Annotated in this window: 63 protein-coding genes and 1 other annotated feature (1 of these 64 only partly in view); of the genes, 49 read left to right on the top strand and 14 right to left on the bottom strand. The window is 40.9% G+C overall.

What is annotated here, in order from left to right; all coding sequences use genetic code 11:
* Both ACFPZG_RS07270 and ACFPZG_RS07265 read left to right on the top strand, forming a co-directional pair.
* On the top strand, positions 1 to 693 hold the 3' portion of the coding sequence (locus ACFPZG_RS07270) for a class I SAM-dependent methyltransferase (protein WP_283732527.1). 111 nt of this gene lie to the left of the window's left edge; only the last 693 of its 804 coding nucleotides appear in the window; its start codon lies beyond the left edge, outside the window; the stop codon is at positions 691 to 693.
* A 29-nt stretch (positions 694 to 722) separates the two neighbouring features.
* A complete protein-coding gene (locus tag ACFPZG_RS07265; RefSeq protein ID WP_283732526.1) occupies positions 723 to 1169 on the top strand; it encodes an NUDIX hydrolase in 447 nt (148 codons plus the stop codon).
* Positions 1170 to 1272: 103 nt separating this feature from the next.
* Here the strand turns inward: ACFPZG_RS07265 and ACFPZG_RS07260 are convergent, their stop codons facing one another.
* Positions 1273 to 1713: a hypothetical protein gene (locus tag ACFPZG_RS07260; RefSeq protein WP_283732525.1), complete on the bottom strand. Its 441-nt coding sequence runs from the start codon at positions 1711 to 1713 to the stop codon at positions 1273 to 1275.
* 157 nt (positions 1714 to 1870) lie between these two features.
* Here ACFPZG_RS07260 and ACFPZG_RS07255 point away from each other — a divergent pair, with 157 nt between their 5' ends.
* The 7 genes from ACFPZG_RS07255 to ACFPZG_RS07225 all read left to right on the top strand — a co-directional run bounded on the left by ACFPZG_RS07255 (position 1871) and on the right by ACFPZG_RS07225 (position 6310).
* Positions 1871 to 2353 carry a PaaI family thioesterase gene (locus tag ACFPZG_RS07255; RefSeq protein ID WP_283732524.1) on the top strand — a complete coding sequence of 161 codons (483 nt, stop codon included), beginning with the start codon at positions 1871 to 1873 and terminating at the stop codon, positions 2351 to 2353.
* A gap of 88 nt (positions 2354 to 2441) precedes the next feature.
* Positions 2442 to 2672 (top strand): hypothetical protein, encoded by a 231-nt coding sequence (locus tag ACFPZG_RS07250; RefSeq protein ID WP_283732523.1) that lies wholly within the window; start codon positions 2442 to 2444, stop codon positions 2670 to 2672.
* A 46-nt stretch (positions 2673 to 2718) separates the two neighbouring features.
* The gene (locus ACFPZG_RS07245) at positions 2719 to 2958 is read left to right on the top strand and encodes a hypothetical protein (RefSeq protein WP_283732522.1); all 240 of its coding nucleotides are present in this window, start codon (positions 2719 to 2721) and stop codon (positions 2956 to 2958) included.
* A gap of 18 nt (positions 2959 to 2976) precedes the next feature.
* Positions 2977 to 3366, top strand: coding sequence for a DnaJ family domain-containing protein (locus ACFPZG_RS07240; protein ID WP_283732521.1), 390 nt, complete (start codon positions 2977 to 2979; stop codon positions 3364 to 3366).
* A gap of 16 nt (positions 3367 to 3382) precedes the next feature.
* Positions 3383 to 4609 (top strand): beta-N-acetylhexosaminidase, encoded by a 1227-nt coding sequence (gene nagZ, locus ACFPZG_RS07235; RefSeq protein WP_283732520.1) that lies wholly within the window; start codon positions 3383 to 3385, stop codon positions 4607 to 4609.
* Between the two features lie 66 nt (positions 4610 to 4675).
* Entirely contained in the window at positions 4676 to 4981 is a 306-nt protein-coding gene (locus tag ACFPZG_RS07230; RefSeq protein ID WP_283732519.1) for a DUF4870 domain-containing protein, read from the top strand.
* Positions 4982 to 5107: 126 nt separating this feature from the next.
* Positions 5108 to 6310: a dicarboxylate/amino acid:cation symporter gene (locus ACFPZG_RS07225; RefSeq protein WP_283734677.1), complete on the top strand. Its 1203-nt coding sequence runs from the start codon at positions 5108 to 5110 to the stop codon at positions 6308 to 6310.
* Positions 6311 to 6360: 50 nt separating this feature from the next.
* Here ACFPZG_RS07225 and ACFPZG_RS07220 read toward each other — a convergent pair whose 3' ends face one another.
* Positions 6361 to 6735: a hypothetical protein gene (locus ACFPZG_RS07220; protein ID WP_283732518.1), complete on the bottom strand. Its 375-nt coding sequence runs from the start codon at positions 6733 to 6735 to the stop codon at positions 6361 to 6363.
* Between the two features lie 165 nt (positions 6736 to 6900).
* Between ACFPZG_RS07220 and ACFPZG_RS07215 the strand changes: the two genes are divergently transcribed.
* The 3 genes from ACFPZG_RS07215 (at position 6901) to ACFPZG_RS07205 (ending at position 9823) form a co-directional block, all read left to right on the top strand.
* Positions 6901 to 8118: an MFS transporter gene (locus tag ACFPZG_RS07215; protein WP_317940670.1), complete on the top strand. Its 1218-nt coding sequence runs from the start codon at positions 6901 to 6903 to the stop codon at positions 8116 to 8118.
* 129 nt (positions 8119 to 8247) lie between these two features.
* On the top strand, positions 8248 to 8643 hold the full coding sequence (locus ACFPZG_RS07210; RefSeq protein ID WP_283732517.1) for a MarR family winged helix-turn-helix transcriptional regulator: 396 nt from the start codon (positions 8248 to 8250) through the stop codon (positions 8641 to 8643).
* A gap of 16 nt (positions 8644 to 8659) precedes the next feature.
* Positions 8660 to 9823 (top strand): MFS transporter, encoded by a 1164-nt coding sequence (locus ACFPZG_RS07205; protein ID WP_283732516.1) that lies wholly within the window; start codon positions 8660 to 8662, stop codon positions 9821 to 9823.
* A gap of 47 nt (positions 9824 to 9870) precedes the next feature.
* Here ACFPZG_RS07205 and ACFPZG_RS07200 read toward each other — a convergent pair whose 3' ends face one another.
* A complete protein-coding gene (locus ACFPZG_RS07200) occupies positions 9871 to 10293 on the bottom strand; it encodes a protein-tyrosine phosphatase family protein (protein WP_283732515.1) in 423 nt (140 codons plus the stop codon).
* Positions 10274 to 11041 carry a metallophosphoesterase family protein gene (locus tag ACFPZG_RS07195; protein WP_317940671.1) on the bottom strand — a complete coding sequence of 256 codons (768 nt, stop codon included), beginning with the start codon at positions 11039 to 11041 and terminating at the stop codon, positions 10274 to 10276. Before ACFPZG_RS07195 ends, ACFPZG_RS07200 begins: the two co-directional genes overlap by 20 nt.
* A 91-nt stretch (positions 11042 to 11132) precedes the next feature.
* On the opposite strand from ACFPZG_RS07195, the gene ACFPZG_RS07190 reads away from it, so the two are divergent.
* The 3 genes from ACFPZG_RS07190 to ACFPZG_RS07180 all read left to right on the top strand — a co-directional run bounded on the left by ACFPZG_RS07190 (position 11133) and on the right by ACFPZG_RS07180 (position 13203).
* A complete protein-coding gene (locus ACFPZG_RS07190; RefSeq protein ID WP_283732514.1) occupies positions 11133 to 11807 on the top strand; it encodes an SOS response-associated peptidase in 675 nt (224 codons plus the stop codon).
* A 58-nt stretch (positions 11808 to 11865) separates the two neighbouring features.
* Positions 11866 to 12435: a hypothetical protein gene (locus ACFPZG_RS07185; RefSeq protein WP_283732513.1), complete on the top strand. Its 570-nt coding sequence runs from the start codon at positions 11866 to 11868 to the stop codon at positions 12433 to 12435.
* A 192-nt stretch (positions 12436 to 12627) separates the two neighbouring features.
* Positions 12628 to 13203: a hypothetical protein gene (locus ACFPZG_RS07180; RefSeq protein ID WP_283732512.1), complete on the top strand. Its 576-nt coding sequence runs from the start codon at positions 12628 to 12630 to the stop codon at positions 13201 to 13203.
* A 25-nt stretch (positions 13204 to 13228) separates the two neighbouring features.
* On the opposite strand, the gene ACFPZG_RS07175 is transcribed toward ACFPZG_RS07180, so the two are convergent.
* The gene (locus tag ACFPZG_RS07175; RefSeq protein ID WP_381426453.1) at positions 13229 to 13789 is read right to left on the bottom strand and encodes a DUF3298 and DUF4163 domain-containing protein; all 561 of its coding nucleotides are present in this window, start codon (positions 13787 to 13789) and stop codon (positions 13229 to 13231) included.
* A gap of 198 nt (positions 13790 to 13987) precedes the next feature.
* Between ACFPZG_RS07175 and ACFPZG_RS07170 the strand changes: the two genes are divergently transcribed.
* From ACFPZG_RS07170 to brnQ, 4 genes are all read left to right on the top strand, one after another.
* Complete coding sequence (locus ACFPZG_RS07170; protein WP_283732510.1) at positions 13988 to 14365, top strand: nucleotide excision repair endonuclease; 378 nt, start codon at positions 13988 to 13990, stop codon at positions 14363 to 14365.
* 185 nt (positions 14366 to 14550) lie between these two features.
* Positions 14551 to 15696: an exonuclease SbcCD subunit D gene (locus tag ACFPZG_RS07165; protein ID WP_283732509.1), complete on the top strand. Its 1146-nt coding sequence runs from the start codon at positions 14551 to 14553 to the stop codon at positions 15694 to 15696.
* Positions 15693 to 18770: an AAA family ATPase gene (locus ACFPZG_RS07160; protein WP_283732508.1), complete on the top strand. Its 3078-nt coding sequence runs from the start codon at positions 15693 to 15695 to the stop codon at positions 18768 to 18770. The genes ACFPZG_RS07165 and ACFPZG_RS07160 overlap by 4 nt, the downstream gene beginning before the upstream one ends.
* 178 nt (positions 18771 to 18948) lie before the next feature.
* Entirely contained in the window at positions 18949 to 20313 is a 1365-nt protein-coding gene (gene brnQ, locus ACFPZG_RS07155) for a branched-chain amino acid transport system II carrier protein (RefSeq protein WP_317940672.1), read from the top strand.
* Between the two features lie 19 nt (positions 20314 to 20332).
* Here the strand turns inward: brnQ and ACFPZG_RS07150 are convergent, their stop codons facing one another.
* Complete coding sequence (locus ACFPZG_RS07150; protein ID WP_317940673.1) at positions 20333 to 20872, bottom strand: GNAT family N-acetyltransferase; 540 nt, start codon at positions 20870 to 20872, stop codon at positions 20333 to 20335.
* 125 nt (positions 20873 to 20997) lie between these two features.
* Between ACFPZG_RS07150 and ACFPZG_RS07145 the strand changes: the two genes are divergently transcribed.
* The 3 genes from ACFPZG_RS07145 to ACFPZG_RS07135 all read left to right on the top strand — a co-directional run bounded on the left by ACFPZG_RS07145 (position 20998) and on the right by ACFPZG_RS07135 (position 22549).
* Entirely contained in the window at positions 20998 to 21564 is a 567-nt protein-coding gene (locus ACFPZG_RS07145) for a 3D domain-containing protein (protein WP_283732506.1), read from the top strand.
* A 116-nt stretch (positions 21565 to 21680) separates the two neighbouring features.
* Positions 21681 to 21827: a hypothetical protein gene (locus ACFPZG_RS07140; protein ID WP_317940674.1), complete on the top strand. Its 147-nt coding sequence runs from the start codon at positions 21681 to 21683 to the stop codon at positions 21825 to 21827.
* Positions 21824 to 22549 (top strand): SDR family NAD(P)-dependent oxidoreductase, encoded by a 726-nt coding sequence (locus ACFPZG_RS07135; RefSeq protein WP_283732504.1) that lies wholly within the window; start codon positions 21824 to 21826, stop codon positions 22547 to 22549. Before ACFPZG_RS07140 ends, ACFPZG_RS07135 begins: the two co-directional genes overlap by 4 nt.
* Positions 22550 to 22733: 184 nt before the next feature.
* On the opposite strand, the gene ACFPZG_RS07130 is transcribed toward ACFPZG_RS07135, so the two are convergent.
* Both ACFPZG_RS07130 and ACFPZG_RS07125 read right to left on the bottom strand, forming a co-directional pair.
* Positions 22734 to 23333 carry a class I SAM-dependent methyltransferase gene (locus tag ACFPZG_RS07130; protein WP_317940675.1) on the bottom strand — a complete coding sequence of 200 codons (600 nt, stop codon included), beginning with the start codon at positions 23331 to 23333 and terminating at the stop codon, positions 22734 to 22736.
* Positions 23330 to 24289: a TIGR01212 family radical SAM protein gene (locus tag ACFPZG_RS07125; protein ID WP_283732503.1), complete on the bottom strand. Its 960-nt coding sequence runs from the start codon at positions 24287 to 24289 to the stop codon at positions 23330 to 23332. The genes ACFPZG_RS07130 and ACFPZG_RS07125 overlap by 4 nt, the downstream gene beginning before the upstream one ends.
* Before the next feature lie 198 nt (positions 24290 to 24487).
* Here ACFPZG_RS07125 and ACFPZG_RS07120 point away from each other — a divergent pair, with 198 nt between their 5' ends.
* From ACFPZG_RS07120 to leuS, 4 genes are all read left to right on the top strand, one after another.
* Positions 24488 to 25672, top strand: a complete 1185-nt coding sequence (locus tag ACFPZG_RS07120; RefSeq protein WP_283732502.1) for an MDR family MFS transporter — start codon at positions 24488 to 24490, stop codon at positions 25670 to 25672.
* 105 nt (positions 25673 to 25777) lie between these two features.
* Positions 25778 to 26464, top strand: coding sequence for a CoA transferase subunit A (locus ACFPZG_RS07115; protein WP_317940676.1), 687 nt, complete (start codon positions 25778 to 25780; stop codon positions 26462 to 26464).
* Positions 26465 to 26482: 18 nt separating this feature from the next.
* Positions 26483 to 27127, top strand: a complete 645-nt coding sequence (locus tag ACFPZG_RS07110; RefSeq protein WP_283732501.1) for a 3-oxoacid CoA-transferase subunit B — start codon at positions 26483 to 26485, stop codon at positions 27125 to 27127.
* Between the two features lie 245 nt (positions 27128 to 27372).
* Positions 27373 to 27588, top strand: a binding site (T-box leader).
* Positions 27589 to 27659: 71 nt separating this feature from the next.
* On the top strand, positions 27660 to 30074 hold the full coding sequence (gene leuS, locus ACFPZG_RS07105) for a leucine--tRNA ligase (RefSeq protein ID WP_317940677.1): 2415 nt from the start codon (positions 27660 to 27662) through the stop codon (positions 30072 to 30074).
* Positions 30075 to 30267: 193 nt separating this feature from the next.
* Here the strand turns inward: leuS and ACFPZG_RS07100 are convergent, their stop codons facing one another.
* On the bottom strand, positions 30268 to 31530 hold the full coding sequence (locus tag ACFPZG_RS07100) for a BaiN/RdsA family NAD(P)/FAD-dependent oxidoreductase (protein ID WP_317940678.1): 1263 nt from the start codon (positions 31528 to 31530) through the stop codon (positions 30268 to 30270).
* Positions 31531 to 31844: 314 nt separating this feature from the next.
* Here ACFPZG_RS07100 and ACFPZG_RS07095 point away from each other — a divergent pair, with 314 nt between their 5' ends.
* Together ACFPZG_RS07095 and ACFPZG_RS07090 are read left to right on the top strand one after the other, a co-directional pair.
* On the top strand, positions 31845 to 33461 hold the full coding sequence (locus tag ACFPZG_RS07095; protein ID WP_317940679.1) for a putative polysaccharide biosynthesis protein: 1617 nt from the start codon (positions 31845 to 31847) through the stop codon (positions 33459 to 33461).
* Positions 33462 to 33464: 3 nt separating this feature from the next.
* Entirely contained in the window at positions 33465 to 34190 is a 726-nt protein-coding gene (locus ACFPZG_RS07090) for a pseudouridine synthase (protein ID WP_283732500.1), read from the top strand.
* Between the two features lie 412 nt (positions 34191 to 34602).
* Here the strand turns inward: ACFPZG_RS07090 and ACFPZG_RS07085 are convergent, their stop codons facing one another.
* On the bottom strand, positions 34603 to 34824 hold the full coding sequence (locus tag ACFPZG_RS07085) for a DeoR family transcriptional regulator (protein ID WP_283732499.1): 222 nt from the start codon (positions 34822 to 34824) through the stop codon (positions 34603 to 34605).
* A 265-nt stretch (positions 34825 to 35089) separates the two neighbouring features.
* Between ACFPZG_RS07085 and pepV the strand changes: the two genes are divergently transcribed.
* The 5 genes from pepV to ACFPZG_RS07060 are packed head-to-tail and all read left to right on the top strand — an operon-like array spanning position 35090 to position 39892.
* Positions 35090 to 36496, top strand: a complete 1407-nt coding sequence (pepV, locus tag ACFPZG_RS07080; RefSeq protein ID WP_317940680.1) for a dipeptidase PepV — start codon at positions 35090 to 35092, stop codon at positions 36494 to 36496.
* Positions 36496 to 37347 carry a D-amino-acid transaminase gene (gene dat / locus ACFPZG_RS07075; RefSeq protein ID WP_283732498.1) on the top strand — a complete coding sequence of 284 codons (852 nt, stop codon included), beginning with the start codon at positions 36496 to 36498 and terminating at the stop codon, positions 37345 to 37347. The genes pepV and dat overlap by 1 nt, the downstream gene beginning before the upstream one ends.
* A 29-nt stretch (positions 37348 to 37376) precedes the next feature.
* A complete protein-coding gene (locus ACFPZG_RS07070) occupies positions 37377 to 38330 on the top strand; it encodes an NERD domain-containing protein (protein ID WP_283732497.1) in 954 nt (317 codons plus the stop codon).
* 44 nt (positions 38331 to 38374) lie between these two features.
* Positions 38375 to 39019, top strand: a complete 645-nt coding sequence (gene trmB / locus ACFPZG_RS07065; protein WP_283732496.1) for a tRNA (guanosine(46)-N7)-methyltransferase TrmB — start codon at positions 38375 to 38377, stop codon at positions 39017 to 39019.
* Positions 39020 to 39046: 27 nt separating this feature from the next.
* Positions 39047 to 39892 (top strand): YtnP family quorum-quenching lactonase, encoded by an 846-nt coding sequence (locus ACFPZG_RS07060; protein ID WP_283732495.1) that lies wholly within the window; start codon positions 39047 to 39049, stop codon positions 39890 to 39892.
* 47 nt (positions 39893 to 39939) lie between these two features.
* Here ACFPZG_RS07060 and ACFPZG_RS07055 read toward each other — a convergent pair whose 3' ends face one another.
* Positions 39940 to 40254, bottom strand: coding sequence for a hypothetical protein (locus ACFPZG_RS07055; protein ID WP_317940681.1), 315 nt, complete (start codon positions 40252 to 40254; stop codon positions 39940 to 39942).
* A 202-nt stretch (positions 40255 to 40456) separates the two neighbouring features.
* On the opposite strand from ACFPZG_RS07055, the gene ACFPZG_RS07050 reads away from it, so the two are divergent.
* From ACFPZG_RS07050 to ccpA, 11 genes are all read left to right on the top strand, one after another.
* Positions 40457 to 41530, top strand: coding sequence for a M42 family metallopeptidase (locus tag ACFPZG_RS07050; protein WP_283732494.1), 1074 nt, complete (start codon positions 40457 to 40459; stop codon positions 41528 to 41530).
* Positions 41531 to 41823: 293 nt separating this feature from the next.
* Positions 41824 to 42345: a DUF84 family protein gene (locus ACFPZG_RS07045; protein WP_317940682.1), complete on the top strand. Its 522-nt coding sequence runs from the start codon at positions 41824 to 41826 to the stop codon at positions 42343 to 42345.
* 75 nt (positions 42346 to 42420) lie between these two features.
* Complete coding sequence (locus ACFPZG_RS07040) at positions 42421 to 42939, top strand: hypothetical protein (protein ID WP_283732492.1); 519 nt, start codon at positions 42421 to 42423, stop codon at positions 42937 to 42939.
* 77 nt (positions 42940 to 43016) lie between these two features.
* Positions 43017 to 43835, top strand: coding sequence for a DUF1444 domain-containing protein (locus ACFPZG_RS07035; RefSeq protein ID WP_283732491.1), 819 nt, complete (start codon positions 43017 to 43019; stop codon positions 43833 to 43835).
* Positions 43832 to 44437: a YtpR family tRNA-binding protein gene (ytpR, locus tag ACFPZG_RS07030; RefSeq protein WP_317940683.1), complete on the top strand. Its 606-nt coding sequence runs from the start codon at positions 43832 to 43834 to the stop codon at positions 44435 to 44437. The genes ACFPZG_RS07035 and ytpR overlap by 4 nt, the downstream gene beginning before the upstream one ends.
* A 200-nt stretch (positions 44438 to 44637) precedes the next feature.
* Positions 44638 to 47130 (top strand): DNA translocase FtsK, encoded by a 2493-nt coding sequence (locus ACFPZG_RS07025; protein ID WP_381426452.1) that lies wholly within the window; start codon positions 44638 to 44640, stop codon positions 47128 to 47130.
* 75 nt (positions 47131 to 47205) lie between these two features.
* Complete coding sequence (gene murC / locus ACFPZG_RS07020) at positions 47206 to 48519, top strand: UDP-N-acetylmuramate--L-alanine ligase (RefSeq protein ID WP_283732490.1); 1314 nt, start codon at positions 47206 to 47208, stop codon at positions 48517 to 48519.
* 191 nt (positions 48520 to 48710) lie between these two features.
* Positions 48711 to 49190 (top strand): DUF948 domain-containing protein, encoded by a 480-nt coding sequence (locus ACFPZG_RS07015; protein WP_283732489.1) that lies wholly within the window; start codon positions 48711 to 48713, stop codon positions 49188 to 49190.
* Positions 49191 to 49244: 54 nt separating this feature from the next.
* Positions 49245 to 49868, top strand: coding sequence for a YtxH domain-containing protein (locus ACFPZG_RS07010; protein WP_283732488.1), 624 nt, complete (start codon positions 49245 to 49247; stop codon positions 49866 to 49868).
* 215 nt (positions 49869 to 50083) lie between these two features.
* Positions 50084 to 51166, top strand: a complete 1083-nt coding sequence (locus tag ACFPZG_RS07005) for a bifunctional 3-deoxy-7-phosphoheptulonate synthase/chorismate mutase (protein ID WP_317940694.1) — start codon at positions 50084 to 50086, stop codon at positions 51164 to 51166.
* 120 nt (positions 51167 to 51286) lie between these two features.
* Positions 51287 to 52285 (top strand): catabolite control protein A, encoded by a 999-nt coding sequence (ccpA, locus tag ACFPZG_RS07000; RefSeq protein ID WP_283732487.1) that lies wholly within the window; start codon positions 51287 to 51289, stop codon positions 52283 to 52285.
* Positions 52286 to 53085: 800 nt separating this feature from the next.
* Here ccpA and ACFPZG_RS06995 read toward each other — a convergent pair.
* Genes ACFPZG_RS06995 through ACFPZG_RS06985 form a run of 3 tightly spaced genes read right to left on the bottom strand, consistent with a single transcriptional unit; the run spans position 53086 to position 55536 of the window.
* Positions 53086 to 54243, bottom strand: a complete 1158-nt coding sequence (locus tag ACFPZG_RS06995; protein WP_317940685.1) for an acetoin utilization protein AcuC — start codon at positions 54241 to 54243, stop codon at positions 53086 to 53088.
* A complete protein-coding gene (locus tag ACFPZG_RS06990) occupies positions 54240 to 54887 on the bottom strand; it encodes an acetoin utilization AcuB family protein (protein WP_283732486.1) in 648 nt (215 codons plus the stop codon). Before ACFPZG_RS06990 ends, ACFPZG_RS06995 begins: the two co-directional genes overlap by 4 nt.
* 16 nt (positions 54888 to 54903) lie before the next feature.
* On the bottom strand, positions 54904 to 55536 hold the full coding sequence (locus tag ACFPZG_RS06985) for a GNAT family N-acetyltransferase (RefSeq protein WP_283732485.1): 633 nt from the start codon (positions 55534 to 55536) through the stop codon (positions 54904 to 54906).
* Positions 55537 to 55639: 103 nt separating this feature from the next.
* On the opposite strand from ACFPZG_RS06985, the gene ACFPZG_RS06980 reads away from it, so the two are divergent.
* The 5 genes from ACFPZG_RS06980 to ACFPZG_RS06960 all read left to right on the top strand — a co-directional run.
* Positions 55640 to 55906 (top strand): hypothetical protein, encoded by a 267-nt coding sequence (locus ACFPZG_RS06980; RefSeq protein WP_283732484.1) that lies wholly within the window; start codon positions 55640 to 55642, stop codon positions 55904 to 55906.
* Positions 55907 to 55957: 51 nt separating this feature from the next.
* The gene (locus tag ACFPZG_RS06975; protein WP_317940686.1) at positions 55958 to 56392 is read left to right on the top strand and encodes a hypothetical protein; all 435 of its coding nucleotides are present in this window, start codon (positions 55958 to 55960) and stop codon (positions 56390 to 56392) included.
* A gap of 88 nt (positions 56393 to 56480) precedes the next feature.
* Positions 56481 to 56798, top strand: coding sequence for a hypothetical protein (locus ACFPZG_RS06970; RefSeq protein ID WP_317940687.1), 318 nt, complete (start codon positions 56481 to 56483; stop codon positions 56796 to 56798).
* Positions 56799 to 56911: 113 nt separating this feature from the next.
* The gene (locus ACFPZG_RS06965; protein ID WP_283732481.1) at positions 56912 to 57247 is read left to right on the top strand and encodes a hypothetical protein; all 336 of its coding nucleotides are present in this window, start codon (positions 56912 to 56914) and stop codon (positions 57245 to 57247) included.
* Positions 57248 to 57375: 128 nt separating this feature from the next.
* Positions 57376 to 57465, top strand: a 90-nt coding sequence (locus ACFPZG_RS06960; protein WP_381426514.1) for a transposase, incomplete at its 3' end; no start/stop codon positions are given.

Here is a 57465-nt window from a genome sequence, read left to right as displayed (position 1 = left end):
GCTAATCCAATAAAAAAAGTAAGTTATTATTTGGATGAAGTTGGAGATGTAAATGGAAAAAGAGTTCTAAACTTATTGGGCTCCAATGGAAATAAGGCTGTCTGTTTTGCGCTTCTTGGAGCAGATGTCACAGTTGTAGATATATCTGAAGATAATAAACGATATGCCGTGGAATTGGCGGAAGCCGCAGGTGTTTCCATTAATTACATCGTTAAAGATGTTCTTGATATAAAAACGGGAGAACTTTCTGCTTTCGATATTATTATCCTTGAGATGGGAGTATTACATTATTTTATTGATTTAGCTCCTTTATTCCAAATGGTTTCGAACCATTTGAAAGAAGGTGGTTTATTTATTGTAAGAGATTATCACCCATTCGTTTCAAAAGTGCTTCGCTATGTGGATGGGGAGCTAAAACTTGATGGCGACTATTTTAGTGAAGAGTGTAATGGGGTTGATGTTGCTTATTCAACTTTGTTACCAGAAGATAAGCGGGAGAATTTAACTAAAAACGTCATTAGGAGATGGACGATATCAGAAGTAATAAATGCCTTGATCAATGCAGGATTGACGATAAGAAAAATGAAAGAAGATAAAGGGATTCATTGGGCTTTTCCTGAAGGTTCACCTGGGGGGATATCCAATAGAATTCCGGGGACATTTATGATCTGTTCAACATTGAAACAGATATAAATCAAAGTGAATAAAGGGGGAAATGGGAAATGGGATATATAGAGGATATTAGGGAAGTGGTCGGGAATCGACCATTATTGCTTACAGGTGTTGGAGTAGGTGTGTTCAATGAAAAAGGGGAAATCCTTTTACAGAAAAATTTAGACGGACGATGGGGAATTCCTGGAGGCTTCATGGAACTTGGCGAATCCGCTGAGGAAACTGGTCGAAGGGAAGTGCTTGAGGAGACGGGGATTGAAATCGGGAAGCTTGACCTTGTAACTGTAGTCTCGGGGTCGCACACACATACGGTATTAAAAAATGGACATGAGTATTATTCTGTTACAATCGTGTTCGTGTCAAAAGACATTCAAGGCGGCGCATTAAAAGCCGATGGTGTTGAGACAACGGAAGCTTGTTTTTTCAAACTTCAAGAACTACCCGAAAATCTTAATCCGATGATTAAATCGATGATTTTTCAATACGTTTCAAAATAAATTCTAAACGGATTTCAAGCATAGGCGACCTTTTCGTATCCGCCGTAGCGATAAGTCGTGCAGATCGGTTTCTGTTTGACTTATCGCGGGAGGCATACACAAATCATTTATTACTAACAATAAAACGAACAATCCAGTTCATATCAAGTGGTCCATCAATAATTTCATAATAAAAGGCCGAATTTTGGATAATAAGATTTTCTGCAACCATAATTGTCAGACTGTTGCCTTGCGAATCTTGTAAACTAATTGACAACTCATCCATAGAACCGTAAAGATCAACATCCTCAGATTTGATTTTTTTAACACTATATTGTTGCAGGAATTTAAGCAACTCATCCACTTCAACTTCATCAATGATTTTCCAGGTTTCCGCAGGGGATCCGTTCATGGGTGGTTTATTGAAAGTGAGCGAATCGAATTCAGCATTCATTGATTCGAATAATTCATCAAAACTTTTTTCATTATAATCGTTGATAGTCTCGAGCATCGCATAAATTCCTCCGATTAATAGCGCAATGAGCAAGACGGCTCGCATTTTCATATTCAATTCCTCCTGTCACTGTTTGTATAGTATACGCTGGCGTCGCTCATGTGGAATAGTACTCATGTTATGTTTCAGGGGAAAGAAAAATTAACAATGAAGTATTTGATGTTATAATAGAATTCAAACTACAAAGAATTCAGGGAGGCTGAGCGTTATGACAACTAAAATGGTAAATGCAATACAAGATGGATATGCTGATGATTTTGCTTGGTGTTATGGATGTGGACGATTAAATGAAGATGGACATCATTTCCGAACTGGTTGGGATGGAGAAAAAACGGTTACATATTATGAGCCTTCAGAAAAGCACACAGCGATTCCAGGATTCGTATACGGAGGAGTTATTGCATCCCTAGTAGATTGTCATGGAACTGGATCTTGCGCATTGGCATTACATCGTAAGAACGGACATGAACCTGGAGACGGAGCTGAGGTTCCACGTTTTGTAACCGCTTCCTTGAATGTGAATTATTTGAAGCCGACACCACAGGGGATTGTGTTAAAGGCAGTAGGTACAGTTGAAGAGATTCATCCGAAGAAATGGAAAGTGAATGTAGAGGTATTTGCTGGAGACGTTCTATGCGTTAGCGGTGAAGTTGTTGGGGTTGTAATGCCATCGACATTTATAACAAAGTAAAAGAAGACGAAACCTTTAGAAAGTAATTCCGTATAAGTATGTATGGGAGCTGCGATGGACTGAAAGATGAAAGGAAAGGTGGAAAACGATGATCGGATTCTGGATAGTAGCGGTCGTAATGTGTGTTCCAATAGTAGCGATCATAACTGAACATCGGGAAAAGACATTAAGATACAAAACTGAATTGGTTCGGGAAGAGCTTGAACTGGAGAAATTGAAGCAGCAGAATTTCATTATTGAAACGGAAAAAATGAAACTTGAATTGGAACAGATGAAACTTGATTATACATCTGATAAAAATGATGTCATGAAAGCTTAATAATTGAAATGGGTCAGATCTGAGAGAAGGGTAGGGAAGTATGGGAATGGGATACATTACAGGTATTTTAATTGTCGGGATCGTCATGTGTGTTCCGATCACTGCTATTATCACGGATTACAAGCGGAAAACAATGAAGTTCAAAGCGGATATGGTTCGTGAAGAGATTGAACTGGAAAGATTAAAGCAGCAGAATTTCATCATTGAGACAGAAAAAATGAAGCTTGAACTTGAACAGATGAAACTCGATTATACATCCGGTAAAAATGAAATCATGAAAATCTGATGAAAGAGTGGGATCAAGATGTCAGATAATAATTCAATGCCTCCCTATAACGACCTGATCGGTGATATTCTAAAAAAGAAGTCTGATGAAGGTGGAATGGAAAACCTGAAAGGCTTCGGAAAACCGTTGCCGAAGGATTATTTTTCAGGTGATACCTTCCAACATTTTCAACGCATCGCGAAAGACGCAGGATATAAACCGCATTGGTTGAAATTACAGCATGAAATTCGTGATATGTTGTATGAAATCGACAGGTTTATAATGAATGAAGAACGGGTAGAATTGGAAAAAAGAGTCGATAAAGTGAATGAAAAAATTGCGGAACATAATAAACATTGTCCGCCCCCAATGTTAAAAGGGCGCATTTCAATAGACACGCTTGATCGTGCGAAGGAAATTTGGAAATAGATAGGAGGGAATGACGATGAAGCAAGTAGGCTGGTTAATCGTCCTTTCCCTTTTTCTTTTTACAGGCTGTTCTAAAATGAATATTGAAAAGGACCATCATCAGGTTCCAGACTTCACTGAAAGACATTCAGTCGCAGACACAATTACAGTGGAGTTTTCCGGTATCGATTTAATGATGGAAGAAATGTCCGTAGAGGAAAAAATAGGGCAATTATTAATTGTTGGTATGTCGGGGAAAACATTCAATGGCGAAATTGACCGTCTTATCCGACAAAACAAAGTCGGAGGAATTATTTTATTAGGCAAAAATATATCTACACCATCCGGCATCGTACAATTATTAAACGATAGTAAAAAGGCGAATGAAGGAAATGATATCCAGTTATTATTGTCGGTTGATGAAGAGGGTGGACGAGTTTCCCGAATACCAGCAGGGATGAAGAAATTACCCGCAGCCTCATTGATTGGACAAAAGAATAAGGAATCATTTGCTTATGAAACAGGGATTTATCTTGCCGAGCTTCTTCACTCATTCGGTTACAATATGAACTTTGCCCCGGTATTAGATGTTAATAGTAATCCACAGAACCCGGTAATCGGGGATCGATCCTTCTCTTCCGACCCTTATAAAGTTGCTTCTTTGGGTATGTCTGTTATGAAAGGAATGACCGATAATGGGATCATTTCCGTCGTTAAGCATTTTCCGGGCCATGGTGACACACATATCGACTCCCATAAAGCATTGCCTATTATTCAAAAGAGCTTACAGGAGCTTAAACAAACCGAGTTAGTACCTTTTCAAAAGGCAATCGATGAAAATGTGGATATGATCATGGTAGCCCATATACTATTTCCGGAATTGGACAAGGAGTATCCCTCTTCATTATCGAAGAAAATCATTACGGATCTTTTACGGAATGAAATGCATTATAATGGGGTTGTCATAACCGATGATTTAACAATGGGTGCAATCGTCAATGAGTATACAGTGGCTGAAGCGGCCATTCAATCTTTTTTGGCAGGTAGTGATTTACTTTTAATTGCCGGGGATTACCAAAATCAAGTAGATACGTTTGACACATTGGTGGCAGCTGTGGAATCAGGAATTATATCCATGGAAAGGCTCGATGAAAGTGTAAAACGTATTTTAGAGCTAAAGAATCGTTACGAATTAGACGATAAAGTTATTGAAGAGATTGACGTGAAAAAACTTAATCAAAAATATGACGAATTAATGAGCTGAAAAACGAAACTTCCTAAACACTCATCCGTAAAATAGAGTAGAAACGCATAAAAGGAGGTTTCAATCATGGAAAAAACCGGCCTAAAAGTATTGGTACATGCAAGCGCATTTTTTGCTCCTTTTTTAGTCCCTTTCGTACTCTATTTAGTTATTGATGATTCGGAGATAAAAAGACTATCCATCCAGGCATTATTGTTCCAATTGGTGATGGGTGCATTAATATTCATATCGGCAATATTAATTATTTTCCTTATTGGTATTCCGATGCTGATTGTATTCATATTGATGACGATAATTGTTCCTATTATTGGAATTGTAAAAGCCCTTGGTGGCGAGACATACAATTACCCGATTGTCGGCAGATGGATCTGATTGCTACAAACCCCTTCTCACAAATGTGAGAAGGGGTTTTTAAATACATAGACTATTCATTCATGTTAACTCCCTGAAATGTATATGTTGGTATAAGGATTTATAAGAAAGGGGAGAAGAATGAAGATAAAGTTCAATCTTGTCACGCAGATTTTCATTGCCTTTGTTTTAGCAATCATTTTAGGAAGTGTGTTTGGCAGTTCCATCGATTTTCTAAAACCGTTTGGGGATTTGTTTTTAAGGCTTATCAAGTTCATTATTGCACCACTCATTTTATCTACACTAGTAGTTGGTGTAGCGAGTACTTCTGATCCTAAGCAGTTAGGTAGGATTGGATTGAAAACTGTCTCGTATTATTTAGTGACGACCGCAATTGCAATTGTCATTGGCCTTACTGTTGCATTTATCATTTCACCTGGAAAAGGTGTGGATGTTTCTTCGGAGGGGCTTGTGGCGCCTGAAGCTGCGACTAAAGAGCCGCAAAGTGCCATTACGACGATACTAAATATCGTACCCGAGAATCCATTCACTGCATTATCTTCCGGGAATGTATTGCAAATCATTTTCTTCGCTTTATTCATTGGCCTTGCCATCACATTGGTCGGTGAAAAAGCACGTCCGGTTTACACGTTCTTCGAAGGCTTTGCTGAAATCATGTATAAAATAACGGGTATTGTCATGAAAGTGGCGCCAATCGGTATTTTAGGTTTGTTGGCACCGGTTGTCGGCCAATACGGATTATCCGTGCTATTGCCGTTAGTGAAGGTGATTCTTGCTGTATATATCGCTTGTATCCTGCATGCTGTACTTGTCTATTCATCTGCTGTAAAAACATTTGCTGGGATGAATCCTAAAACATTTTTCAAAGGAATCTCTCCTGCTGCATTTGTTGCGTTCAGTACGTGCAGTAGCTCCGGGACATTGCCTGTAACGATTAAGAACACGAATGAAAACTTGAAAGTGCCTAATAAGATATCAAGCTTTGTTCTTCCGTTGGGGGCAACCGTCAATATGGACGGAACTGCGATTTACCAAGGGGTCGCCGTCATATTCATCGCCCAGTTCTATAGTTTGGAACTATCGTTCATGCAACTACTGACTGTCGTTCTAATTACAATTTTAGCGTCGATTGGAACAGCGGGAGTTCCTGGGGCAGGAATGATCATGCTTGCAATGGTTCTCACATCTGTGAACATGCCACTTGAAGGGATTGCATTAATTGCAGGGATTGACCGAATTTTAGACATGATGAGAACTTCCGTCAACGTTGTTGGGGATGCTTCCGCGGCGGTTGTTGTCGCAGGAACGGAAAAGGGTAGAGTGGAATAATTTAAAAAAGAGATTGGATTCTTTCGGGAATCCAATCTCTTTTTCATATGTTATTTAAATAACTGTTTAATTCTTTCCGTCCTGAGATGTTTGAACCCCATGAATGAGTCAATAATAGTCGTTGCAATAGAGCTGAGTCCCACGCCCATGATGATTAGGGAAACTTGGGTAGTGATATCTTCGGGTGATCTTTGAAAAACCTTTGCCAAAGATTCCGCAAGATATGGACGAATTAGATTAGGATTGAGAAGCAAATAGACAATCAGAAGCATCCATAATATATTAAGAAACAAATTACTAATAGCAAGCTTGGTTGTCCACTGAGGATAAAGGGCTTTGTATGAGCCTAATACAATTTCTAACGTCAACAATAAAAGTGTTGCGGGGAATAAAACAATCAATGATACATTAGTGAAAATTGACATATTAACGTCAATCCTTTCGAATACTTTACCCTCAATCTACCCGGAAATTTCATATCCTAAAACGATAATTGAAATGGAATAAATGAAGAAAGGACTCGCGCTGGAAAATTGTTGCTGTATACTATACATATATTGTCGAATTTTATGAAAAAAGCGGGGATACATATGACTTCAAATAAAGAGACGCAAAATCTCGCAAACCCAGTATATCCAATCATGTTTGCAATTGGCGCGTGTCATTTACTAAATGACACGCTTCAAGCCGTTATTCCGGCTATGTTTCCTGTCTTGGAAAAAGAAAGAGGATTAAGTTTCACCCAACTTGGCTTTATTTTCTTTGCATTAAATATGGTTGCTTCAGTTCTTCAACCGGTTGTTGGATATTTTAGTGACAAGAAACCGATGCCTTATGCACTTCCGATTGGAATGACGTTTTCTCTTATCGGTATGGCCGGTTTGGCAATTGCCCCAAGCTATTGGCTGATCCTAGTAGCTGTCATTTTATTAGGCCTTGGCTCAGCTGTCTTCCATCCGGAGGGCTCTCGAGTATCTTTCCTTGCCGCAGGTACAAAAAGAGGGCTTTCTCAATCGATCTATCAAGTCGGCGGAAATTCTGGACAAGCTTTAGCTCCTTTGATCAGTGCATTTGTCCTTGTGCCCCTTGGACAGAAGGGTGCAGCTATTTTCATCGTTGTAGCGGCACTTGGGATAATAATACTATCAAGAATTTCCGCCTGGTATAAACAACAGTTGGACTTAGAGAAGAAAAATAATCGCAAAAAAGTTTTACTATCTTCTATCGGGGATCTGACGAAAAAACAAATTGGCATTGCATTGACGTTGTTGTTAATCATTATTTTTGCCAGATCATTCTACGTAACAAATGTTACAAGCTTTTACATTTTTTATTTAATGGATGACTATGGATTAAAGATTGAACAAGGGCAGCTATACATCTTCTTATTCATGGCATTAGGTGCGGCGGGTACATTTTTCGGTGGACCGATGGCGGATCGAATCGGTCGTAAAAACGTAATTGTGTTGTCCCTAATCGTTCCTTTGCCTTTATGTATCATGCTTCCATATATGCCATTATGGGCAGTCGGTGTATTATTGACTTTGATAGGATTCTTTATCATGCTTAGCTTTTCGGTTACTGTCATTTACGCCCAAGAGCTTGTGCCAAGTAAAATTGGGACGATGGCTGGTCTGACAGTAGGATTAGCATTCGGAATGGGCGCCATTGGGGCAGTCGTTCTGGGTGCATTAATGGATACCATCGGAATTTTCCCTACAATGGTCATCGCCTCCTTCTTACCGTTCATCGGTTTGGTTGGACTCGGTTTGCCGAAGGATCAAAAGATTACTGCATCTGCAAATTAATATTTAACCGCTCCGTGCCATATAACGGTTGCGGTTTTTTATTTTCGTATTTTAGTATAATTCTTTACATATTTCGGACCGCGAAGTATACTATATTAGTTACCTAAGTAAATAAAAAGGCGTGAGGAAATGAATCCATTAATACATGAATTGTTCCAGAAATCGAGATTATTGAGTAAAGAGCTGAATAATGCATTGAAACAGTATGATTTATATGCCGCTCAATGGTCTGTTATTTATTGTGTGAATGGACATGGAGAAATGACTTTGACACAGATTTGGAAGTATTTGAATGTGGAAGCGCCGACCATCACCAGAACCGTCAACCGTTTGGAACAGATGGGTTGGTTGGAAACAAGTGTAGGCAAGGATCGTCGTGAGAAAATTGTTAGACTTTCTGGGAAGGCTATAGATAGGATGGCCGAGATTGAACAAACCATCATTCAGTTTGAAGAAATTTCCTTGAGAAACCTAACAAAAGACGAAGAGGAACTTTTAGGCAAGTTGTTAAAAAAACTTGGATAAGAAGGGGAGTTTTTAATTGAATAAAGAACCGATTTGGACAAAATCATTTATAAGTTTATTCTTAACGAATTTATCCGTTTTCATAGTGTTTTATGGTTTGGTATCTACGTTACCGCTTTATGCAAAAGACGCTTTAAGTCGAACGGATGAAGAAGCAGGTCTACTGATGACCATTTTCTTATTATCTGCTATCATTGTCCGTCCGTTTACAGGCAAGTTACTCGATATAGCTGGGAAACGAAGGATGCTTTGGATTAGTTTAATCTTTTACCTCATTTGTACCGTCCTCTACTATTTCATTACTCCGTTTGAAGGTTTGCTTGCGTTGCGTTTCTTCCAAGGTATTTGGTTTAGTATTGTTACAACCGCAGCAGGATCTATCGCGGCTGATATCGTTCCAGTGACAAGACGGGGTGCGGGTCTTGGATATTTTGTCATGTCGACCAATTTGGCCGTTGTAGTCGGTCCTTTTATCGCATTGTTCATCATCCAAACTTATTCGTACGATGCTCTGTTCATCTTAATGAGCATTCTTATGCTGATTGGTGCAGTTGTGGCTGTTCTTATTCCGGATGTGAAAGTGGAAGGAGCCGTAACACCATCGAAACGATTTACTTGGAATGATCTATTCGAGAAAAAGGCTATTCCAATTGCATTATTAGCAAGTTTAATCGCTTTTTCGTATGCAAGTGTTCTTTCCTATTTATCGATTTATGCTCTTGAAAAAGAATTACTAGCATTTGCAAGCTTCTTTTTCGTCGTTTTCGCTGCTGTCATGCTAATAACGAGGCCATTAACTGGGAAAATTTTCGATGAAAAAGGACCCGTGTATATCCTGATTCCAGGGTTCATATTGTTTTTCATTGGATTTTTCATACTGGCGTTCATGAACTCTGCAGGGTTATTCCTTCTCGCAGGGGCGTGTGTTGGACTGGGTTATGGGGCACTTGTTCCGAGTTTGCAGACACTTGCCATTCAGTCAACATCGCATAATCGAAGTGGATATGCGACTGCAACATTTTTTACGTTGTTTGACACAGGACTAGCTATCGGTTCATTTATATTAGGAGTTATTGCTTCTCAATTTGGATATCAAAATGTTTATTTGTTATCAGGTCTGCTTGTTCTTGTAGTGCTTGCATTATATATAATGACTTTCCGAAAACGTCGTGTAAATTGATTGGAATATGCAAAGCCGGATTCAAATGGAATCCGGCTTTCGTCATTTTACTTGTATATCCTTTTTAAAGCTTCCTTAAATGCAGGCTTTATATTGGTTTCCGGTCGGATGGCTGTACTCATCATTTCGGCTTCTTCGATGTTTTCCGCTTTCCCTAACTCAAGCAAGGTTGCTGCAGCGAGAGTGCCGCCGCGCCCTCTGCCTGTATTACAATGGAAGTAGATGTTTTTACCTTCCTTGTAAGCCTCCATCACTTTACTTACAGCCTCGCGGATAGAATCGTCTTGTGATTCGGCATCATCCAACAAAGGTTGGTGGACACTGATTTCACTTGGCAAATCGCCGTTTACAGTTGCTCGTAAGTCGTAAATCACATCAATCTTTTCGTTAGCCATTACCTCTTCAATTGCATCGACACCTCCGAAAAAGATTCGATCTGTCACCAATGCTTTATATGGTTTGTTTGTCATGAATATCTCCCTCTTTCATCGCTTTCAACTTATCGGATTCTACACAATACACCGTTCTGCTTGGTAGTTCCAAGCAATTTAATTGGCCTCCATAGACAGCCGCTCCATCTATACCAATAATACGATTCTCACCGAAGTATACGGAGTAGTCCTGCTTGTCCTTATCCTTATGTAGATTCTTTGTCGGCGTATGGCCGAAAATAACGGTTTTCTCCCCACAATATCCATTATGGAAAATATCTCTGATCCAAATAAGTTCATAGGGATCTGTATCTGTAATGGATTTTTCCGGATGCACGCCTGCATGCACGAATATCACATCGTCTGTTTCAACGAAATAGTCAAGACTTTGTATGAATTGAATATGTTCATTTAGCTTTTCTGAATGGATGGATGGTTTTTCGAACGGTTCATCTTCTTTTATGATAAACTGCTCTTCTGAAAATCCATAGCTTTGCAATGTCTGGCTTCCCCCATTACGGTTTGTCCAGTTTTTCCAAGCCCTTTCTTCATCTGTCAACATTGCTTTGACCATCATATCCTCATGGTTACCTTTTAATACAATTGCACCAGCTTCCTTCAACTGGATTACTTTCTCGAGAACCCCTTTGGAATCAGGTCCACGATCGATATAGTCTCCTAATAAGATTAGTTGATCTTCATCAGAATCATAGTTAACTTGTTTAAGTAGCTCTTCAAATAAGTTTAGTTCTCCGTGAATATCACTAATGACCAAAGTTCTTTTCAATTAGATCATCCTTTCATAACGCCTATCATGATTCTATCGCATTTTCATGATACGATTAACAAAATAGTCTCAAAAGAAAGGAAGAATTCTTATGTGTGGTCGTTTTACTTTATTTGCCCCGTACTATGAAATCATGGAACGATTCCGTATTGAAGCCGCTTTTGAAGAAAGCGATTATGTTCCAAGCTATAATATTTCTCCATCGCAACAAGTTGTAGCAATCATTAATGATGGAGAAAAGAATCGCTTGGGGCATTTACGATGGGGCCTCATTCCGCCATGGGCGAAGGACGAGAAGATTGGGTACAAAATGATCAATGCCCGAGCAGAGACACTAGCGGAAAAACCGAGCTATCGAAATGCCTTCAGTAAAAAACGTTGTATCATTCCAGCGGATTCATTTTATGAATGGCAAAGAAAAGACGGCGAGAAAGTGCCGATGCGCATCAAGCTGAAAACCGATGAACTTTTTGCAATCGCTGGACTCTGGGAAACGTGGAAATCGCCAGACGGCAAACTGATCCATACATGCACTGCCATTACGACGGAACCAAATGAGTTGGTGAAACCGATTCATAATCGGATGCCTGTCATTTTGAAAAAAGAGGATGAGGGAATTTGGCTGGACCCGAAAAATACGGATATTCAAACGTTAGGGAATCTGCTGAAGCCATTTGATAAAAACCAAATGAATGCGTACAGTGTCTCCTCAGCTGTCAACTCTCCGAAGAATAATGAAGAATCTCTAATTCTTCCAGTTTGTTAATTAACATTGAAACGAAACACTTGCGTTAGCGTTTACTCATTAAATGGGAGGGGTCGCCATGAAAGTAAGATATTTATTGTCATTTGGTTTATTGTTCATACTGTTTTTGTGGTGGAAACCGTTAGATGCTTCGGCCTGCTCATGCGTCGCTCTGCCACCACCGAAAAAAGCACTCACTGAGGCGGATGCTGTATTTAGCGGCGAAGTGGTGGAGATTATTGAAAATGGTAAACACATCGTTCGAGGGAAAGGTAAAACAATTCACTTTAAGGTTGATGAAGTATGGAAGGGGATTGACGAGTCAGAAGCCGTCGTTACAACAGGACTTGATACTGAAGGCTGCGGATTTCCGTTTGAAAAGGGCAAGAAGTATCTCGTTTACGCTTCGATGGGCGATATGTATGTGGCGAATACATTGACTACAACGATTTGCCGCAGAACAACGGAATTTGCCTATGCAACAGAGGATTTAACCGTATTAGGTGAGGGACAGGAAGTAAGTAGTTTGAAAGAAGATAAAGGTGAAACCACACTACCAATTTGGCCGTTTGTGCTATTCATTTTAGGGTTAGTCGCCATATTCATCGGCTTCCGATATAAAAAATCACAAAAAAACGCGTGCAGATAAATTCCACGGCACGCGTTTTTTATCAATATCCGACAGCAGACTCCCACTTCAAGGAATGCGAAGGGTACAGCGTCTCTTCGGCAGTCAACTCGCCGAAGAATAATGAAGAATCTCTAATTCTTCCAGTTTGTTAATTAATATTGAAACGAAACACTTATGCCAACGTCTACTCTTTAAAGGGGAGGAGTCGGCTTGAAAGTAAGATACTTATTGTCATTTGGACTATTATTCATACTGTTTTTATGGTGGAAGCCGTTAGACGCATCTGCTTGCTCATGTGCAATGCTACCGCCGCCTGAAGATGCCTTGGATATGGCGGATGCTGTTTTCACCGGCGAAGTCGTCGAGATTATTGAAAACGGTAAACTTATTCGGGGGTATGGAAAGACAATTCACTTCAAGGTTAATGAAGTATGGAAGGGGATTGAAGGGTCAGAAGCGGTAGTTACAACGGGACTTCATGATGGAGATTGCGGACTTCCTTTTGAAAAGGGCAAGAAATATCTTGTTTACGCCACGATGAGTGGTATGTATGTGGCGAATACATTATCTACCACGATTTGCCACAGAACAACCGAACTTGCCTATGCAACAGAAGACTTGAATGCATTAGGTGAGGGACAGGAAGTGAGTAGTCCGCATGAAGAAACTGAAACAGAGGATGAAGAAAGCCTTCCATTATGGCCTTTTGCATTATTCATTTTAGGGTTAGTCGCCATATTCATCGGCTTCCGATATAAGAAATCACCAAAAAACGCGGACAGTTAAATTCCACTGCCCGCGTTTTTCATTGTTAAGTAAAAGCCATCATCCGATCCAGGGGGGTATCAGGTTTTATAATATCCCTTAAATCTAAAAGTGGAATTGGGAAATACGGGAATCCCCAATAATAAGGAGTGATTTCATACAGTTGGAAAAAGATAACGATTGAAGTGTCCGCTATATAGAAATCCTGGTCTTTACGGATCTCTTTGAAAGGGGGTTCGAGTAATTCGATTTTCCACTTCTTGATATCTTCACGAATAATATCGGATATCTTTTTCACATAGTCGCTATTCTCTTTGAACAACTCTTCCAATTCATATTGTTTGCCTGTTCTTGTATCAAACGTCAAGGCTCTGGTGAATGTTATCCCATGCGCCCCGCCAGTAAATGAATAGACGATGAGAATTAAGCTAAGAACCCCTCGCTCATTTGTTTTTATTTCAAAATTGGCAACCATCTCCACGAGATTATCATCATAGAAATTTTGATTCACAAGCATTTCATTTAATGTATGGATAATCGTATGATTTAGGCTCCTTTGAATGGCCGCATCTTCCATATCCGAGATAACTGGGTAATAAACCTTCACTTTTGATGAGGTGTGCGGGAGCATCTTCGTATGAATTATTAATGGAACGTCCTCCAAAGTATAACTTCCTTCCTCTTAGGTAGTTATATAGTGTATGAGTAGGATGCATAGGGAAATCACCAAAGATATAACTTTTCGCTTTCCATCCCGTTTTGTGGTAGGATAAAACTTCACAAAAGAAGAGGACGTGAGCGTAAATTGATTTCAATTACAATACCAAAACCGGATGTTACGATCATCCAGCGTGAGCAAAAAATAACTGGTGACGAAGCGCCAATCAAGCCAATCAATGGCTTCATCGATATCCATGAAATCCCGCGTGACAAAGGTGGACTTATCCTTTTTTACAATAAAAGTGATGAACTACTTTTCGCAGGTAAAGCACGCAAGCTTCGCCAACGCGTAAAAAAACATCTTGAAGATACTGTTTCACCAGTGAAAAATCACCGAAACGAAATCAATAAAATTTCTGTGATCATTGTCGAGGATCCAATGGAACGCGAAATTTATGAGACATACATCATCAACACTTTACGCGCGAAATACAATACGGATAAAGTGTTTTACCAAGACTGACAGAAGAAAACCCGCATTCAGGCTATGAAGCCTTGAATGCGGGTTTTGTGTATCAAATCGATGTTTTTTCAAACTGAAATCAGGCTTAATGAAATTATAATATTTCTATTTTAACGGATGTAATGCCTATTCAAGCAAGTTTCCTGTAAAATAAGAGGTAATAGAAGAAACGGGAGGCGGGGGAATTGAAGTTTTTCCATACGGCGGATTGGCATTTAGGCAAACTGGTAAAAGGTGTATACATGACGGAGGGACAGCGTCATGTGCTTCGGCAATTCATCGACGCCATTAAAGAAGAAAAACCCGATGTGATACTTATTGCAGGAGATTTGTATGATCGGGCAGTTCCACCAACGGATGCAGTTACATTACTTGACGAAGTATTGCGGGAAATTGTTGTGGATTTGAAAACTCCTGTCATTGCGGTAGCTGGTAATCACGACAGTCCGAGTCGACTGGACTTTGGCAGTGAATTAATGAGAAGAAACGGATACTTCATTGAAGGCCGGCTAAAACATAAGGTGAAACCGGTCGTATTCAATGATTCATTCGGTGAGGTCCATTTTCATCTTGTCCCATATGCTGACCCTTCCATATGCAGACAAGTTTATGAAGATGAAAATATAATAGATTTTAATAGTGCTATGAAACGTGTAATTCAGAAAATCGAATTTAAGGAAGATGCACGACATGTATTTGTAGGACATGCTTTCGTCACCCCTCACGGCGAGGAGGAGGAGAATACAAGTGATTCGGAGCGCCCGTTGGCAATTGGAGGTGCGGAATATGTGTCTGCACAACTTTTCAAACCGTTCCATTACACAGCTCTCGGCCATCTGCACCAGGCACATCATGTGTCGAATGAAACGATTAGATATTCGGGATCACCTATGAAATATTCAATATCTGAAGAGAATCATAAAAAAGGTTTCTACATTGTGGAAATGGATGGAGAAGGTAATATCGATGTTCAAAAGAGGTTGCTTGCGCCAAAACATGATATGCGAACCGTCGAAGGAGAGATGGATGAAATTCTCACCCATCCACCAAGTGATGACTACGTTTTTGTGAAATTACATGATGCTACACCTGTCTTATTTCCAATGGAAAAAGTGAAGTCAATTTATCCGAATGCCATGCATATTGAAAGAAATGTGGGTCGGACTGCCGCAACACTTGAACGCCACGATTCAGCAGTCCAGGAAAAACCGGATGATATGACCCTGTTTCGATATTTTTACACGCAAATGAATGATATAGAACCCGATGCCGAGACAGAACGGATCTTTGATGAGGTATTGCGGGAAGTGAAAGGGGGAACCGACGTATGAAACCCATTCAATTGACAATGACGGCATTTGGGCCTTACAAGGGAACGGAAATTGTGGATTTTCGACTCCTTGAAGATCATAGATTATTCGTTGTCTCGGGAGCTACTGGAGCAGGGAAAACAACAATTTTCGATGCGATTTGTTTCGCGTTATATGGACAAGCGAGTGGTGAAGACCGATCAGAATCCCGCTCGATGCGAAGTGACTTTGCTGACGATTCCACTCAAACGGCGGTCGAATTAATTTTCGAAATCAATCGGCGCACATATCGAATCATGCGGCAAATCCCATACTTGAAAGCTGGGAATAAAACTGAAACAACTGCAAGATGTGAGTTTTTTGAGCTAACTGCTGACGGGGAAATCCCATTTGTCGACCGTCAAATCGTTTCTGAAATTAATCGGAAGATCGAAGAACTTGTTGGTTTTACGCAAGCTCAATTTAGTCAGATTGTAATGCTTCCACAAGGGGAATTCAGGAAATTCTTGACGTCCGACACGGAGAATAAAGAAACAATCATGCGAAAAATCTTCAAGACGGAAGAGTACCGTGAAGTCGTCAACCGATTGAAGATGAAACGAGATGAGGCCCAAAACCGTTTGGTCGAAGAAAAAAGTAAGATTGAAGGGTTTATTCGGCAAATTCCTACTGTCATACCAGAAAGAGAATCCCTGATTTTCGAAGTCCTTTCCAATGAATATAGAAACGTGTCGCAAGTGCTTGACGGCATAGTAAACGAAGCCGAATTTTATTCGGAAAAAATGGTGGAAGATGAAAAGAAATATAAACTCACATATGAAAAACATGCTGAGATGCTTTCTAACTATCATGTAGCGAAAAATCTCAATGAACAATTTGATCAACTTGAACAGTTGAATAAGGATATGGAGACTTTAACGGCAGAAATTCCATCAGTCACGTTAAAAGAACAACGTATATCCAATGCAGAGCGGGCAGCAGTCATCCATGAAATCGAAGGCCATTTCCAACAGTTGCATAATGAAGCTGAAGTAAGGTTGAAAGAATGGAATCATGCGGTAAAGGAAGCGCAAGAAGCAAAACTGTCATTGGATTCGATCGAAGTATTGTATAAACAAGAAGAGTCTAAACAAGAAGAAAGGGCGCAAGTGACAGAACGGCTTATCCGTTTACGTGACCATCTTCCAGCAGTAAAGGAATTGGCAATTAAGGAATCGACCGTGAAAAGCTTAGAGCAACGCCTTCTGGTTTCGCATGAAGAATTCATCGTTTCGACGAAAAGGTCTGAAGTTGAAAAAGAGAAATTAAATCTGATGAAGGCTCAAATTGAAAAGATGGAATTTGATGTAATCCCATTGGACGAAATTACTGAAAAAATGAGCCGAGTTGAATCTGAATTAAAAATTATGCAAGACCATATGAAAATTACTGCCGAAGTGATGAAGTGGAAGCAGCAGAAGGAAAAGGGATCCGTTGTTGTACGTAAGCTGAGAGATGACTTTACATTAATGCAAAATTTATGGTTGAATAATCAGGCCGCGCTTTTAGCTGATTCGTTGCAGGACGGGGAGCCATGTCCGGTTTGCGGTAGTGAGCACCACCCGACAAAGATCCATAGACATAGTGAAGAATCGGTAACACGTGAAGAACTTGATCGAAGCCAAATCGAATTAACAAAAATAGAAGGTTCTTACCAGGCGGTTTGCGCTAAATACGAGAACTACCTCGAACAATTGGAAGCGAAAGAGCTGGAAATGAAGGAGCTTCAAATTGAAGGCAATCTTGAAGATCTGTCGGCGATCAAAAAGGAATTAACAGAACAAGCAGCCCGCTTACGTGCAACAAGGGATAAACTGCCTGGCTTAAGAAAGGCGCTAAAGTCACAGGAAGAGACCGCTGCGGCTACGCAGATTGCTCAAATTGAGAACGAAAAAAAGGTTTTAGAACAAAAATCGCTTATAGATAAAGAGACAACTTTATTGCAAAGGGAAATAGCCCAAATACCTGAAGAAATGCGTAGCTTGCCTGCCTTGCAAATGAAAATTACTGAAGTTGAATCAAATAAAACTCGTTTGGATATTGCGTGGCAGTCTGTACAAAAATCACGTGAGGAGGCAAGAGGGAAACTAACAAAGGCAGAATCGGCAGAGTATCATTGTAAAAAAACATTTGATGAATGTTCCGATAAAAAGGCAAATGCCGAAGCCAGATTCAAAGAAGCTTTAGAGTTATCCGAATTCACTTCAGAAACGGAATATCGGGAAGCGAAATTGTCGGAATCAGAAAGACGTATTTTGAAAGACCAAGTGATGGATTTCAAACAAAGGCTTCATTCGACAAAGGAAAAGATTGTGGACCTAAATGCCCGTTTGCTTGGAAAAGAAAAAGTGGACTTGATAGAGATGCACGAAACTGTACAAAGTTTGAAAGCAGCGTATGAAGCTGCCTGGACAGAAATGAATAAATCAACAGAATATAAAACTGCTTTGGTTTCATTGGAAGCAAGTATTAAAAGAACTGGTGAAGGTATCGATGAGCTTGAAAGAAGGGTAGGCAAAATTGCCAACCTTTATGATACGATCAGAGGTCAAAATGAATTGAAGCTCTCATTCGAACGATTCATCCAAATCGATTATTTGGAGCGTATCATTCAATCCGCGAATGAGAGACTTAAAGACTTATCGAACGGACAATTTCAGCTATTGCGAAGTGATCGTCAGGAAACAAGGGGAAAACAGAGCGGTTTAGGGTTGGATGTGCATGATGGGTATACCGGTCAAAATCGGGATGTTAAGACATTATCGGGTGGCGAGAAATTTAATGCGTCCCTCAGTCTTGCGTTAGGGATGGCTGATGTTATCCAGAGCTTCCAAGGGTCTGTCTCGATTGACACGATGTTCATCGATGAAGGGTTTGGGACATTGGATGAGGAGTCTTTGCAGAAGGCAATCGATACGCTTGTTGACTTGCAAAAGTCTGGAAGGATGATTGGTGTCATTTCTCACGTTGAAGAGTTAAAAGCTGCATTACCTGCAATTCTTGAAGTCAAGAAGACAAGAGAAGGACATAGTGAAACCAAATTTATCCTTAAATAAACTAAGTAGACGGCCCAAAAAGCCGTCTATTTTTCTATTGTAAAATAATAACATCGTAAAAAATGTGAAATCTTTTTATTTTCTGTTGCAATTTAAGAGAGCAGAGAGTATTATAAATTTCTACAGTAAATGTACACAATAATTTGCATATTAACATCATGAAGGGAGCAGTATACACATGCAAAAAAAGTTGTCATTTTCTTCATATTTAGCTATCGGCGTCATGTTATTTGCCCTCTTTTTTGGTGCTGGTAATCTTATATTTCCTGCTCAGTTAGGACAATATTCAGGCGAAAACCTCTGGCCGGCAACAGTCGGATTTCTTATTACAGGAGCTGGACTTCCACTTTTAGGGATTTTGGCAATGGGTTTCTCGGGAAGTAGGAACTTGCAAGAACTCGCAAGCAGGGTACATCCAATTTACGGTTTGATATTTACCTCTTTACTTTATTTAACGATAGGTCCATTTTTTGCTGCACCTCGTACTGGGGCAGTTGCATTCGAAATCGGAATCGCGTCTTCTATTCCTGAAGGCTATACGAAAATTGCGCTGTTTATATTTACATTGTTATTTTTCGGTATAACATTATGGCTTTCCTTGAATCCTGCTAAAATTGTAGATCGTGTCGGGAAACTCATGTCTCCGATTATCATAGTATTGCTGCTTGTCCTATTAATAGTTGCATTTTTGAATCCTATGGGGGAGTTTCAGAGTCCCGTTGATGCTTATGCAAAAGGAGCTTTTGTAAAAGGATTAACTGAAGGCTATAATACAATGGATGCTTTAGCTTCACTTGTATTTGGAATTATCGTCATTAATGTATTACGTTCATATGGACTAAAGAATAAGATGCAGATCTTTTCTGCAACTGTGAAAACCGGCGTCGTAGCTTCAGGTATCCTTGCATTAATCTATGTTGGGATCGCGTATCTTGGGGCGACGACGACTGAGCGCTTAGGATTATTTGAAACCGGAGGCCCTGTTTTAAGTGAGACGGCTTCTTATTACTTTGGAACAATTGGAACTGTTATGCTTGCAATTGTAATTATTCTTGCCTGCTTGACAACAAGTATCGGACTTATGACCGCATGTGGAGAATATTTCAATACAATCATCCCGAAAGTTGGATACAAAACATTCGTTACGGGTTTTACAATCTTTTGTTTTGTTGTTTCGAACTTTGGTTTAGCCAATATTATTACCTATTCAATCCCGGTCCTAATGTTGCTTTACCCACTGGCCGTTGTACTAATGTTACTAACATTCACCTCACCACTATTCGGTCATGCGAGAATCGTTTATGTTGGTGCGACAGCTACTGCATTATTAATCAGCCTCTTCGATGGGATTAAAACATTATATTCCACGTTAGGTTACGAAAAAACGGAATGGCCAAGCTGGCTCACTTCTATTGATTCGTTCTATAATACGATACTTCCGTTTTACAGCGATGGTCTAGGCTGGATCCTTCCAGTACTGATTGTTATGATCTTCACAGCCCTCATCGCCCTTATTATGAAACCAGCACCGGCCCATAGATAGTTGAAAGGAGCACTCCTTGTTAATAGGAATGCTCCTTTTTTTCATTGATTTGTCTAGAATAAACTAGGGAAATATCCTGGTCCTCATCTGTTGAACCGTATGCAATCTCCTCACGTTTAAATGAAAATCCCTTTGCCTCATAAAAAGGAATGCCGTACAGATTTCCTTTTGCAACCGAAACCCATTGGCGCTCAGCACCATATGTATACTTTTGAATCTTTGTATAGAATTCCAATAGTCTTGTACCAATCCCCATCCCCCTATAATCGGGGTCCATATAGAAGACATAAATTTCACCATCTGAATCATCTGCCATCCCTCCTCCGATTACTCCAAGGAGTTTTCCATCCTTTTCAGCAACAAAATACCCGTGCCAACTTTTGTCGATTGTTGTGATTTCGCGCTGGATGCGTTCGGCATTGTAATATTTGTTAATCAGGCGTTGAATATATATGTCTGAATAGAGGTTGCGATAAGTGAACCATTGGCATTTTGAAAGCAGATGGGATATGGGTTTTGCTTCATCCTGTCGGGCTGATCTAACTAAAATTTCGGTCATTTTAATTCCTTCCTTTCCTGTAACAATTGACTGACTTTTGTAATCAGAATAAATGCAATTTGTAACATTGCTGTAATACTGTACTGATAATCTATAAATAGACTAAAAGGCGGGGAGTAGAAAACTTGAGAAAACATATTGTAACGATTCTATTTGCAGTAATGTTATTGTTCGGCAGTACGACCGAAAGTTTTGCGGCTTCTTCAACGTATAAAGTCAAAAAAGGTGATACGCTTTACAAAATTGCGGCAATGCATAATATCACCGTCAATGAAATAGTTTCTTGGAATGGTTTGAAGTCAACGGTTATAAAGCCGAATCAGAATTTGATAGTTACTAAATCCGATACAAGTAAAAAGAATTCATCGAAAACTCCATCGCGATCTGATGACGATACCGTTGTGGAGGAAATAACTGTTTCAGCAAGTGCCTATACTGCTAATTGTAACGGTTGTTCAGGAATTACTTCAACAGGGATTAATCTAAAACGAAATCCTGATCTAAAAGTGATTGCCGTGGACCCTTCAGTCATCCCACTTGGAACAAAAGTGTATGTTGAAGGGTATGGTTATGCGATTGCGGGCGATACAGGCGGGTCTATTAAAGGGAATAAAATTGATGTGTTCTTCCCAACAAAAGGCGAAGCATATAAATGGGGAAGAAAAAACGTGAAAATCAAAATACTAAAATAAGAAATTAGGCCGATTCCTTCAAAAAATGGGAATCGGCTTTTAATATTTTTTTGGGTAGTCCCATAGATATGATGACATGGTAAACTATATGGAAAGAAGAGGAATGGGGAGATGGGATGGAAAAAAGGAGATTGATCTTGGGGCTGATCTTAGTTATTGCAATTGCATTGTATATCTGGATTGCTTATTTTGAGATCCCTAATAAAGCGAAAATTGGGGAGGCAATCCAACAACAAGTTCCACTGGAAGGGGAAGAACGATGAACATTTATATTATTACTGGTGCGTCAAAAGGCATTGGCCTTGAATTGATGAATCAGTTGAATGAAAAAGGGGAAAAAGTGATTGGGATTGCAAGAACCAATCCGGGCCATGAAGGATTTGAAACTGCGGATTTATTGGAAACAAGTGGATTGGCTGAATTGATGAACCGAATTATTGAAGAAAATCTGTCATCGGCAAGCTCATTTACTTTAATCAATAACGCCGGAACGGTTGAACCGATTGGATTAATCGGCAGCGTTAACGAGAACGAATTAGTTAGGGCTATGTCGATCAATCTAACTGCACCGATGATTTTATCCAATACGTTTATCGGAAGCTTGATAAATTTTGAGGGTGAAAAAAGAATAATTAATATATCATCAGGTGCGGGAAGGAATCCATATGAAGGATGGGGTGTGTACTGCACAACGAAAGCGGGCCTTGATCATTTTTCCCGTGTTGTTTCTCTTGAACAGGAGAAAGCCCAATATCCTGTCGATATTGTCTCAATTGCGCCAGGAATCATCGATACAGGCATGCAGGAAACAATCCGGTCAAGTGAAGCGGAAGATTTCCCGTTACTTGAGCGATTTATTGACTATAAAGAACAAGGCCTTTTAAGCACGGCCTCTGAAACAGCAAGAAAACTGATCGCAGTAATGGAAAGGGAAGATTTTAAGGAGATTGGACCGATTGCTGATTTACGGCAATTAGGGGAATGAATTAGTCAGAAACCGTTGATTTCCGCTACAGGCGGACGCTTTCCGTGGGGCGCGGGTGAGCCTCCTCGTCGCTACGCTCCTGCGGGGTCTCACCATTCGCGCAAGACCCCACAGGAGTCGCCGCCTTTCGCTCCAATCAACTGAAATATACCTCACTTTAGGCTATTCTTTCAACACAAAATTCCTATTTACTTATTTGTACAACCTCATCAAAATCCCTCACTTTTTCGATTGCGATTAAAAATGGGGGGTTATTTCTTTGGTTTAGGAGCTCGTAGCGGATCACGTGAACGTCTGCCTGATGAAGTGTTTTCACATAGTCGAGCAACGCGTCACGCTCTTCCTTCCCGCCGTCATGTCCATCATAGACGGATATCGTGATGATTCCACCTTTTTTAAGCATCCCTAATAGCTTATGGATAGCCGTGATTGTTGAATCCGGTTTAGTGACAATCGACTTATCATTGGCATAAGGCAGATACCCAAGGTTGAACATCGCTCCGCCAATCGGTTCGTCTACATACTGATCCACATTCGCATGACTATCCAGTATTAAAGTCGTTCGCGCTGTTAAGTCACCAAGTCTTTCCGCAGTTGCTAAAATGGCGGCCTCCTGAATATCGAATGCGAAAACCTTACCTTCTGTACCGACTTGCTCAGCTAAAAACAACGTATCATTCCCATTGCCGGCAGTTGCGTCAACAACCGTTTCCCCGGGAAAAACAGTCTCGCTAATCAATCGCTTTGAAAACGGGAGGACGCGATGTAATAGAATTTTACTCAAATGAGTTCAACCATCCTTTCAAAAAACTTTCCTTGATAGCTATTACGACGTTCCATTTCTTTATCAATGCCGTTCAGTACATCCCACTTCGTAACACTCCACATTGGTCCGATCATCAAATCAATCGGTCCGTCCCCTGTAATTCGGTGGACAATCATCTCTGGTGGCAGTATTTCAAGTTGATCGACTACAAGGTTGATGTATTCGTCCATCTTTAAGAACTCGACCATTCCTTTTTCATACTGTTTTACCATTGGCGTACCTTTTAATAAATGAAGCAAATGGATTTTTATCCCCTGTACATCAAGCTTGGCGACTTGTCTCGCTGTTTCCATCATCATGTCATAATCCTCTAATGGCAGACCGTTAATAATATGTGTACAGACGCGTATCCCGTGTTTTCTTAGCTTTTCAACACCTTCTACATATGTTGAGAAATCATGTGCCCGGTTTACTAATTGTGCGGTTTTTTCATGTACGGTTTGCAATCCTAATTCAACCCATAAATAGGTCCGTTCATTTAATTCCGCCAAGTATTCAACAACATCATCAGGCAAACAATCCGGTCGAGTTGCGATTGACATGCCGACTACCCCGTCTTGCGCAAGTGCAGCCTCGAATTTCTCCTTTAATACGGGAAGGGGTGCATGGGTGTTTGTATAGGCCTGGAAATAGGCAAGATACTTTCCATCCTTCCATTTACGATGCATTTTATCACGAACTTGTGCGAATTGGACCTCTATTGGATCTACCCGATCTCCGGCGAAATCTCCTGATCCGGCAACACTGCAAAAAGTACAGCCCCCGAATGCAACAGTCCCATCGCGATTGGGGCAATCGAAACCTGCATCTAATGCAACTTTAAATACTTTGCATCCAAACTCGTCTTTCAAATGGCGTGACCATGTATGATAACGTTTCCCTTCAGAGGGAAACGGGTAATTGAATTTCTGCATTGTGATTCAGCTCCTCAACAGTAGATTGTATCACGATAGTTGGGAATGGTGTCATCTGAATTATAGAACATATTTAGTATGTCTTGTATGAATGTGTGAAAAGGAATACACTCGAAATATCCTGCCAGAAGGCTGGATTTTATTTTGCATAAAATCATGATTGAATTAGAATTTACTTGAAGAACGGAGGCAGCAGGTATGCCGAAAAAAGTTTGGCTGCTTGTCATCGGGATGTTTGTCAATGTCATCGGGAATTCATTTCTATGGCCATTGAATACAATTTACATGCATGAATACCTCGGAAAATCATTGGCAGTAGCAGGACTTGTGCTAATGGCGAATTCAGCTGCAGGTGTTGTGGGCAACTTACTTGGCGGCTATTTATTCGACCGGATAGGTGGATTCCGATCCATTATTAGCGGCATTGTCATCTCAATTCTTGCACTTGCATATCTTGTCTATGATCATAATTGGTATCCTTATATAATATTCCTTACAGTTTTAGGATTTAGTGGTGGTATTATTTTTCCAAGTATGTATGCAATGGTTGGTACAGTATGGCCTGAAGGCGGTCGAAAAGCATTTAACTCGATTTATCTTGCGCAGAATGTCGGAGTTGCCATTGGTCCTGCAATGGCTGGTTTCATTGCATCCGTTCATATCGACTACATCTTCTCAGCGAATCTTGCGTTCTATATCCTGTTTTTAGTGATCGCTTACTTCGGATATAAGAAATTGGAAATTGCTCCTGAACGACATACGGATATCATTAGGGAGACTACACCTATTAAGTATAAGGCACCTTTTTACGCCCTTCTTATCCTAGTTACAGGCTATTTGATCACTTGGCTTGTCTACTCACAATGGTCAACAACTATATCCACACATGCTTTGTCAATCGGAGTAACATTACGCGAATACAGTTTAATTTGGACAATCAATGGATTACTAATTGTGCTCGGTCAACCAATCATCAAACCACTTATCAAACGTATTGAAAAACAGCTGAAAACACAAATGCTTATCGGTACTTCCATTTTTATCATCTCGTTTATTGTTGTTAGCTTTGCGGGCTCGTTCAAGATGTTCGTCGTTTCGATGGTTATTCTTACTTTCGGCGAAATGATTGTATGGCCAGTTATCCCAACGATAGCGAGTCAACTGGCTCCGAAAGGAAAAGATGGATTTTATCAAGGAGTTGTGAACTCCGCCGCCACAATCGGTCGTATGATAGGACCATTAGCGGGTGGTGTCTTGGTAGAGATTCATGGAATGAAAATGATGTTATTGCTGCTTACAAGCCTTATGGTGATTACAATCTTAACTACAATCCTATATGACCGACCACTAAAGTCGTCCAATCAAAAACCGGAGATCCAATAAGGATTTCCGGTTTTTTAACAAGGATGATTGCGTCAATCAAAATAGTTTGATTAAATATAGGTAGGCTAGTAGCAATTATTCAAGTAATTGAAGGGGGCAGGCGAAATGAAACCGATTTATTCAACAGCGATGGAAGCGATTTCACAAATTGAAGATGGTTCAACTTTAATGGTAGGTGGCTTTGGTTTAGTTGGAATTCCTGAGCAGCTCATTTTGGCTTTGGTCGAAAAGGGTGTTAAGGATTTGACGATTATATCGAATAACTGTGGCGTAGATGAATGGGGATTAGGTCTTTTATTGAAGGAAAAGCAGATTAAAAAGATGATAGGTTCATATGTTGGGGAAAACAAAGAATTTGAACGTCAGGTCCTATCCGGCGAAATTGAAGTTGAGCTGACTCCTCAAGGAACGCTTGCGGAAAAGATACGAGCCGGTGGTGCTGGAATTCCTGCTTTTTACACTCCAGCAGGGGTTGGAACGACTGTAGCCGATGGTAAGGAAACAAGAATTTTTGATGGCAAAGAATATGTCCTTGAAGAAGCGTTGGTTGCCGATTTTGCATTGATCCGCGCAGCAAAGGCGGATAAGCTTGGGAACTTGATCTACAACAAGACAGCACAAAACTTCAACCCGATGATGGCGGCAGCAGGACGCGTGACGATTGCTGAAGTGGAGGAGATCGTAGAAACGGGGCAACTAAGTCCTGCAACAATCCACACGCCAAGCATCTATGTACAAGGGTTATTGCAAGCGGATCAGGAAAAACGAATTGAGCGGTTAACTACGCGATAAGGAAGGGGAATGTTCACCATGACGACAATTAATTACAGAGAAAGAATTGCTAGACGCGCGGAAAAGGAAATTAACAATGGCGATTACGTAAATCTTGGAATCGGCATGCCAACACTGGTCGCTAACTATATTTCGGATGATAAGACTGTTGTGCTTCAATCGGAAAATGGTCTTCTTGGAATCGGACCGTACCCGACGGAGGATGAAGTTGATCCTGATCTGATAAACGCAGGAAAAGAAACAGTTACGACAATCCCAGGATCGGCATTCTTCAATAGCGCGGAATCATTCGCAATGATCCGTGGCGGACATGTCGATGTTGCAATCCTTGGTGGAATGGAAGTGTCCGAAAAAGGGGATCTCGCGAACTGGATGATTCCTGGAAAGATGATCAAAGGCATGGGCGGCGCGATGGATCTTGTGCATGGCGCAAAGAAGATCATCGTCATCATGGATCATGTTGCAAAAGACGGATCAGCTAAGATTAAAAAAGAATGCTCACTTCCTTTGACAGGAAAAGGCGTTGTCCATAAAATCATCACGGAAAGAGCTTTAATTGACGTGACACCGGAAGGCTTGGAACTGAAGGAAGTTTTCGAGGGGTTCACTGTCGAAGACGTCATTAACTCGACAGAAGCTGAATTAAAAGTGAATATTGGTTGATCACTAAATGCCAAATCCTCGTTAATGAGCTTGGCATTATTTTTATCTATTGAATCAGACAACATATCTATCGAATCGAAAGAGTTATCTATTGAATATGCATAGTTATCTATTGAATCCGGAAATTTATTACCAAAAAAGGACCTTGGACTCACCTGCTTTGTAGCGGCTTCCATCAAATTATTAGACATCTAGTTGTAAATTGGAACAATTTCGGGTACACTACAATAAACTGAATTCAAATAGCGTTGGCAGTGAAGAGGAACTAGTAATCGGTACGGTCGATTGAAGAGAGCAGGCGGTTGGTGCGAGCCTGTACGACTACGATGAACTCGCCTATGAGCCTGTATCGGTGAACGAAAAGTAACCGGTGCCGTTTTCCGCGTTAAGGAAACAAGTTGGGCGGCATTGCCGTCAATTTGGGTGGCACCGCGGGAGTATACATACCTCTCGTCCCTTATCTTTAAGGGACGGGAGTTTTTTAATTCCCGCAAAACGCGATTTTGTTTGTAATGGAAAGGAATGAATCAGAATGAGTTATCAACATGTACAAATCGAGAAGAAGTGGCAACAGTATTGGAAAGACAATAAGACATACAAAATGGTCAACGATGAATCAAAGCCGAAATTCTACGCCCTTGATATGTTCCCATATCCGTCAGGTGCAGGACTTCACGTCGGACATCCACTTGGCTATATCGCAACGGATATTTTAAGTTCATTCAAAAGAAAGCAAGGTCATAATGTCCTTCACCCGATGGGATGGGATGCATTTGGTCTTCCAGCCGAGCAATATGCAATTGATACGGGTAATGACCCTGCTGAGTTCACCGCGAAAAATATTGCGACGTTCAAACGCCAAATGGATGATCTTGGGTTCTCTTATGACTGGGATCGTGAAGTGAATACAACAGATCCGAAGTACTACAAATGGACGCAATGGATTTTCATCCAACTGTTTAAAAAAGGCTTGGCGTATATTGATGAAGTGCCTGTAAACTGGTGTCCTGCACTTGGAACTGTCCTTGCGAATGAAGAAGTAATCGACGGGAAATCGGAACGTGGTGGCCATCCAGTAGAACGTCGTCCGATGCGTCAATGGGTATTGCGTATTACGGAATATGCGGATCGCCTACTTGAAGATTTGGATGATCTTGACTGGCCGGATAGCTTGAAGGATATGCAACGGAACTGGATCGGTCGTTCTGAAGGTGCTCAGTTGACATTCGAAATTGGCGGAACAGATCTTTCATTCGAAGCTTTCACAACTCGTCCGGATACGATTTTCGGTGCGACATATGCGGTACTTGCTCCTGAGCATAAGCTTGTTAAGCAAATTACGACTGCTGAACAACAGGCAGCAGTTGACGCTTATTTGGATAAAGTGAAAACGAAGAGTGACTTAGAACGTACAGATCTTGCGAAAGAGAAGACGGGCGTATTCACAGGCTCTTATGCAATCAACCCAGCAAGCGGCGAGAAGATGCCGATCTGGATTGCGGATTATGTGCTTGCTTCATATGGTACGGGTGCGATCATGGCAGTTCCTGCACATGACGAGAGGGATTATGAGTTTGCGGTTGAATTCAAATTGCCAATCGTAGAAGTCGTTGCCGGTGGCGATGTTACGAAGGAAGCTTATGTTGGCGACGGCGAGCATATCAATTCTGGTTTCTTGGATGGGTTGGGCAAAGAAGAAGCAATCGAAAAGGCAATTGCTTGGTTCGTTGAAAACGGAAAAGGCGAGAAGAAGATCACGTACCGTCTTCGCGATTGGCTATTCTCAAGACAACGTTATTGGGGTGAACCAATCCCAGTCATTCATTGGGAAGACGGTTCCATGACTACGGTCGATGAATCCGAACTTCCGTTAATGCTACCGAAGACGGATAATATCAAGCCAAGTGGAACAGGTGAATCTCCGCTTGCAAATATCGAAGAGTGGGTTAACGTCGTTGATCCGGAAACTGGCATGAAAGGCCGCCGTGAAACGAATACAATGCCGCAATGGGCAGGAAGCTGCTGGTACTATCTGCGTTATATCGACCCGGATAATGATGAAATGCTGATTGATCCGAAGCTTGCAGAACGCTGGTTGCCGGTTGACATTTACGTCGGCGGAGCGGAGCATGCGGTACTTCACCTTCTATATGCTCGTTTCTGGCATAAAGTGCTTTATGATATCGGTGTCGTTCCAACGAAGGAGCCATTCCAAAAGCTGTTCAACCAAGGAATGATCCTTGGAGAAGGACATGTGAAAATGTCTAAGTCTCTTGGCAACGTCATCAATCCTGACGATATCGTCCATTCGCATGGAGCGGATACACTTCGCCTATACGAAATGTTCATGGGTCCACTTGACGCATCAAAAGAATGGTCAACGAACGGCCTTGATGGAGCGCGCCGTTTCTTGGATCGCATCTGGCGACTATTCGTCAATGAAGATGGAACGCTTAGCTCGAAAATCGGAGGCACGCCGGGTGGCGCACTTGAAAAGGTGTATCACCAAACTGTGAAAAAAGTGACTGAGGACTTCGAAGGAATGCGCAATAACACTGCAATTTCGCAGATGATGGTGTTCATCAATGAAGGCTATAAAGTCGACTCGATTCCTAAAGAATTTGTTGAAGGCTTCGTCATCATGATTTCACCGATCACTCCGCATCTTGCGGAAGAGCTATGGGAGAAGTTAGGTCATAGCGAATCGATTTGCTATGTTGCATGGCCGTCCTTCGATGAATCGAAACTATTCGATGATACAGTGGAAGTAGCTGTACAAATCAACGGTAAAGTCCGTGCGAAGATCAATGTTGCTAAAGATATTACAAAGGAAGAATTAGAGAAAGTCGCGCTTGAAGATGATCAAGTGAAGCAATGGATCGATGGGAAGGAATTGAAGAAAGTTATTGCAATTCCTGGTAGATTGGTCAATATTGTTGCTGTTTAATAAATGAAAAATCCACGGGAAAGAGTAAATTCTTTTTCCGTGGATTTTTTTGTTGAAATCTTATCGGTGAGAGATACTATTGTTCAAAGGAATCCATCCCGAGCCCAAGAACTGTCATCCTCGCTCGAGAATCGTCTTTCCGCGCTCAAGAATCGGATTCTGCACCGAATAATCTGCCGCCTACATTACAAACTCAATCCCTCGCAAACGCTCCGGCACTCATCCCCGCAATCCGTCCTGTAACAAGCGCAGATGTAATATTATATCCACCTGTATAACCATGGATATCCAATATCTCTCCGCAGAAGAAAAGTCCGTCTTTTTTACGTGAAGCCATCGTCTTCGGTTCGATCTCCTTCGTGGATATCCCCCCACCTGTGACGAATGCCTTTTCAATCGGCTGCGTACCATTAACCGTCATTGGAAAGCCCTTTAACAAGCCAGCCAACTTACGGATTTTTTCATTTGATATTCCTGCGCCAGTATCAGCTGCATCAATTTCTGCCCTTTCGAATAAAAACAGAAGCCAACGTTCAGGGGCGACACCCTTCAAACTATTCTTAATCGCTTTCTTCGGATCTTCCTTCAACATAGCGTAAATCATTTGAAATGCCTTTTCTTCATTCATCGATGGCAAGGAATCAATCCGCATCTCAACAGGCTTCGCACCGTTTTTCATCCGTTCCTTCACGACAAACTGGCTGCACCGTAATATCGCAGGACCGCTTAATCCGAAGTGGGTGAATAACATATCCATCTGATGTGTAACCAATGTTTTTCCCTTGGCGTTCAATACGGATACAGCGACGTCGCGTAGTGCAAGTCCTTGTAATTCTTTTGATTGGATAAATGGTTCGCCGGACAATAAAGGGACTTCAGTTGGATACAATTCAGTCACAGTATGACCTGCTTTTTCAGCCCAAGGATATCCGTCCCCTGTACTGCCGGTTTGTGGGACTGCTTTTCCACCAACAGCAACCACTACCGCATTTGCACGGATTTCTTCCCCATCTTCAAGACGAACGCCTAAAATCCTCTCATCATCCATCAATAGTTTCTTAACACGAGTAGATAACCGCACTTCGACATTCAGACGATCCATCTCACTAAGCAATGCATTCACGACATCCTTAGCGTTATTTGAGACGGGAAACATCCTGCCGTGATCTTCCTCTTTCAAAGGAACGCCAAGCCCTTCGAAGAATGCGATTATATCCTCATTGTTGAAAACGGAAAATGGGCCGTATAAAAATCTCCCGTTTCCAGGGATGTTCTTAACGATTTCTTCGAGTGGCAAACGGTTTGTAACGTTACACCGTCCGCCCCCTGAAATGGATAGTTTATTGCCAAGTTTTTTTCCTTTATCCAAAAGAAGGACCTTGCCTCCCTTTTCGGCTGCAGCGATGGAGGCCATTAACCCTGAGGGACCCCCACCGATGATAATAACGTCATACATAAATGGAACCACACTTTCAGTTTTTCTCCATTATACATGAACTGTCCAATCAATTCCGCCTTGGCGGAATTGTGTCCAGATTTTTTCGAGCTTGCTCGAAAAGCTCCTTTGAAAATCTGTGACATCCCCCGGAGGGTTAACTTAATTCAGCCTGGATTTGCATTTTTATCCTATTAGGAGTAACTATTCGATCCGTCAATTTTTGTAGGGGTGGAACATAGGCTGAATTCAGTTAATCATTGTGAAAAGTGTCGGCTGGGGTTAAACTGATAAGTAGCTTTGTCAAGTAGTTCTTAAGATTGGAAGGATCAAATATGTCATCAAACCTTGTAAAAGGCACGGCCATTTTAACAATCGGGCTCTTTTTATCCAAGGCGCTCGGTCTTTTATATGTTATTCCGTTTTATGCCATTGTTGGTGAGGAGAATGTTGGTTTATATCAATATGCATACATTCCTTATAATTTGGCGTTAGCTGTTGCGATTTCAGGTGCACCACTGGCCATTTCAAAATTTGTATCAAAATATAATGCTGTAGGGGATTACGCTACCGGTCGGAAACTGATGAAATCCGGAATGCTTGTCATGGTTGTGACGGGGGTATTATCGTTCTTAGTATTATTTTTCATGGCAGAACCGATAGCGCATCTCGTCATAGATGCTGACGACAAAAATTTTACAATCGCAGAGATCACATCCGTCATTCGCTGGGTGAGCTACGCATTGCTTGTCGTCCCGCTTATGAGTATCGTCCGTGGTTACTTGCAAGGAAATCAGAAGTTTGAGCCGACTTCCGTTTCACAGCTTATTGAACAAATTGTTAGGATTATTGTCGTGCTTCTTGGGGCGTTCATCGTAGTGAATGTTTTAGATCTCTCGCCAAGGATAGCTGTTAAATTTGCTGTGTTTGCAGCTTTCATCGGTGCGTTGGCGGGGCTGGTTGTTTTGTATAAATACTGGTTGAAATACAAACCCGAGTTCAAGCAACTGTATGAGAGCAGTCCACCGGCAAGTGATATTACTTTTTTCGATATGTACAAAGAAGTTATCGGTTATACAATACCTTTCGTTCTTGTTGGCGTTATCAATCCCTTATATCAATTCGTGGATATGATCACATTCAAAGATGCGATGAAATCAATTGGTTTAAAAGACGTCACGACTATGTATTTTACGATGCTCAACTTTTTGACACATAAGGTTGTCATGATACCCGTAATGGTTGCGACAGGGTTTTCAATGGCATTAATTCCTGTCATAACAGGTTTCTACACGAAAAAAGATCAGAAGGGAATCAGCAGGTCACTCGACCAAACATACCAGATCATGCTGTTTCTGACAGTTCCGATGGTCCTCGGACTGATAATCCTTTCAAATGAAATATATACATTTTTCTATAGCGAAAATTCAATCGGTGCCGATGTGCTGGCTACATATGCACCAGTCGCAATCCTGTTTGGACTCTTCACCGTAACAGCTGCCATCCTTCAAGGGATCGATAAACATAAATGGATTGTCTTTACATCGCTTACGGGCTTACTGGTTAAAATGATTTTGAATATCCCTCTTATCAAGCTTTTCGAAGTGAACGGCGCGATAGCTGCAACAACAATCGGATATGGAATAGCAGTTTCCATTAATCTGTTTGTGATATCGAAGGTGCTCAATTACCATTCGAGAATGGTGTTCAGGCGATTGATCCTTATCGGGATTTTCAACGTTATTATGTTTATTGCAGTCCACTTTACTTTAAAAGGATTACTTGCAATCAGTCCAGTTGGTGGTAAAATGCAAGCGCTGCTTTACGTTCTGATTTGTGCTTTTGTTGGGGCAACTGTGTATGGAGCCTTGGCGTTAAAATCAGGTCTTGCTCAAAAGTTATTTGGTGATCGTTTAACGAGAATTACGAAGAAGTTAGGGTTTGGAGGATAATCAATGCGTTTGGATAAATTACTCGCGAATATGGGATTCGGCTCGCGTAAAGAAGTGCGCCAGCTTCTGAAGAAAGGCGCAATACAGGTGAATAGTGAACAGGTGAAGGACCCTGCGCTTCACGTTGATCCAGAATTGGATGAAGTAACGATCCTTGGTGAGCGGATCGTATATAGGGAATTCATATACTTAATGATGCATAAACCGCAAGGGGTTATATCGGCGACAGAAGACCTTCGGGATCGGACTGTCATTGATTTATTGGATAATGAGTACAGACATTTTGAGCCTTTCCCGGTTGGCCGTCTTGATAAGGACACGGAAGGCCTGTTGTTAATCACCAATGACGGAAAGCTGACCCATGAATTATTATCACCGAAGAAAGAAGTTCCGAAAACGTATTATGCGCATATTGAAGGAGTCGTCACTGAAGAAGATATTGCGAGGTTTTCTGAAGGGGTGACGCTTGACGACGGTTATTTCACCAAACCTGGCAAGCTTCGGATTTTAAAATCTGCCGATGTATCCGAAATCGAACTGACAATTACTGAAGGGAAATTCCATCAGGTTAAGCGTATGTTCGAGGCTGTGGGTAAGCGGGTTATCTATCTTAAACGCCTATCGATGGGACCGTTGCAGTTAGATGAAGGGTTGAAGCTTGGGGAATATCGTGAATTAAAGGAAGATGAATTGGCTTTACTTCGCAATGAAAAAGCTGAACTGGATTGACAGTTCAGCTTTTTCAATTTCTCGCATGTGTTAACGTCTAGCTCCGGGCGGCAGCCTCTCGGGTCGCTTCGCCCTTGAAAGAAAAGGCAAAGAGCGCCTTTTCTTTCAAGTCCTCCAGCGCCTGTCGAGGCTAAACGCCGCCCTACGCTTTTGAGTGTCGTCTAGCTCCGGGCGCCAGTCCCTCGAGTCGCTGGAAGAAAAACCAAAAAGGCAAAGACCGCCTTTCCGGTTTTTCTTCCAGCGCTTGTCGGGCCTAAGCAGGCGCCCTACGCTTTTGAGTCGTCTAGCTCCGGGCGCCAGAGGCTCGGGGTCATAAGTCAAAGCTACTGCGTGGCAAAGACCGCCACTCCGTATCTTCGCCTTATGCCTGTCGCCTCTAAGCAGGCGCCCTACGCTTTTGAGTTGAGTGTTGTCATAAGGGTAATTTAACTTTTTTCTGAGTTGTTGTCCATTTTCCGCGGGTTGGGCTTGTTATGAGTTCATTATATTCAAGAACGTTCAAATCCCGTTGTGCGGTGCGGCTTGTGATGCCGAATTCTTCTACTACGTTTTCGGTTGTAACCATGCCCCGATCAAGAATGTACAAGTAGACATCCTTAATACGGATAAGCATACGATCAGTAGCGGTATTCAACTGTGGAACCACTCCTTCATCTTCATTTTCCAAATCTATGGGCATGAGACTATTGAATGTTACCTATGCAAGTTGAAATTGGCCCCTGACAATGCACTCCTTTCAGCAGAACGCTGTATCGGATAAATGTTCCGATAATATAATTATAGCTTATTTTCGGCGATAGTAAAAGAATTTTTTGTTAATTCAATGTAAATTTTGCTTGGTACTTTATTTTCCAAGCTGAACATGTGAAAATAAGATAATAGGAAAGAGGGTGCCTAAGTTGGTAAATTGGAAAGAACAAGCATTGGAAAAACAGGATTTTGTAATTGATGATTTAAAGCAGTTGATTTCTATTCCTTCTGTATTAGATGAAGGTTTGTCCAGAGAGGAAGCGCCGTTCGGTCCCGAGCCAAAGCGTGCGCTGGATTGGCTTTTAGAGGAAGGTAGGAAAGCTGGTTTTACCGTCAAAAATATCGACAATATGGCAGGGCATATCGAAATGGGCGAAGGCGATGAACTATTAGGGATCCTTTGTCACGTAGATGTCGTACCGGCCGGAAGTAACTGGACTTACGGGCCGTTCGAGGGTAGTGTAGCTGATGGGAAGTTGTTTGGACGTGGCGCAATCGATGATAAAGGCCCGACAATTGCTGCTTGGCATGCCATGAAAATGGTGAAAGAAGCCGGCATCCCTCTGAATAAACGGGTACGTCTCATTATTGGAACTGATGAGGAAAGTGGATTCCGTTGTGTTAGACGCTATTTTGAAAAAGAAGAGATGCCGACAATCGGGTTTGCACCGGATGCAGATTTCCCGATTATCAATGCCGAAAAGGGAATTTCATCATTGGTCTTTTCACAAAAAACGAATACGCCAGATGGACAATTACTTGACTTCAAATCAGGAAATCGGACGAATATGGTGCCTGACCATGCTCAAGCAGTCATTGGTATTGGATTCGCTGAAATTAAGGATCGGTTTGAAAGCTTTATGGATTCCTATGATTACGGTGCAACAGCAAACGGAAATGATCACGAGACAACGATAAGTGTCAACGGGAAATCCGCTCATGCGATGGAGCCCAATAAGGGTGTGAATGCAGCTGTTGTGTTGGCCTCCTTCCTGAATGAAATCTTCACAGATGGAGCATCAAAGGAATTCACACAATTCATTGTGGATGCATTTGGAAATGAAACACGTGGACGCTATCTTGGCCTAGATTTCAATGATGAAATATCAGGTGATACGACTTTGAATGCAGGTATCGTTTCTTATACACCTGAAGAAGGTGGACGAGTTAACGTAAGCATGCGCTATTCGGTTACGTATCCGTTTGAGGAGAAAGTTGACAAATGTACTGATGTGCTTGTAGATTCTCCTTTCAACTTAGAGGTGAAATCCAATTCAAAACCACATCATGTGGATGCAAATGACCCGTTCATTAAAACATTGCAGGAAGTTTATACAGCATACACAGGTGAAGAGGCTGAACTTTTATCAATCGGTGGCGGTACGTACGCACGTGTGTTGGATAAAGGAGTCGCTTTCGGCATGCTTTTCCCGGGTAGGGAAGATGTTGCCCACCAAGCGGATGAATATGTATATATAGAGGACCTTATAAAGGCGACAGCCATATACGCGGCGGCAATCAGCCGTTTAGTGTCTAATGAGGAAGGGGAAAGATAATGATTCACTTTATCGACGGGCAATTTTTAGCGAAGGATAGTATTAACGTTTCCATTGACGATAGAGGCTATTATTTTGGAGACGGTGTTTACGAAGTCGTAAAAGTATATGATGGTGAATTATATACTGCAGAGGAGCATATCGAGCGTCTATTTCAAAGTGCTTCAAAAGTTAAAATGACCGTTCCTTATTCCGAACAGCAGTTAATTGACATTGCCAAGGAATTGGTTAAGGTTAATGGAATCGTGACAGGGCATATTTATATGCAAGTGACCCGCGGAGTTGCTGCGAGGGTACATCAGTTCCCGAACCCCGGAACTGCACCTGTTGTAACAGCGTATGCGGTCCATAATCCAAGACCGATGAAAACTATCGAAAATGGAGTACGGACGATAATTGTTGACGATATTCGATGGCTCCGTTGTGATATTAAGAGCTTGAACTTATTAGGGAATGTCCTTGCTAAACAGGAAGCTTATGAAGCAGGATGTGCCGAAGCGATTTTCGTACGGGATGGTATTGTGACAGAAGGATCTTCTTCTAATATGTTTGGTATCAAAGATGGTGTTGTTTACACACATCCTGCATCAAATCTCATTCTAAATGGAATCACCCGTCGAGTTGTATTAAAATTATGCGAACAAAACGGAATAACTGTAAAAGAAGAAACATTCTCACCTGACGAAGCTCTTGAAATGGATGAGTTTTTCATGACTTCTACGACAGCAGAAATTACACCAGTTATTATGATTGATGGGAAAGCGATTGGGTCAGGCGAACCTGGTCCTATAACAAAGAAATTACAAGAGGCTTTTACCCGTCAGATTCCTGTTTCAGTAGTAGGAGAATGATTATTGTCAATTGAACGGAGTTGATGGATTTGGCGCAGCTCGTCAAACTGCTTGATTATATTTCCCGCTATGAAAATGATTTATCACATTATCCTACACAATATATCAGGCTTAAAAAGTCCCAATGGGAAAGGATGAAGCTCCAATGGCAGAACGGAGCGGAATTCCCGGGCAGGGAAGAAATTCCTGAAGTGGAGGAGGAGCAGCTGAGGGAGGGGAATTGGCTTACCCCTCTTTTCAGTTTGTTTGGAAGGAGAAAGGAAAGAGAGTTTGAGGCTGAGACTGATGAAATGGATGTCGTGACGGATGAAGTGAGTGAGTTGGAAAATTTCGGATTTAATCCTTACGTCTTATCAAACCCCGGCAATCTTGAACATCTTCGCAAGCTCTTTTTAGATCAGCTATTTCATTTCCAGTTGAAATGGGCAAGCTCTACATTGCGGGAAACATCTCACCTAAGTGCGAGGTTCATGGGAGATAATTTGCTTAGAAGCTTTACCCAGCAACTGCCCGACAGTTTTCTGCTATTCTATTATCCAATCCTTCAAGTGAAGAAAGCCCCGGTTGAAGTGGATATTATATTGGTAACCCCACTCGAATGTCTGTGCATCACAATAGTGGAACAGGAAGATATTGCAGCGTATGTTGCTAATGGAGATCGTTTTTGGACGAAAAAGGTTGGTACCAAGGAATCAAGGATCCTTAATCCTCTAATTGGGCTTAATCGAATGGAGAAAATCATCTCGGGGATTTTCAGTACCCAAGGAATTGACTTCCCTATTAAGAAATTCGTACTATCAAGAAACGGGTACATCGATTATCCCGGATCCCCGTTTGATATTAAAATTATAGACCGCCGGACGTATAATGAATGGTTCACATCACTCCAACAATCCACTTTTCCAATGAAGTTCAACCAATTCAAGGCGGCCCAGTCGATTTTGGATAATGTCCAGACTACAGCATTCAGCAGGCTGGATTAAATGAATGACAACGATAAAAACGAAAAGAAATGAGTGTAAATAAAATGAGGCTGCGCAATAAACCATGGGCAAAAGACTTCATGGCAGAACATCCAGATGTACTAATCAACGAAGAAGAAGGAGCAGTGAAGGATTGGAAGGCGATTTTCAACAATGAAAACCCAATCCATGTAGAAGTAGGTACTGGTAAAGGTCAATTCGTCATCGGAATGGCATTAGCGAATCCGGACATTAACTATATCGGTATTGAACATTTTGATAATGTTATTGTATCCGCTTTGGAAAAGGCCATAGAGGCGGGAAAACCATCGAACCTGAGATTACTTCGGGGAAATGGTGCTAATATGGAGGACTTATTTAAGGCTCGAGAGTTGGATCGTATTTATCTAAACTTTTCAGATCCATGGCCAAAAACCCGACATGCAAAAAGAAGACTTACGCATGAATCATTTTTGGCAAGATATGAGGAGGTTTTGAAGAAAAAAGGTGAAATCCACTTCAAAACGGATAACCGCAAACTATTTGAATACTCACTTGTTTCCATGTCTTCTTATGGCATGATATTGAAAGATGTCTCCTTAGATCTACACGCAGAAATGCCTGAGGATAACATCATGACGGAATACGAAGAGAAATTCTCGGCAAAGGGACAACCTATTTATCGGTTGGAGGCAATGTTTAACAATTAGGGAAATGCAAGAAAGGGGATGTTTTGGTTGGATACATATATATTTCACGATATGAAAATTACTTGGCTTGATGGTGGTGTGAACTTTCTTGATGGAGGTACCATGTTCGGAGTGGTTCCTAAGGCATTATGGTCCCGGAAATATGAAGTGGATGAGAATAACTTGATCGAACTCAGAACAGATCCTATTCTCATCTCCTATGAAGGGAAAAACATCCTGATAGATAGTGGAATAGGTAAAGGGAAGCTATCTGAAAAAATGAAGCGTAATCTTGGTGTGCGTGAGGAGACGAAGCTTGAGGAAAGTCTAACGGAGCTTGGTTTGAAGCCTGAGGATATCGATATTATCTTAATGACGCATCTTCATAACGACCACGCCGCAGGCTTAACAGGCTGGGTGGATGAAAAGCTTGTCTCGGTTTTTCCGAACGCAGAAATTCATGTTTCAGCAGTCGAATGGGATGAAATGAGAAACCCGAATATCCGCTCAAGAAACACATATTGGAAAGAGAATTGGGAGCCTATCCAGCATCAGGTGAAAACATTCAATGAACATACAACTATAGTTCCTGGGATTGAAATGATTCATACTGGAGGCCATAGTGACGGCCATAGCGTCATCAAACTAACCCAAAACAATGAAACGATCTTGCATATGGGAGATATCATGCCAACACATGCACACAGCAATCCGCTATGGGTGCTTGCTTATGACGACTATCCAATGACGTCAATCTTTGCGAAGGAAAAACTGATGAAAGAAGCCTTGGCAAACCATTATCGATTCATCTTTTATCATGATGCAGTTTACCGTCTTGTCCAATGGGATGAAAGCGGCAAGGAAATTACAGAATCAGTTGCCCGGACTAAATAAAAAATACCGTCACATGGAAAATGTGTGACGGTATTTTTTACTTCATTTTACTTCTGAATCAATTCTACAACAGTGCCTGTTTCTGCATTTGCTGCGAATTCAAATTGTTCAAGTTCGCCATTTCTAATCCGCGAAATGCCGCCCCTATATACTTCCATCGATAAGACATTGTTCGTAAACGGTTCTGGTTTCATGACAATCCATGATCCATCAATAGGCCCCTCTTTTTTGAAAGCTTCCTTTACATCATTTAAGACACGTTCTGCTGGAGTTTTCGGGTTCAGCTTTTCAAAAGCCTGATTAACAATCAGTCCAGCTGCTACACCTGTTAAGACTCCTGATACGAAATCTTTCACTTTCATAGTTTGAAACCCCCTCATCAATCTCAATCAATCTTACCCAAGTGTACCATATTTCAGTGGTGATTTTACATTCGATTCGGTGAAAAGCATTAAAATCCTGCTTCGGTAAAATTAATTCGCAAAGCTAAATATTCGTGATGGATAGTTTTTGACTCCTGCATTATACTTAAGGGAGTACATAATGAATTGGGGGAAACTTTTCATGAATAACGAAACATTAACAATGTTTAAAACACTTACTGAATTACCTGGTGCACCAGGCAATGAACACCTTGTTCGTGCTTACATGCGTGAAGAACTTGGGAAGTATTCTGATGAACTCATTCAAGATAATCTTGGAGGAGTGTTCGGTGTCCGTAAAGGTCCAGAAGACGGTCCAAGAATCATGGTAGCAGGGCATATGGATGAAGTTGGCTTCATGGTATCAAGTATCACAGATAACGGAATGCTCCGCTTCCAGCCACTTGGTGGTTGGTGGAGTCAAGTATTACTTGCACAACGTGTTCAAATTATTACAGACGCTGGTCCAGTTGTCGGTGTTATCGGATCAATCCCACCTCACCTACTAAGTGATGAAGTTCGAAATAAACCAATGGATATTAAAAATATGCTTATCGACATTGGTGCCGATGATAAAGCCGATGCTTTGAAAATTGGTATTCGTCCTGGACAGCAAATCGTTCCAATCTGCCCGTTTACACCGATGGCAAACGAAAAGAAAATTTTGGCAAAAGCATGGGACAACCGCTATGGCTGCGGTTTGGCAATTGAACTTTTGAAAGAGGTTCATGGCGAAAAGCTTCCGAATACTCTTTACTCAGGAGCAAACGTTATGGAAGAAGTAGGTCTTCGTGGAGCTCAAGCAGCTGCAAGAATGATCAATCCAGATCTTTTCTTCGCATTGGATGCAAGCCCAGCAAACGACGCTTCTGGCAATAAAAACGAATTTGGCCAGCTTGGAAAAGGTACGCTTCTTCGTATTTTTGACCGTTCAATGGTGACGCATCGTGGAATGAGAGAGTTCATCCTCGATACAGCTGAAACGCATAAAATCCCTTATCAGTACTTCATTTCCCAAGGTGGAACGGATGCCGGTCAAGTTCACGTTTCAAATGAAGGCGTACCAAGTGCTGTCATTGGTATTTGTTCAAGATACATTCACACAGCTGCATCCATCATTCACACGGATGATTATGCTGCGGCAAAAGAGCTTCTTGTAAAACTTGTCAAAGCTTGCGATAAAACAACAGTTGAAACGATTAAGAGCAACGTCTAATAATAAACAAAAGACCATCCTTCATGACAGGATGGTCTTTCGTTTACTAAATTCCGCAGATGCCGTTTATTTCCGGAAGCGCTCGTTAATTTCGGAAACCGCTCGTTTATTCCGGAAACCGCTCGTTTAATCTCAGAAGCGCTCGTTTATTCCGGAAACCGCTCGTTTAATTTCAGAAGCGCTCGTTTATTTCCGGAAGCGCTCGTTTATTCCAGGAAGCGCTCGTTTAATCCGGAAACCGCTCGTTTAATCCCAGAATCGCTCATTTATTCCCGCAACGAAAGGAGAATCGCATGAAATTCATCATTGGATCGACTAACCGGGCAAAAGTTAAGGCGGCTCGTACAATTATAGCTAAACATTTCCCAACTTCTGAACTCCATGAAGTGAAGGTATCATCCGGAGTGAAAGATCAGCCCATCGGAGATGAAGAAACACGAACAGGTGCATTAAATCGAGCAATAAATGCTGCAAATGAACACGTTGGGGCAATCGGAATTGGTCTCGAAGGCGGCGTCCGAATGCTCGATAACGAAATGTTCCTTTGCAACTGGGGTGCACTCGTTTTACCTTCCGGTGAAAAATTCACAGCTGCCGGTGCCCAAATCCCTTTGCCAAATAGCATTGCTGCAGAAATACATAAAGGAAAAGAATTAGGAGTCGTCGTCGACGAATATTTCCAAGCGAGCGGCATTCGCCATAGTGAAGGTGCAATTGGCATGTTCACAGCCCACTCAGTCACCCGCGACCTGCTTTTCGAACATATCATGCAGTTATTAATAGGCCAGTTGAAGTTCCACCAAACATCACGCTGAACTGCTATATTTGCATATGTCGATTATTATCTTTAAAATAGATATCGGCTATTTAAATAGATTGGAGGAAGCCGAATGTTCCGCATATGGAAATTCCTATTCCTGACACTACTCTCAATAACAGTACTTAGCGCTTGTGGGAAAACCCTCGAAGAAAAGGCTCTGGACGGAATTGCAGCCGCAAAAACTGCATTCGAACTAAATGACAAAGCCGTTAATGCTGAAGTTGAGAATGTTTCCTTGTATAAGCCAGCCGGTTTTACGATTTCTAAAAGTTCCAATGGACAAAATATTATCATGAAAAAAGGTGATGAAACCTTTCTTCTTTTCATCAATCCAAATGAAAACAGGGAGAGCCGCCTGTTTTACGACCTATTGGAAAGAAACGATAAATCTGTCCGCTATGAAGAAATATTCACTGATGATGGCTATTTTGGCTTTGCATCCATTTTGAACAAAGGTGAAGATCAAGTCGAACTTATAACAAGTGTCGGTGGGATTAAACTAACAACAATTACTAAAAAGAAGAACATAGAAAGCAAGATGGCCAATATGATGGAAATTGTACGTTCCATTGAGCAAGGCTTGCAATAATTTTATAATATAGGCGGTCACACGGCGCAACATGCGAAGCGGCGAGCGGCCGCTTATTTTTAGAAAGGATGATGAATATGAATTCATCTAAGCTTGTAGAGTTATTGAAAGAACGTCTTCCGTCAAAAGAATTAGAATGGCGTTTCGATAGAAAAACGGACAAAGTAAGGTTGGAGCATAGCGTTTTGAAAAAGGGAATGGATATTTCATTACCAGAAATCCTTGCGAAATATGAAACGAAACAAGAATCCGCAATTAATGAAGTGATTTACACCATTAAAGAAACATTTAATGCAATGGAAATCGAACAGTCAGAAGGATTCAGTAAAGAAGGTGCGATTTACCCGGTAATCCGGTCCACTTCTTTTCCTCAAACCTCCAAAGCTGGGAATAGATTTATCGTCAAAGACCATACGGCAGAGACAAGGATCTTTTACGCACTGGATTTAGGCACTACTTATCGATTGATAGATGAAACAATGTTGGATGCTCTTGGTATGTCAGAGCAAGAAATAATGGAGTCAGCCATGTTCAAGGTAAGATCATTGCCGACGAATATGAAGAAAGATGAAGTGGCAGATAATGTGTTTTACTTTGTTAATAATAATGATGGTTATGACGCAAGCCGTATATTGAACCAGGCCTTCCTAAAAGAAATGGAAGGGGAAATCGAAGGTCATATGACTGTTTCCGTCCCCCATCAAGATGTGCTTATCATCGGCGATATTAGAAATGACACGGGTTATGATGTACTTGCACAGATGACAATGCAGTTCTTTACAGTGGGGGCTGTTCCAGTTACATCATTGTCATTTATTTATGAAGATGGTAAATTAGAACCTATCTTTATAATGGCGAAAAATCGGGTCGCGAGAAAGGAAAGAAAAAAGAAATGAATATCTTTTACAATCAAAAAAGTGTTGGGGACGTCCTTTTAGTACAAGTTACGACTGATCGTCCGAAAGAGACAGAAATTACTTCTGTGAATGATATCACATTAATAAAGGATGCATCTTCTAAAGAAGTTGCTGCATTTAACGTTTTCAATGCTTCAAAATACGTTGAAATCAACGGAAATGGACAAGTTGAAACGACAGAGGAAATTGTAGGAAAGCTGAATGAGGCATTAAAAACAAATGGTGTCGATCTTGAGCTTGATGTGGATCTATCACCGAAATTCGTTGTTGGGTTTGTAATTGAGAAGGATAAGCATCCAAATGCAGATAAATTAAGTGTTTGCACTGTAGACGTTGGAAACGAAAAACTCCAAATCGTCTGTGGAGCCCCGAATGTTGATAAGGGCCAAAAAGTGGTCGTTGCAAAAGTTGGAGCTGTAATGCCTTCGGGGATGATCATTCGTGATGCAGAATTAAGGGGAATTGCATCATCAGGGATGATTTGTTCTGCAAAAGAACTTAATTTGCCGGATGCCCCAACAGAAAAAGGTATCTTAGTCCTTCCAGAGGATTCTCGAATTGGTGAGCCATTCAGTATCTAACTTGCTGATCTTAAGTTAGCAACTTGGTTATTTTTGGCAGGAAGTGATCCCGAATTGCCGTCAATATCCGTCCAACGTACTGTGAAAAACAGTACGTTTTTCTTATTTTGGGCCCCAGATTGATTTAACCGACAAAAACCTGCTAAAATAGAATGATCGACTTGAAAAGAGTGATAGATTTGACTTGGTTTAAAAAAGTTATGAACAAAATATTTGAATCCGAAAAAGATGAAAGACCCGAAGATACATATACTATAGAAGATATCGATGTTGATGATAAAGTAGAAGACGCGAAAGAAAAACCGGCTTTTCGTTTTCCAATAATAACTGACGCTGAAATATATGGCTGGGAACCAGACTCTGAAAATGATAGTAACGAAATAGGAACACTTACGACAAAATTGGATGATGAAGAAGATTTTAAACCTATTCCTTTATATAAAAATGAAAGATGGCCAAGTGAAAAGGAAAAAGGGAAGATTCATAGGGCGACTACATCATCTAAGTACCTTACTAATAGAGTGATTGAAACTGATCTGAATCAAGTAAACTCAATTACTGAAAAAGAGGAAAGCAGAAAAACGACCGTAATCAAACAGAATAAGCGACCATTTACACCAACTACTGTTCCTTCTCCTGTGTACGGCTATATGAAACCTACCAAACGGCGGGAAAGTACTTTGGAAATTGAAGATGAGGATTTGGCTTTGAGTTCTTCCTCGATTAAAACGGCAGTTAATGAATATGAAGAAAAAGTTAGTAAAGACATACAGGTGGTGGATGAAATTGACCGCATTGAATCGGAAAATCATGCACATACTTCCAATAATGATATTGAAGTAAATGAACGATTTAATGAGGTACCACATCTAAATGATAGTCAAGTTAAAGATCAGATGCCAATCGACGACAATGACCAGTCTGAAGCAATTCAAGAAACGATTGTTTCGATTGAAGAAGACAATGTTCTTGAGGGAAAAAGCGAAGCGATTGAACTTGAATCTACCGATGCATCGCCTACTCAAAGTGACTCTACTGAAACCGATGATTTAGATTCAACCCAAGTAATTACGGAATCAGAAGAAGTGGAGCCGCAGAAAAAGGAACGAATTGTCCCTTTCAATGTATTGATGTTGAAAAACGATAAACAAAAGTTAATGGAACGTGAAGCGAAAGAAAGTATTTCTGAAAATAAGGAAACGGAGACTAATCTTCATAGTCAGGTGCCGGAATCTAATTTGGATGAAGAAATGAGTTTGCCACATTACGCATTCCCTTCAAAAGATTTCCTTATACAGCCCGAAGCGCATATCGAGGATACAGAATGGCTTCAGACTCAATCAGCGAAATTGGAAGAGGCACTTTCCTATTTCTCCATTCAAGCAAATGTTATTGAAGCGGTACAGGGTCCCACAGTTACGCGATTTGAATTGACTGTCGGACATGGAACGAAAGTGAGCAAGGTTAGAAATCTAACCGATGATTTGAAACTTGCTTTAGCAGCAGAAGATATCCGAATTCAGGCACCGATCCCTGGAACCAGTTCAATTGGCATTGAAATTCCGAATCGAAAACCAAGGGCTGTTCGAATATCTGAGGTCATAGAAACAAAAAGGTTTCAAGACTCTGAATCACCGTTGGAAGCTGTACTTGGACTTAGCTTGACCGGCGAACCGGTTACGATTGACTTACGTAAAATGCCACATGGGATGATTGCAGGGGCTACTGGGTCCGGAAAATCCGTGTGTATAAATTCAATTTTAGTTAGTTTACTTTATAAATCATCACCGACAGACTTGAAAATGCTTTTAATTGACCCGAAAATGGTTGAGCTTGCTCCTTTCAATGGCATTCCACACTTAATCAGTCCAGTTATTACTGATGTGAAGGCTGCTACAGCTGCCTTAAAGTGGGCTGTTGGCGAAATGGAACGGCGATATGAACTATTTGCGCATGTTGGTGCAAGAAATATTGAACGGTACAACGAGATGGTTGAAAAGGATCGTAAATTCTCATTGAAACTGCCATACTTGTTAATCGTAATTGACGAGCTTGCGGACTTGATGATGATGGCACCGGCGGATGTTGAAGTTTCAATTGGACGGATCACACAGAAGGCAAGAGCCTGTGGTATCCATCTAATCATTGCGACACAACGGCCATCCGTCGATGTTATTACGGGTACAATAAAGGCGAATGTACCGACGCGTATTGCTTTTTCGGTTTCATCCCAAATAGATTCCCGAACGATCATTGATACACCTGGGGCAGAAAGGCTTTTAGGTAAAGGTGATATGCTATATCTTGGAAACGGCCAATCTTCAGCGATTCGATTACAGGGTACATTTGTCACGGATGCCGAAATTGAACGTATAATAGAACACGTTCAGAACGAGGCGGCTCCCGAATACCTATTTGGTCAGGAAGATCTTTTAGCCAATGCAATGGAGGAAGAGGAATCCGACCCACTTTTTGTTGAAGCATGCCAATTTATTATCAATCAGGGAAGTGCTTCGACATCCCTTTTGCAGCGGAATTTTAGCATCGGCTATAACCGTGCGGCTAAATTGATGGATCGTATGGAAGAATTAGGTTTCATATCAGAGCAAAAGGGAAGTAAACCACGAGATGTTTTTTTAACGGAAAATGATTTTGATCAATTCCTTAATAGAACCGATAAATCCCAAGTTTAAATTTAAATTTATAGAATAACGCATTACTTTATGTTTGAGAATATAGGAACAGAAACGATCCCGGGAGGTTGCAATATGACATTGTTCCATTTTACGGGAATCAAAGGATCGGGAATGAGTTCCCTTGCACAGATTCTTCATGATTCCTCCCATACAGTACAAGGTTCGGATGTAGAGAAGTATTTCTTTCCGGAAGACCCGTTGCATGAAAGAAAAATAACGATTTTACCATTCGATGAAAATAATATAAAACCGGGGATGACAGTAATTGCAGGGAATGCTTTCCCTGATAGTCATCCTGAAATTGTGAAAGCTAAAGAAACAGGCGTTGACGTAATTCGCTATCATGAATTTTTAGGCAATTATATGAAAAACTTCATCTCAATTGCTATAACAGGATCACACGGTAAGACTTCGACAACTGGATTGTTGGCGCATGTCTTGTCCGGCAATTCACCTACTTCTTATCTGATTGGTGATGGCACTGGCAGGGGGATTGAGAATAGCGAGTACTTCGTTTTTGAAGCATGTGAATACAAGCGGCATTTTCTTGCCTATGAACCTGATTACGCCATAATGACTAATATTGATTTTGACCATCCGGATTATTTTAAAGACCTTGCTGATGTACTGGATGCATTCGGGGAAATGGCTTTAAAGGTAAAAAAGGCGATTATTGCTTGTGGAGATGATATTCATCTACAACAAATACAAGCGAATGTCCCTGTAGTGTATTATGGATTTGATGAAGGAAATGATTTTTCAGCGAAAAATATTAAGAAATCCGAAAAGGGTACCATGTTCGATGTATATGTGAGAAATGAGTTCTATGATACGTTTACGATTTTCTTGCCTGGTGACCATGCCATTTTAAATGCCCTTGGCGTCATTGCCCTTTGCCATTATGAAGGGATTGCGGCTTCTGGTATTAAGGAAAGACTTGCAACATTTAACGGTGTGAAAAGACGCTTTTCTGTTACAGAATCACATGGTAGGGTAATTGTGGATGACTATGCACATCATCCGACTGAGATAAAGGCTACATTGCAATCGGCGAGGCAGAAATATCCTAACAAGGAAATCATTGCGATATTCCAGCCTCATACTTTCACACGTACTGCAGCGTTACTCCAACAGTTTGCGGAAAGTTTACAGACAGCGGATCACGTATATCTATGTGATATATTCGGTTCCGCGCGCGAGCAATCCGGTAACTTATCAATTAATGATCTAATCGATAAAATTCCAGGAGCTAATCACCTATCTCTTGAAAATATTGATGTACTTGATGTGCACGGAAATGCAGTTTTCTTGTTCATGGGTGCTGGTGATATTCAAAAATACATGAATGTTTTTTCGGAGCATACCGAAAAAGAGGAAACAGCCTAATCCGTTTGGATTGGCTGTTTTTTATTTTTGTAAATCCCGGATTAGTCTCATTAGATGAAAAACAATTTCTTTAATAAAAAATAAAGGGGATTTGAAAAGTTTGTCGAAAAAGGTTAAAGATGGCTGAGTTTATTTACCTACTTTAAAGGGTAGAAATTATTTATGTATGTATATCGGAAGGAGGAAGTGCTATGCAAGTATTATTGTATATTGCGGCCATCGTCGCTGCAGTGGCTTTTTTGATTTTATGTATTAGCCTGGCGATGACCCTAAGTTCATTAAAAAAGACACTAAAAAGCGTTTCGGAAACTATGGATAATTTGACGAACCAGTTGGAGGGTATTACATCGGAGACAACTGAACTCCTTCATAAGACAAATGCCCTTGCGGAGGATATTCAACAGAAATCCGAAAAATTGAACACTGTTGTGGACGCAGTAAAAGGGATGGGTGACTCTGTCAGTAATTTGAACAGCTCAGTTCATCGAATTACCAACTCAATTACTGTTGAAGCTGAAAAGAACAGTGATAAAATAGCCCAAGCAGTGCAGTGGAGTAACGTTGCTTTTGGAATCATTGGTAAAGTAAGGGAAATGAAAGAAGAGCGGTCATCAGGTTGGACAGTCTATAAGTCGGATCCAAATCAAAAAAGATTGCCAAGCCCAAAGTAATTGTTATCTATCTAAAACTGAGTAGTGACCAAAATATATTTAGGAGGAATTAACATGACTGAAAAACTAAAGGACGCACAAAACCAGCAATATTATGGAAATCAGGAATATAAAAATACTTTTGGGGAACCATCACATCTACCTGTAAATTATCCGTATCGCTCCAATACTGACGACTTCTATGAGGAGGATAATTCAGGAGCTGGAAGCTTCCTACTTGGCGCTTTAGTAGGCGGAGTGATTGGTGCGGCTGCAGCATTATTCCTCGCTCCTAAGACGGGCAAAGAGATGCGTGACGACTTTTCAGACCAAGCTGTCCACATTAAAAACAAAAGTATTGAGTTAAGTACAGTTGCAAAGGACAAGGCAACTGAGATTTCTGCTGTTGCCAAAGAAAAGACAGATGAATTAGCTAAAACAATCCAAGAGCAATCTGGTCAGATCGTTGATAAAGTAAAGTCGATGACAAATAAAACATCTGTCCCGATGCACGATGGTACAGTTTCGTCTGAAGGCGAAGAACAAATTGAGTTTGTTGAAAATAAAACCGAAGAAAACAAAGAGTCTGCGGATCATCAATCAACAAAAAACAGTACTGTTGCATACGATAATAGCGAGAATATCGGTGAAGAAAAGAATGTAAATCAAAATCATATCTCAGTTGAAAAAGAGAAATAATAAGTTTTTTATGAAGGTAGAGGGGAAACTGAAAAAGTTCCCTTCTGCTTTTTAAATTAGGCCGATTCACATCAAACTCCGTGAATTAGTGACAATTTACAGAAATGACGTGACATTTCGAATGCATTTCATTATACTTGGACTATTATACAAAAATGCAACATAGAATTCCTTCTTCGAAAAGGGAATGATGTGTATGGGGAGGAGACATAATGATGAGACAAAATGGGTTGGATGAACTTCGCAGACAGGTTGATGGGCTGAATAACCAAATACTGAACTTGATCAATGAACGCACATCTGTTGTTCAGGAAATTGGCAGGGTCAAGGAAAAGCAAGGTGTGAACAGATACGATCCGATTCGTGAAAGAGAGATGCTAAACGCACTAGTCCAGTCAAACAAAGGTCCGATCCCAAATGGTATTTTAGAACAGATTTTTAAAGGGATATTCATGTCAGCTTTAGAAATTCAAGAGGACGAGCAACGTAATGCGCTGCTTGTTTCACGTAAACGTAAACCCGAGGATACGATTGTAAATGTAAACGGTGAAGAAATTGGAAACGGTTCTCCTACATTCGTCTTTGGGCCATGTGCTGTTGAATCGTATGAACAAGTTTTGGCAGTCGCTCAATCGATTAAAGCTAAAGGATTGACGATGCTAAGGGGCGGTGCATATAAACCGCGTACGTCTCCTTATGACTTCCAAGGACTTGGTCTTGAAGGATTGAAAATCCTAAAGCGCGTATCAGACGAAACGGGATTGTCCATTGTAACTGAAATTATCACACCATCCCATTTGGAAGAGGCTTTGGATTATATAGATGTTATCCAAATAGGTGCCCGTAACATGCAGAACTTCGAATTGTTGAAGGAAGCAGGTATGGCGAATAAACCAGTTCTATTAAAACGAGGCTTAGCTGCAACGATTGATGAATTCATTCATGCGGCTGAATATATCATTTCTAAAGGGAATAGCCAAATTATGCTATGCGAACGTGGTATCCGTACGTACGAACGTGCGACGCGTAACACATTGGACATCTCAGCTGTTCCAATCTTAAAACAAGAAACCCATTTACCAGTATTCGTTGATGTTACTCATTCAACTGGAAGGAAGGACTTATTGCTTCCAACTGCAAAGGCGGCTATCGCTGTAGGTGCAGATGGAGTTATGGCTGAAGTGCATCCTGATCCAGCAGTTGCATTATCCGATGCTGCACAGCAAATGGATATTAAACAGTTCGACGAGTTCTATGCGGAGCTACAAAGGTTTATGAATACACATCAAACCATTTGAAAAGTGGAAATGCAGTAGGAACTTTCTGTAAAAAGCGCCGGACCTTTTAAGGTACCGGTGCTTTGATTATAATAAGAGTAAACGAATACATAATCATAATGAAGGGAAGGAGATTCGATAATGTCAGTAACAATTTATGATGTAGCAAGAGAAGCGAATGTTTCGATGGCGACAGTATCTCGTGTTGTGAACGGCAACCAAAATGTAAAGCCGGCAACGCGTAAAAAGGTGTTAGATTGCATCGAGCGCCTTGGTTATCGACCAAACGCAGTGGCAAGAGGACTTGCCAGTAAAAAAACAACAACTATAGGTGTCATCGTCCCGGACATTTCGAAAAGCTACTATGCAGAACTTTCCCGCGGTATTGCGGATATAGCAACGATGTATGAATACAATATTATCCTTTCCAATTCAGATAAACGTCCAACAAGGGAAGTTGAACTTTTTGAAGATCATCTTGGAAAACAAGTTGATGGTGTAATTTTCATGAGTGACTCCCTGTCTGACGAAATTCGGAAAGAAATGGCGACAGCAAATGTTCCAGTTGTGTTAGCCGGTACTCTTGACGCTGGCACGAATTTGCCGACAGTGAATATCGATCATGAAGATGCAGCCTATCAAGCGGTTAAGAAATTGATTGAAAATGGACATAAACGAATTGCTTATGTATCCGGACCTCTATCCAGGGATATCAATCGTCTTTGCAAGAAGGTAGGTTACGAAAAGGCATTGAAAGAAGCTAATTTACCACTTATTGATGAGTATTTCATAGAAACGAATAATACGTATGATGATGCGTATGAAAAGTGGAAGTTGATTCGTGATTTGGATGAGAGGCCGACAGGTATTTTTGCTGGGAATGATGAAATTGCTGTTGGTATTATGAATGGGCTAAGAGATGATGGTTTATCGGTGCCTGATGATATTGAGATGATTTGTTTCCAACATACACTATTGTCGAGAGTAGTTAGACCGCAGCTGTCTGCAGTTGTTGTTCCTTTGTACGATTTAGGGGCAGTTTCGATGCGGTTGTTGACGAAGTTGATGAATGGTGAAGAGGTTGATGATGTTAGTGTTATTTTGCCGCACCGTATAGAGGAACGTCAATCGACGAAGTGATAAAAGCTGTTCTGGGGAAACGAAAAGCGGAAGGCGCTTGCCCAGATGCGACAGGCATAAGGCAAAGATGCGGCGTGGCGCTCTTTGCCACATAGCAGCTTTGCCTTATGACCCGAGCATCTAACGCCTGGAGCTGGACAAAATAACCGGAACAGCTTTTATTTATGGAAGTTACTAAAGACTCGTTTATGAAGATTTCTCAACTGAAAAACCGTGCAGCACGTTGATTTGCGCTTCAGACGGCACGCTTTCCGGAGGGCGTGCGGTGAACCAACCCGTTCGCTTCGCTGCCGTTGGTTGTTTCACCTGTCAGAGCAAAGACGTGCTCCTTTTCGCTACGCTTCACTCGCAAGAGCCGTTCTTCGTTACGGCTCTCGCTAATCCTCCCGGAGTCGGCCGTCTTCCGCTACAATCAACTACGAGTCTGCTTCTGTACTACAAACGCGCCAAATCGTAAAAAGAGTAACACACAATATCGTTATTTTGGATATGGTATGCCATAAACACTGACAAATTCTCCTCAGATTGGCATTTTTAAACCAGAAAAGCGGTTATCACCACTCAAGCCGACTTTATCACCACTTAGGGTATGTTTATCACCACTCAGAGGACTGTTATCACCACTTGTACGAGGTTTATCACCACTAAGCTTCAAAAATGATGAAATATCAATGATTCTTCAATGTCCTTTACATACAGCTCAATCCTAAAAAGAACACTCACTTTCTATCCTAACTTTTAGCTAAAGAATAATTGTCACCGAAAAGTCCGACTGAAACGCATAGCAACAGTTTATAGAACTATTGTTGATTCCGAATGATGTGTAGTGCTTTGATTAGCATTTGGGTGTTTTTTTCTGTTATTTCGGCCTTTCTTGGAATTGGGTCGTATAATGGTTTTGGGTCTTGCCATGTTTTGATAAGTGGGACAGGGGATTGGTTCCCCCAAGCGTTGAGCCAATCCTCGGGTAGGTTGCCGGTTGGGGCAGGGATTTGTTTCATGGCTAACCAAATTTGTGACCATGCTCTTGGCACGACTCGCCAAATATCGTATCCACCACCGCCAACGGCAATCCATCGGCCCTCACAATATCGCTCTGCAATTTCTCTTGCAATCCTTGGTATTTGTTCAAAGATTTCCGTCGTCCCGTATAAATGTGTTAATGGGTCGAAGTAATGCGCGTCAGCTCCGTTTTGTGTCAGAATGACATCGGGTTTGAAGAAAGCTGCTACTTCCTCGATGGCGGTTTTATAAATTTCAAGAAATGATTCGTCCTCGGTGAATGCATCAATCGGGAAGTTGAATGAAGTCCCATATCCTTTTCCATTGCCGCGTTCCGTGACACTGCCTGTGCCGGGGAAAAGGTATCTGCCTGTTTCATGAATGGAAAGTGTGCAAACGTCTGGGTCATCGTAAAAGGTCCATTGGACTCCATCGCCGTGATGTGCATCGGTGTCTATGTAAAGTACCCGTGCTCCGTATTTTTTTTGCATGTATTTAATGGCGACCGAACTGTCGTTATAGACGCAAAATCCCGATGCTTTGCCACTGAACCCGTGATGAAGCCCGCCGCCGAGGTTCACAGCATATTTTGACCTGCCTTCCATCACTTCATCAACTGCAGTCAAAGTTCCCCCTACAAGCATTGCACTTGCTTCGTGCATATTTGGGAAGATGGGAGTGTCTTCTGTGCCGATACCATAAACAGAGCCGATATCATCACTAACTTGTCCTTTGCCAGCCCTTTTTACAATATCTATAAATCGCTGATCGTGCACCAATAAAAGTTCTTCGTCCGTTGCAATCCTTGGAGCGATGATATCTTCATCGTTTATTGCGTTTATTTTCTTTAACAGATCCAAAGTTAGCACAAGTCTTTTTTGATTGAAAGGATGGGATTCGGAAAATGTGTATCCAAGTTGTTCTTTTGAATAGATGAATACCGCTTCTTTTTTCATAAGTCCATGCCTGGAACATTCGGCCATAAAACCTCAAATCCATTATTCTTTAACCCTTTAATAACATTAAGTGGATTCATTGTTTTAAGTCGAATAACGAGAATTTTATTATCTTCATTTTCTTTATCCGGATAGACGAGTATACTTTGGACGTTTATTTTATGCTCGTAAAACACTTTGGATACTTCAAACAGAATGCCTGGAATGTTAGGGACACGCACTTCGATTTGTGAGCCCGGTTGATGGGCACCTGTTAATTCAATATATTTATACAGAAGGTCGGTCTCTGTTAAGATGCCGACCAATTTGTTGTTTGACACAATTGGAAGACAACCGATTTGATTATCATAAAAAACAACCGCTGCCTCCTCGACAAAGTCCATGGGATGCCCGGTAATCGGATTCTTTGTCATTATTTCGGATAAAGTTTTTTTGTAAACGGTTACATCCGTCGTATCAGAATAAAGGGAGGGTAACACTTCTTTCATATCTCGATCAGTTATGATTCCAAGCAGTTCCGTCGTTTCTGAAACGATTGGAAGATGCCGGATTTTCTTTTCCTGCATAATTGACAATGCGTCTTTGACGGTATGGTGGGGTGAAAGTGAAAAGACGTTCCTCTTCATAATTTCCTCGATAAGCATTCTTAACTACCTCCTATCAATACATGAAACGATTCATGAATCGCAAACTATCAAATTCCTGAACCGATTCCTGATCTACTCGCTTTCCAATTTTGGCCATTAAGCAATTTGCAGGATGTGAACTTATTTCGGGGTCGTCAGTTGCGTAGTATACGAGACCGCCGTGATTCATCATCTTTTCCATCACTTTTCGATATTCCCATACATTCAATTTTGTTCCTTTTAAATCCCAATGCCAATAGTACTCTGTTGTCAGGATTATATAATCCTCCATCGCATCATCCATCATTGAGACTTCAAGTAAGGTTTTTCCAACGCCACCACTGCGATATTTGGGAATGACTTCGATTGCTCCTAATTCGATAAGGTTTTCCATTTTCCCGTGTGACCATCTTTCGAGGGGATCCGGATACAAATAGGTAACATAGCCGACTATCTCATTATTATCACGAGCAACAATGATTCTGCCTTCAGGAAGATCAGCAATTTCAATTAACGCTTTGTGTTGCTGTTCTGGAGGTCTGAATGCTATTAGGTCCTTATGGAAATCGAGACTTGCTAATTCCTTTCCGGGAATTGGGCCTTCGATTATAAGGTTTCCGTTCTTATGTTTGATTTCCATTGCATTATACGTTTTGACATGTTCCAAATTTATCACCGTCCTAATCAATAGACCTTATTTAAGTATACAACAAATAATGACTATGGTAATTGGAATTCATTAAAAAAACTAATAATGATGATGGGCCACGTTGATTTCCGCTCCGGGAGGGCAGTCGACGAATCTACGGGAAGTCGTTTCGAGTCTATGGGAAGTCCGCATCGGTCTACGGGAAGTCTGCTGCATTCTATGGGAAGTCCGCGTCGGTCTATGGGAAGTTGGGGCCGGTCTATGGAAAGTTGCACTCACTCTACGGGAAGTCATAGAATTTCGAATTGCTTCAGAACCTGGAACCATACACTACTTCAAGACGGATGATAAGCTTTCAAAAGATTTAGGTAAATCTATGGTAAAATAAGTTAAAAGGTTGTTTTGTTTGTTGAAGAGTAGAAAGGAAAGGAGGGTGAGTATGCTAAAAAGGAACATTTTAACTCTGACTTTTGCCTCGTTGTTATCAATCTTACTTATTGCTGCTTGGTTTGTATATGCAGACGGAGAAGAACTGTTAGCCGTTTTTCCAATGGCGTTCTTTATAAGTTGGTTTGCAATTCCCGTTATATTACTGAACGGACTTCCTGTGTCACTTCTATCAGAAAAATTAACTAAGCGGTTTTCAAATAATCAGCGGATATGTTGGTCTTTTGTTATCCACGCTATCTTTGGTTTGGGATTTATATTTATCGTAGGACTTTTATTTGAGTCCCAAACATTAATACGGGATTTTAGCCAATTCTGGAGAAGTTATGAAATGTTTTTTATTGCATCGATCATAACTTCTATATGCTTTTGGGTTATAGATGAATGTTTAAGATTTTGTCTAGCAAAAAAGGCGGAGGTATTTTGAAGATGTCCAGAGGCAAGTACTATTGGCTATTAGATAGTATATTGTTTTAAATGAGCTATCTACAGCAAACCGAAAGGTGGATTATAATATGGGTTTAGCATTGGATTTTGCGCGTGCTGTATTGCCCCTTGTAATAATGGGAGGAATTTCAGTATTTGTAATTCTAAGAATGAAACATAAATATGAGGATGGCACCCTGGGTAAGAAAAAAACAAAAGGCGCTCAAAATTTATTGGATAGTTTAATACCATTCGGAATGATGATTGGTATTGCTGTTGCTGTACTATTAAGCATATTTTCAGCAATTTCCTTACTATCTGCAATGACCTGGGGACCTGGGATAGGTTTTTTATTTGGATATTTTGCTTATGAAATTTATAGCAAAGAAGATGAGAGTCATTCGTAATAACTGTATTCCTGAAAGTGGTGCAATTCTAGGAAAAGGCTTTAAGCCTGTTCGGTTAAATGAGATTGTTGACCGATAGTTTTGGTTATTTATTTTTTAGGGGGAATAAAACGATGACTGATCGACGTGAAATTGTTAATGTTGAATTTACACAGAAGACATATGATAAAAGTAAAATGGATACGTGGTCTAAAGAACAGTGGAAAGAATGGGCTGGGGAGCCGGATGACAATACAGGTATCCAAATACCGTTAATTAATGATAATAGATTTTACTTGAAAATAATGGGGATTTATTATAATGAAGAAACGAAAGAAATGTTTTTTGGTTTTGACTCACAAAATAAACTTGACCGAAACATAAATATTCAATTCGGTGAGTGGAAAATTGATGAAAGTACTTTTAATTTATCAATTTCCGACAGAAGACTCCCACTTCAAGGAATGTGAAGGGCAAAGCCCAATGAGTAAGTGGGAGATGAATGTCGGTTAGGCATAAGCCTAAAGATTAATTTGTTTGAATACTTAGTATTTTAATAGTATAATTAGTGTTAAGCAATAGAAAGGCTGACACTACAATGAAATTAGATAGCAACAACCATTCAGTGTTCTTACTGTATTATCATCTTGTTTTGGTCGTTAAATACAGAAAAAAAGTTTTCAATGAT

It is taken from the genome of Sporosarcina thermotolerans (assembly GCF_042658975.1).
GTDB lineage: Bacteria > Bacillota > Bacilli > Bacillales_A > Planococcaceae > Sporosarcina > Sporosarcina thermotolerans.
The sequence above is the reverse complement of the archived record's forward strand: the minus strand, read 5'-3'. Positions and strand labels throughout refer to the sequence as shown.

Coding starts and splice junctions, on each gene's coding strand:
- ACFPZG_RS07265 (WP_283732526.1), top strand. CDS start 723: ATGGGATATATAGAGGATATTAGGGAAGTGGTCGGGAATCGACCATTA.
- ACFPZG_RS07260 (WP_283732525.1), bottom strand. CDS start 1,713: ATGAAAATGCGAGCCGTCTTGCTCATTGCGCTATTAATCGGAGGAATT.
- ACFPZG_RS07255 (WP_283732524.1), top strand. CDS start 1,871: ATGACAACTAAAATGGTAAATGCAATACAAGATGGATATGCTGATGAT.
- ACFPZG_RS07250 (WP_283732523.1), top strand. CDS start 2,442: ATGATCGGATTCTGGATAGTAGCGGTCGTAATGTGTGTTCCAATAGTA.
- ACFPZG_RS07245 (WP_283732522.1), top strand. CDS start 2,719: ATGGGATACATTACAGGTATTTTAATTGTCGGGATCGTCATGTGTGTT.
- ACFPZG_RS07240 (WP_283732521.1), top strand. CDS start 2,977: ATGTCAGATAATAATTCAATGCCTCCCTATAACGACCTGATCGGTGAT.
- nagZ (WP_283732520.1), top strand. CDS start 3,383: ATGAAGCAAGTAGGCTGGTTAATCGTCCTTTCCCTTTTTCTTTTTACA.
- ACFPZG_RS07230 (WP_283732519.1), top strand. CDS start 4,676: ATGGAAAAAACCGGCCTAAAAGTATTGGTACATGCAAGCGCATTTTTT.
- ACFPZG_RS07220 (WP_283732518.1), bottom strand. CDS start 6,735: ATGTCAATTTTCACTAATGTATCATTGATTGTTTTATTCCCCGCAACA.
- ACFPZG_RS07215 (WP_317940670.1), top strand. CDS start 6,901: ATGACTTCAAATAAAGAGACGCAAAATCTCGCAAACCCAGTATATCCA.
- ACFPZG_RS07210 (WP_283732517.1), top strand. CDS start 8,248: ATGAATCCATTAATACATGAATTGTTCCAGAAATCGAGATTATTGAGT.
- ACFPZG_RS07200 (WP_283732515.1), bottom strand. CDS start 10,293: ATGACAAACAAACCATATAAAGCATTGGTGACAGATCGAATCTTTTTC.
- ACFPZG_RS07190 (WP_283732514.1), top strand. CDS start 11,133: ATGTGTGGTCGTTTTACTTTATTTGCCCCGTACTATGAAATCATGGAA.
- ACFPZG_RS07185 (WP_283732513.1), top strand. CDS start 11,866: ATGAAAGTAAGATATTTATTGTCATTTGGTTTATTGTTCATACTGTTT.
- ACFPZG_RS07160 (WP_283732508.1), top strand. CDS start 15,693: ATGAAACCCATTCAATTGACAATGACGGCATTTGGGCCTTACAAGGGA.
- brnQ (WP_317940672.1), top strand. CDS start 18,949: ATGCAAAAAAAGTTGTCATTTTCTTCATATTTAGCTATCGGCGTCATG.
- ACFPZG_RS07150 (WP_317940673.1), bottom strand. CDS start 20,872: ATGACCGAAATTTTAGTTAGATCAGCCCGACAGGATGAAGCAAAACCC.
- ACFPZG_RS07140 (WP_317940674.1), top strand. CDS start 21,681: ATGGAAAAAAGGAGATTGATCTTGGGGCTGATCTTAGTTATTGCAATT.
- ACFPZG_RS07135 (WP_283732504.1), top strand. CDS start 21,824: ATGAACATTTATATTATTACTGGTGCGTCAAAAGGCATTGGCCTTGAA.
- ACFPZG_RS07125 (WP_283732503.1), bottom strand. CDS start 24,289: ATGCAGAAATTCAATTACCCGTTTCCCTCTGAAGGGAAACGTTATCAT.
- ACFPZG_RS07120 (WP_283732502.1), top strand. CDS start 24,488: ATGCCGAAAAAAGTTTGGCTGCTTGTCATCGGGATGTTTGTCAATGTC.
- ACFPZG_RS07115 (WP_317940676.1), top strand. CDS start 25,778: ATGAAACCGATTTATTCAACAGCGATGGAAGCGATTTCACAAATTGAA.
- ACFPZG_RS07110 (WP_283732501.1), top strand. CDS start 26,483: ATGACGACAATTAATTACAGAGAAAGAATTGCTAGACGCGCGGAAAAG.
- leuS (WP_317940677.1), top strand. CDS start 27,660: ATGAGTTATCAACATGTACAAATCGAGAAGAAGTGGCAACAGTATTGG.
- ACFPZG_RS07100 (WP_317940678.1), bottom strand. CDS start 31,530: ATGTATGACGTTATTATCATCGGTGGGGGTCCCTCAGGGTTAATGGCC.
- ACFPZG_RS07095 (WP_317940679.1), top strand. CDS start 31,845: ATGTCATCAAACCTTGTAAAAGGCACGGCCATTTTAACAATCGGGCTC.
- ACFPZG_RS07090 (WP_283732500.1), top strand. CDS start 33,465: ATGCGTTTGGATAAATTACTCGCGAATATGGGATTCGGCTCGCGTAAA.
- dat (WP_283732498.1), top strand. CDS start 36,496: ATGATTCACTTTATCGACGGGCAATTTTTAGCGAAGGATAGTATTAAC.
- trmB (WP_283732496.1), top strand. CDS start 38,375: ATGAGGCTGCGCAATAAACCATGGGCAAAAGACTTCATGGCAGAACAT.
- ACFPZG_RS07055 (WP_317940681.1), bottom strand. CDS start 40,254: ATGAAAGTGAAAGATTTCGTATCAGGAGTCTTAACAGGTGTAGCAGCT.
- ACFPZG_RS07050 (WP_283732494.1), top strand. CDS start 40,457: ATGAATAACGAAACATTAACAATGTTTAAAACACTTACTGAATTACCT.
- ACFPZG_RS07045 (WP_317940682.1), top strand. CDS start 41,824: ATGAAATTCATCATTGGATCGACTAACCGGGCAAAAGTTAAGGCGGCT.
- ACFPZG_RS07040 (WP_283732492.1), top strand. CDS start 42,421: ATGTTCCGCATATGGAAATTCCTATTCCTGACACTACTCTCAATAACA.
- ACFPZG_RS07035 (WP_283732491.1), top strand. CDS start 43,017: ATGAATTCATCTAAGCTTGTAGAGTTATTGAAAGAACGTCTTCCGTCA.
- ytpR (WP_317940683.1), top strand. CDS start 43,832: ATGAATATCTTTTACAATCAAAAAAGTGTTGGGGACGTCCTTTTAGTA.
- ACFPZG_RS07025 (WP_381426452.1), top strand. CDS start 44,638: ATGAACAAAATATTTGAATCCGAAAAAGATGAAAGACCCGAAGATACA.
- murC (WP_283732490.1), top strand. CDS start 47,206: ATGACATTGTTCCATTTTACGGGAATCAAAGGATCGGGAATGAGTTCC.
- ACFPZG_RS07015 (WP_283732489.1), top strand. CDS start 48,711: ATGCAAGTATTATTGTATATTGCGGCCATCGTCGCTGCAGTGGCTTTT.
- ACFPZG_RS07010 (WP_283732488.1), top strand. CDS start 49,245: ATGACTGAAAAACTAAAGGACGCACAAAACCAGCAATATTATGGAAAT.
- ACFPZG_RS07005 (WP_317940694.1), top strand. CDS start 50,084: ATGAGACAAAATGGGTTGGATGAACTTCGCAGACAGGTTGATGGGCTG.
- ccpA (WP_283732487.1), top strand. CDS start 51,287: ATGTCAGTAACAATTTATGATGTAGCAAGAGAAGCGAATGTTTCGATG.
- ACFPZG_RS06995 (WP_317940685.1), bottom strand. CDS start 54,243: ATGAAAAAAGAAGCGGTATTCATCTATTCAAAAGAACAACTTGGATAC.
- ACFPZG_RS06990 (WP_283732486.1), bottom strand. CDS start 54,887: ATGCTTATCGAGGAAATTATGAAGAGGAACGTCTTTTCACTTTCACCC.
- ACFPZG_RS06975 (WP_317940686.1), top strand. CDS start 55,958: ATGCTAAAAAGGAACATTTTAACTCTGACTTTTGCCTCGTTGTTATCA.
- ACFPZG_RS06970 (WP_317940687.1), top strand. CDS start 56,481: ATGGGTTTAGCATTGGATTTTGCGCGTGCTGTATTGCCCCTTGTAATA.
- ACFPZG_RS06965 (WP_283732481.1), top strand. CDS start 56,912: ATGACTGATCGACGTGAAATTGTTAATGTTGAATTTACACAGAAGACA.